The 55,595-nt window shown below is 73.1% G+C and carries 58 protein-coding genes, 1 tRNA gene and 1 pseudogene (1 of these 60 running past the window's edge); 28 read left to right on the forward strand and 32 right to left on the reverse strand.

The features are described from left to right. Positions 1–403 precede the first annotated feature (403 nt). Complete coding sequence (locus ABEA81_RS00005) at positions 404–2,605, reverse strand: cytochrome c oxidase assembly protein (RefSeq protein ID WP_345602314.1); 2,202 nt, start codon at positions 2,603–2,605, stop codon at positions 404–406. 61 nt (positions 2,606–2,666) lie between these two features. Between ABEA81_RS00005 and ABEA81_RS00010 the strand changes: the two genes are divergently transcribed. Beyond that, the gene (locus ABEA81_RS00010; RefSeq protein WP_345602315.1) at positions 2,667–3,359 is read left to right on the forward strand and encodes a class I SAM-dependent methyltransferase; all 693 of its coding nucleotides are present in this window, start codon (positions 2,667–2,669) and stop codon (positions 3,357–3,359) included. A 16-nt stretch (positions 3,360–3,375) separates the two neighbouring features. Here the strand turns inward: ABEA81_RS00010 and ABEA81_RS00015 are convergent, their stop codons facing one another. Beyond that, positions 3,376–4,173 (reverse strand): PP2C family protein-serine/threonine phosphatase, encoded by a 798-nt coding sequence (locus ABEA81_RS00015; RefSeq protein WP_345602316.1) that lies wholly within the window; start codon positions 4,171–4,173, stop codon positions 3,376–3,378. 66 nt (positions 4,174–4,239) lie between these two features. Between ABEA81_RS00015 and ABEA81_RS00020 the strand changes: the two genes are divergently transcribed. After that, positions 4,240–6,069 carry an N-6 DNA methylase gene (locus ABEA81_RS00020; RefSeq protein WP_345602318.1) on the forward strand — a complete coding sequence of 610 codons (1,830 nt, stop codon included), beginning with the start codon at positions 4,240–4,242 and terminating at the stop codon, positions 6,067–6,069. 160 nt (positions 6,070–6,229) lie between these two features. Here the strand turns inward: ABEA81_RS00020 and ABEA81_RS00025 are convergent, their stop codons facing one another. From ABEA81_RS00025 to ABEA81_RS00045, 5 genes are all read right to left on the reverse strand, one after another. Beyond that, positions 6,230–7,045, reverse strand: a complete 816-nt coding sequence (locus ABEA81_RS00025; RefSeq protein WP_425570401.1) for an ABC transporter ATP-binding protein — start codon at positions 7,043–7,045, stop codon at positions 6,230–6,232. A gap of 3 nt (positions 7,046–7,048) precedes the next feature. After that, complete coding sequence (locus tag ABEA81_RS00030; RefSeq protein WP_345602319.1) at positions 7,049–7,810, reverse strand: ABC transporter permease; 762 nt, start codon at positions 7,808–7,810, stop codon at positions 7,049–7,051. Between the two features lie 3 nt (positions 7,811–7,813). Next, positions 7,814–8,608, reverse strand: a complete 795-nt coding sequence (locus ABEA81_RS00035) for an ABC transporter permease (RefSeq protein WP_345602760.1) — start codon at positions 8,606–8,608, stop codon at positions 7,814–7,816. A gap of 2 nt (positions 8,609–8,610) precedes the next feature. Next, positions 8,611–9,573, reverse strand: a complete 963-nt coding sequence (locus ABEA81_RS00040; RefSeq protein WP_345602320.1) for an ABC transporter substrate-binding protein — start codon at positions 9,571–9,573, stop codon at positions 8,611–8,613. A gap of 135 nt (positions 9,574–9,708) precedes the next feature. After that, positions 9,709–10,482, reverse strand: coding sequence for an IclR family transcriptional regulator (locus ABEA81_RS00045; protein ID WP_345602321.1), 774 nt, complete (start codon positions 10,480–10,482; stop codon positions 9,709–9,711). Between the two features lie 102 nt (positions 10,483–10,584). Between ABEA81_RS00045 and ABEA81_RS00050 the strand changes: the two genes are divergently transcribed. Continuing rightward, positions 10,585–11,460, forward strand: a complete 876-nt coding sequence (locus ABEA81_RS00050) for a serine/threonine-protein kinase (RefSeq protein WP_345602322.1) — start codon at positions 10,585–10,587, stop codon at positions 11,458–11,460. Between the two features lie 84 nt (positions 11,461–11,544). Here ABEA81_RS00050 and ABEA81_RS00055 read toward each other — a convergent pair whose 3' ends face one another. Genes ABEA81_RS00055 through ABEA81_RS00065 form a run of 3 tightly spaced genes read right to left on the reverse strand, consistent with a single transcriptional unit; the run spans position 11,545 to position 14,493 of the window. After that, the gene (locus tag ABEA81_RS00055) at positions 11,545–11,925 is read right to left on the reverse strand and encodes a RidA family protein (protein ID WP_345602323.1); all 381 of its coding nucleotides are present in this window, start codon (positions 11,923–11,925) and stop codon (positions 11,545–11,547) included. Between the two features lie 22 nt (positions 11,926–11,947). After that, positions 11,948–13,195 carry an alanine racemase gene (locus ABEA81_RS00060; RefSeq protein WP_345602324.1) on the reverse strand — a complete coding sequence of 416 codons (1,248 nt, stop codon included), beginning with the start codon at positions 13,193–13,195 and terminating at the stop codon, positions 11,948–11,950. Next, the gene (locus ABEA81_RS00065) at positions 13,192–14,493 is read right to left on the reverse strand and encodes an MFS transporter (protein WP_345602326.1); all 1,302 of its coding nucleotides are present in this window, start codon (positions 14,491–14,493) and stop codon (positions 13,192–13,194) included. Before ABEA81_RS00065 ends, ABEA81_RS00060 begins: the two co-directional genes overlap by 4 nt. Before the next feature lie 58 nt (positions 14,494–14,551). On the opposite strand from ABEA81_RS00065, the gene ABEA81_RS00070 reads away from it, so the two are divergent. The 3 genes from ABEA81_RS00070 to ABEA81_RS00080 are packed head-to-tail and all read left to right on the forward strand — an operon-like array spanning position 14,552 to position 15,878. Further along, the gene (locus ABEA81_RS00070) at positions 14,552–15,205 is read left to right on the forward strand and encodes a helix-turn-helix transcriptional regulator (RefSeq protein WP_345602327.1); all 654 of its coding nucleotides are present in this window, start codon (positions 14,552–14,554) and stop codon (positions 15,203–15,205) included. Between the two features lie 27 nt (positions 15,206–15,232). Then, on the forward strand, positions 15,233–15,463 hold the full coding sequence (locus ABEA81_RS00075; protein WP_345602328.1) for a type II toxin-antitoxin system CcdA family antitoxin: 231 nt from the start codon (positions 15,233–15,235) through the stop codon (positions 15,461–15,463). Beyond that, positions 15,456–15,878 carry a type II toxin-antitoxin system VapC family toxin gene (locus ABEA81_RS00080; RefSeq protein ID WP_345602329.1) on the forward strand — a complete coding sequence of 141 codons (423 nt, stop codon included), beginning with the start codon at positions 15,456–15,458 and terminating at the stop codon, positions 15,876–15,878. Before ABEA81_RS00075 ends, ABEA81_RS00080 begins: the two co-directional genes overlap by 8 nt. On the opposite strand, the gene ABEA81_RS00085 is transcribed toward ABEA81_RS00080, so the two are convergent. After that, entirely contained in the window at positions 15,869–17,254 is a 1,386-nt protein-coding gene (locus tag ABEA81_RS00085) for an NAD-dependent malic enzyme (protein WP_345602331.1), read from the reverse strand. The genes ABEA81_RS00080 and ABEA81_RS00085 overlap by 10 nt on opposite strands. Before the next feature lie 108 nt (positions 17,255–17,362). Here ABEA81_RS00085 and ABEA81_RS00090 point away from each other — a divergent pair. From ABEA81_RS00090 to fmdA, 5 genes are all read left to right on the forward strand, one after another. After that, positions 17,363–17,436: transfer RNA gene (locus ABEA81_RS00090), tRNA-Arg, on the forward strand. Between the two features lie 157 nt (positions 17,437–17,593). Then, positions 17,594–17,968 (forward strand): hypothetical protein, encoded by a 375-nt coding sequence (locus ABEA81_RS00095; protein WP_345602332.1) that lies wholly within the window; start codon positions 17,594–17,596, stop codon positions 17,966–17,968. A 154-nt stretch (positions 17,969–18,122) separates the two neighbouring features. Then, entirely contained in the window at positions 18,123–18,401 is a 279-nt protein-coding gene (locus ABEA81_RS42485) for a zinc ribbon domain-containing protein (protein ID WP_425570402.1), read from the forward strand. A gap of 35 nt (positions 18,402–18,436) precedes the next feature. Next, positions 18,437–19,078, forward strand: a complete 642-nt coding sequence (locus ABEA81_RS00100) for an AmiS/UreI family transporter (RefSeq protein ID WP_345602334.1) — start codon at positions 18,437–18,439, stop codon at positions 19,076–19,078. Between the two features lie 28 nt (positions 19,079–19,106). Next, positions 19,107–20,360 carry a formamidase gene (gene fmdA / locus ABEA81_RS00105; protein WP_345602335.1) on the forward strand — a complete coding sequence of 418 codons (1,254 nt, stop codon included), beginning with the start codon at positions 19,107–19,109 and terminating at the stop codon, positions 20,358–20,360. A 27-nt stretch (positions 20,361–20,387) separates the two neighbouring features. On the opposite strand, the gene ABEA81_RS00110 is transcribed toward fmdA, so the two are convergent. The 10 genes from ABEA81_RS00110 to ABEA81_RS00155 all read right to left on the reverse strand — a co-directional run bounded on the left by ABEA81_RS00110 (position 20,388) and on the right by ABEA81_RS00155 (position 30,485). Further along, a complete protein-coding gene (locus ABEA81_RS00110) occupies positions 20,388–20,549 on the reverse strand; it encodes a hypothetical protein (RefSeq protein ID WP_345602338.1) in 162 nt (53 codons plus the stop codon). 191 nt (positions 20,550–20,740) lie between these two features. Further along, positions 20,741–22,429 carry a zinc finger domain-containing protein gene (locus ABEA81_RS00115; protein WP_425570403.1) on the reverse strand — a complete coding sequence of 563 codons (1,689 nt, stop codon included), beginning with the start codon at positions 22,427–22,429 and terminating at the stop codon, positions 20,741–20,743. Between the two features lie 72 nt (positions 22,430–22,501). Continuing rightward, positions 22,502–23,929 (reverse strand): NADH-quinone oxidoreductase subunit N, encoded by a 1,428-nt coding sequence (locus ABEA81_RS00120; protein WP_345602340.1) that lies wholly within the window; start codon positions 23,927–23,929, stop codon positions 22,502–22,504. Positions 23,930–23,934: 5 nt separating this feature from the next. Next, on the reverse strand, positions 23,935–25,437 hold the full coding sequence (locus ABEA81_RS00125; protein ID WP_345602341.1) for a complex I subunit 4 family protein: 1,503 nt from the start codon (positions 25,435–25,437) through the stop codon (positions 23,935–23,937). Positions 25,438–25,440: 3 nt separating this feature from the next. Then, positions 25,441–27,261 (reverse strand): NADH-quinone oxidoreductase subunit 5 family protein, encoded by a 1,821-nt coding sequence (locus tag ABEA81_RS00130; RefSeq protein WP_345602344.1) that lies wholly within the window; start codon positions 27,259–27,261, stop codon positions 25,441–25,443. A 4-nt stretch (positions 27,262–27,265) separates the two neighbouring features. After that, a complete protein-coding gene (gene nuoK / locus ABEA81_RS00135) occupies positions 27,266–27,571 on the reverse strand; it encodes an NADH-quinone oxidoreductase subunit NuoK (RefSeq protein WP_345602345.1) in 306 nt (101 codons plus the stop codon). Then, positions 27,568–28,077 (reverse strand): NADH-quinone oxidoreductase subunit J, encoded by a 510-nt coding sequence (locus tag ABEA81_RS00140; protein ID WP_345602346.1) that lies wholly within the window; start codon positions 28,075–28,077, stop codon positions 27,568–27,570. Before ABEA81_RS00140 ends, nuoK begins: the two co-directional genes overlap by 4 nt. Further along, on the reverse strand, positions 28,077–29,012 hold the full coding sequence (locus tag ABEA81_RS00145; protein WP_345602348.1) for an NADH-quinone oxidoreductase subunit H: 936 nt from the start codon (positions 29,010–29,012) through the stop codon (positions 28,077–28,079). The genes ABEA81_RS00140 and ABEA81_RS00145 overlap by 1 nt, the downstream gene beginning before the upstream one ends. Continuing rightward, positions 29,005–30,093, reverse strand: coding sequence for a hypothetical protein (locus tag ABEA81_RS00150; RefSeq protein ID WP_345602349.1), 1,089 nt, complete (start codon positions 30,091–30,093; stop codon positions 29,005–29,007). Before ABEA81_RS00150 ends, ABEA81_RS00145 begins: the two co-directional genes overlap by 8 nt. Continuing rightward, complete coding sequence (locus ABEA81_RS00155) at positions 30,063–30,485, reverse strand: NADH-quinone oxidoreductase subunit A (protein WP_345602350.1); 423 nt, start codon at positions 30,483–30,485, stop codon at positions 30,063–30,065. Before ABEA81_RS00155 ends, ABEA81_RS00150 begins: the two co-directional genes overlap by 31 nt. Positions 30,486–30,547: 62 nt before the next feature. Between ABEA81_RS00155 and ABEA81_RS00160 the strand changes: the two genes are divergently transcribed. The 5 genes from ABEA81_RS00160 (at position 30,548) to ABEA81_RS00180 (ending at position 34,703) form a co-directional block, all read left to right on the forward strand. Beyond that, complete coding sequence (locus ABEA81_RS00160) at positions 30,548–30,829, forward strand: metal-sensitive transcriptional regulator (protein ID WP_345602352.1); 282 nt, start codon at positions 30,548–30,550, stop codon at positions 30,827–30,829. A 135-nt stretch (positions 30,830–30,964) separates the two neighbouring features. Beyond that, positions 30,965–31,246 (forward strand): metal-sensitive transcriptional regulator, encoded by a 282-nt coding sequence (locus tag ABEA81_RS00165; RefSeq protein ID WP_345602353.1) that lies wholly within the window; start codon positions 30,965–30,967, stop codon positions 31,244–31,246. A gap of 19 nt (positions 31,247–31,265) precedes the next feature. After that, positions 31,266–31,472, forward strand: a complete 207-nt coding sequence (locus ABEA81_RS00170; RefSeq protein ID WP_345602354.1) for a heavy-metal-associated domain-containing protein — start codon at positions 31,266–31,268, stop codon at positions 31,470–31,472. Between the two features lie 27 nt (positions 31,473–31,499). Further along, entirely contained in the window at positions 31,500–32,450 is a 951-nt protein-coding gene (locus ABEA81_RS00175; RefSeq protein ID WP_345602355.1) for a hypothetical protein, read from the forward strand. Between the two features lie 21 nt (positions 32,451–32,471). After that, entirely contained in the window at positions 32,472–34,703 is a 2,232-nt protein-coding gene (locus ABEA81_RS00180) for a heavy metal translocating P-type ATPase (RefSeq protein WP_345602356.1), read from the forward strand. Positions 34,704–34,796: 93 nt separating this feature from the next. On the opposite strand, the gene ABEA81_RS00185 is transcribed toward ABEA81_RS00180, so the two are convergent. Next, complete coding sequence (locus ABEA81_RS00185) at positions 34,797–36,362, reverse strand: DHA2 family efflux MFS transporter permease subunit (protein ID WP_345602358.1); 1,566 nt, start codon at positions 36,360–36,362, stop codon at positions 34,797–34,799. Positions 36,363–36,541: 179 nt separating this feature from the next. On the opposite strand from ABEA81_RS00185, the gene ABEA81_RS00190 reads away from it, so the two are divergent. Further along, complete coding sequence (locus ABEA81_RS00190) at positions 36,542–37,174, forward strand: TetR/AcrR family transcriptional regulator (protein WP_345602359.1); 633 nt, start codon at positions 36,542–36,544, stop codon at positions 37,172–37,174. 350 nt (positions 37,175–37,524) lie between these two features. Next, positions 37,525–37,776 (forward strand): annotated as a pseudogene (locus ABEA81_RS42490) (DUF305 domain-containing protein); the annotation flags it as partial. 236 nt (positions 37,777–38,012) lie between these two features. Here ABEA81_RS42490 and ABEA81_RS00195 read toward each other — a convergent pair. Together ABEA81_RS00195 and ABEA81_RS00200 are read right to left on the reverse strand one after the other, a co-directional pair. Continuing rightward, complete coding sequence (locus tag ABEA81_RS00195) at positions 38,013–38,936, reverse strand: NAD-dependent epimerase/dehydratase family protein (RefSeq protein WP_345602361.1); 924 nt, start codon at positions 38,934–38,936, stop codon at positions 38,013–38,015. Positions 38,937–38,974: 38 nt separating this feature from the next. Further along, positions 38,975–39,511, reverse strand: a complete 537-nt coding sequence (locus ABEA81_RS00200; RefSeq protein WP_345602363.1) for a hypothetical protein — start codon at positions 39,509–39,511, stop codon at positions 38,975–38,977. Positions 39,512–39,624: 113 nt separating this feature from the next. Between ABEA81_RS00200 and ABEA81_RS00205 the strand changes: the two genes are divergently transcribed. From ABEA81_RS00205 to ABEA81_RS00225, 5 genes are all read left to right on the forward strand, one after another. Then, positions 39,625–39,981 carry an ArsR/SmtB family transcription factor gene (locus tag ABEA81_RS00205; RefSeq protein WP_345602364.1) on the forward strand — a complete coding sequence of 119 codons (357 nt, stop codon included), beginning with the start codon at positions 39,625–39,627 and terminating at the stop codon, positions 39,979–39,981. Beyond that, positions 39,978–40,652, forward strand: coding sequence for a cation transporter (locus ABEA81_RS00210; RefSeq protein ID WP_345602365.1), 675 nt, complete (start codon positions 39,978–39,980; stop codon positions 40,650–40,652). Before ABEA81_RS00205 ends, ABEA81_RS00210 begins: the two co-directional genes overlap by 4 nt. Beyond that, a complete protein-coding gene (locus ABEA81_RS00215; RefSeq protein ID WP_345602366.1) occupies positions 40,649–41,278 on the forward strand; it encodes a class I SAM-dependent methyltransferase in 630 nt (209 codons plus the stop codon). Before ABEA81_RS00210 ends, ABEA81_RS00215 begins: the two co-directional genes overlap by 4 nt. 86 nt (positions 41,279–41,364) lie before the next feature. Next, positions 41,365–41,706, forward strand: coding sequence for a YciI family protein (locus ABEA81_RS00220; RefSeq protein WP_345602367.1), 342 nt, complete (start codon positions 41,365–41,367; stop codon positions 41,704–41,706). Between the two features lie 2 nt (positions 41,707–41,708). Further along, positions 41,709–42,902 carry an RNA polymerase sigma factor gene (locus tag ABEA81_RS00225; RefSeq protein ID WP_345602369.1) on the forward strand — a complete coding sequence of 398 codons (1,194 nt, stop codon included), beginning with the start codon at positions 41,709–41,711 and terminating at the stop codon, positions 42,900–42,902. Between the two features lie 35 nt (positions 42,903–42,937). On the opposite strand, the gene ABEA81_RS00230 is transcribed toward ABEA81_RS00225, so the two are convergent. After that, entirely contained in the window at positions 42,938–43,507 is a 570-nt protein-coding gene (locus ABEA81_RS00230; RefSeq protein ID WP_345602370.1) for a TIGR03086 family metal-binding protein, read from the reverse strand. Between the two features lie 129 nt (positions 43,508–43,636). On the opposite strand from ABEA81_RS00230, the gene ABEA81_RS00235 reads away from it, so the two are divergent. After that, on the forward strand, positions 43,637–44,047 hold the full coding sequence (locus ABEA81_RS00235) for a helix-turn-helix domain-containing protein (protein WP_345602371.1): 411 nt from the start codon (positions 43,637–43,639) through the stop codon (positions 44,045–44,047). Then, the gene (locus ABEA81_RS00240) at positions 44,044–44,886 is read left to right on the forward strand and encodes an alpha/beta fold hydrolase (RefSeq protein WP_345602373.1); all 843 of its coding nucleotides are present in this window, start codon (positions 44,044–44,046) and stop codon (positions 44,884–44,886) included. The genes ABEA81_RS00235 and ABEA81_RS00240 overlap by 4 nt, the downstream gene beginning before the upstream one ends. On the opposite strand, the gene ABEA81_RS00245 is transcribed toward ABEA81_RS00240, so the two are convergent. Genes ABEA81_RS00245 through ABEA81_RS00255 form a run of 3 tightly spaced genes read right to left on the reverse strand, consistent with a single transcriptional unit; the run spans position 44,873 to position 47,246 of the window. After that, the gene (locus ABEA81_RS00245; RefSeq protein WP_345602374.1) at positions 44,873–45,457 is read right to left on the reverse strand and encodes a helix-turn-helix domain-containing protein; all 585 of its coding nucleotides are present in this window, start codon (positions 45,455–45,457) and stop codon (positions 44,873–44,875) included. The two genes, ABEA81_RS00240 and ABEA81_RS00245, sit on opposite strands and share 14 nt — an antisense overlap. Positions 45,458–45,490: 33 nt before the next feature. Then, complete coding sequence (locus ABEA81_RS00250; RefSeq protein ID WP_345602376.1) at positions 45,491–46,162, reverse strand: endonuclease V; 672 nt, start codon at positions 46,160–46,162, stop codon at positions 45,491–45,493. Between the two features lie 58 nt (positions 46,163–46,220). Further along, positions 46,221–47,246: an endonuclease/exonuclease/phosphatase family protein gene (locus ABEA81_RS00255; RefSeq protein ID WP_345602377.1), complete on the reverse strand. Its 1,026-nt coding sequence runs from the start codon at positions 47,244–47,246 to the stop codon at positions 46,221–46,223. 103 nt (positions 47,247–47,349) lie between these two features. Between ABEA81_RS00255 and ABEA81_RS00260 the strand changes: the two genes are divergently transcribed. Next, a complete protein-coding gene (locus ABEA81_RS00260; protein WP_345602379.1) occupies positions 47,350–47,649 on the forward strand; it encodes a PASTA domain-containing protein in 300 nt (99 codons plus the stop codon). Between the two features lie 113 nt (positions 47,650–47,762). Continuing rightward, the gene (locus ABEA81_RS00265) at positions 47,763–49,379 is read left to right on the forward strand and encodes an ABC-F family ATP-binding cassette domain-containing protein (RefSeq protein ID WP_345602380.1); all 1,617 of its coding nucleotides are present in this window, start codon (positions 47,763–47,765) and stop codon (positions 49,377–49,379) included. 5 nt (positions 49,380–49,384) lie between these two features. Here ABEA81_RS00265 and ABEA81_RS00270 read toward each other — a convergent pair whose 3' ends face one another. Next, on the reverse strand, positions 49,385–50,320 hold the full coding sequence (locus ABEA81_RS00270) for an NAD(P)/FAD-dependent oxidoreductase (protein ID WP_345602382.1): 936 nt from the start codon (positions 50,318–50,320) through the stop codon (positions 49,385–49,387). Between the two features lie 96 nt (positions 50,321–50,416). Between ABEA81_RS00270 and ABEA81_RS00275 the strand changes: the two genes are divergently transcribed. Next, entirely contained in the window at positions 50,417–50,980 is a 564-nt protein-coding gene (locus ABEA81_RS00275; RefSeq protein WP_345602762.1) for a helix-turn-helix domain-containing protein, read from the forward strand. A 147-nt stretch (positions 50,981–51,127) separates the two neighbouring features. Here the strand turns inward: ABEA81_RS00275 and ABEA81_RS00280 are convergent, their stop codons facing one another. From ABEA81_RS00280 to ABEA81_RS00290, 3 genes are all read right to left on the reverse strand, one after another. After that, a complete protein-coding gene (locus ABEA81_RS00280) occupies positions 51,128–52,606 on the reverse strand; it encodes a flavin-containing monooxygenase (protein WP_345602384.1) in 1,479 nt (492 codons plus the stop codon). Between the two features lie 33 nt (positions 52,607–52,639). Then, the gene (locus tag ABEA81_RS00285) at positions 52,640–54,502 is read right to left on the reverse strand and encodes a vWA domain-containing protein (RefSeq protein WP_345602386.1); all 1,863 of its coding nucleotides are present in this window, start codon (positions 54,500–54,502) and stop codon (positions 52,640–52,642) included. A gap of 284 nt (positions 54,503–54,786) precedes the next feature. Beyond that, positions 54,787–55,595: the 3' portion of an NAD(P)/FAD-dependent oxidoreductase gene (locus ABEA81_RS00290; protein WP_345602387.1), read on the reverse strand. The gene runs 301 nt beyond the window's last position; the window shows 809 of its 1,110 coding nt (coding positions 302–1,110); its start codon lies beyond the right edge, outside the window; it ends in the stop codon at positions 54,787–54,789.

Here is a 55,595-nt window from a genome sequence, read left to right on the forward strand (position 1 = left end):
ACAAAAACTGGCCCTACAATTGCGCCGAGGACGGGGCCTCGACGACTTAATGTTCAAACTGGCACAAAACCAGTCCATGAACAAGCTCGACACACTGTTGAGTTCTCAAGAGACACCCGCACACCATCGTCCGCCGTTAGGCGTCCTTCTGGGGCTGTTCCCCCACTGTACACCTCCCGATCCGAGTGGATCCGGGGGGCCCCTGTGAGGGGGGCGGTCAGCGGGCCCTGTTGACCGAGGCTCTCAGGCCTTCGTTCTGTCCGGTGTCTCGCTGACGAAGAGAAAGTTACGCGACGGCTTCCGGGCCAGTCAAATCGCCCCCCTCGTGACGCGCTGACCAGCGAGAACCGGCCTCCAGACGTCACTCACCGTGCCTGTCGGACACACCGGGCGCGACGAACGGTCAGTCGTCGCGGGGCCCGCCGGCGGCCTCGCCGCCGCCGTCAGCATCCCTCCGACCTGCGGAGACGGCCTCGGAACCCGCCGCGGCACGGGTTCGGCCGGCCTCGTCGGCGGTCCCGGTGACCTCTTTCGTGTGAGCTGGCTCATTCGCGATCTCGTCGCTGTCCGCGACGAGCGGCGGCCTCCCCGTCGCCAGGCGGCGGAGCATCGCGTTGTACGCGTCGAGCTCCGCGTCGCCGTGGACGTCCGCCTGTCGATCAGCGCGCCGCGCCGACCGTTCGTCCTGGCGCGACCACTGGATGAGCAATGCGATCACCACGATGAGCAGCGGAATCTCGCCCGCAGCCCAGGCGAGCCCGCCGCCGAGCCGCTGGTCGACCAGCACGTCGGGCACCCAGGGCAGGGCGAGACCGCGGTAGTAGTCCCCGCCCAGCGCGGTCTTGCCGCTCATCACCGCCACCCCGAAGAAGGCGTGGAACGGCACCGAGGCGAACACGAGCCCCATGCGGGCGGCCGGCGGGAGCCGCCTCGGCGCGGGGTCGATGCCGACGATCGGCCAGAAGAACAGCAGCCCCACCAGCAGGAAGTGCACGTTCATGACCTTGTGGGCCCAGTGCTCGGGCAGCGCGGCCGGGAAGAGGCTCGAGAAGTACAGGGCGTAGTAGCTGCCGACGAAGAGCGCGAGCGTCACCAGCGGATGCGTGAGGACGCGCGCGACGGGCGAGTGCACGGCCGCCAGCAGCCACTCGCGCGGCCCGGGCGCCCCGGCACGCCCCGCGGGCGGCAGCGCCCGCAGCGCGAGCGTCACCGGCGCCCCGAGCACCAGCAGGATCGGCACCAGCATGTTGAGGATCATGTGCTGGCCCATGTGGACGCTGAACATCGCAGGCCCGTACCGCCCGATGCCCGAGCTGGTGGCGATGAGCAGGGCGACACACCCGCTGAGCCACGCCACCGTGCGTCCGGTGACCCACCGGTCGCCGCGGCGGTGCAGCCTGCGCACGCCCAGCAGGTAGACGGCGGCGAGGACGATCGCGGCGGTCCCGAAGATCAGGTCGAAGCGCCAGTCGAACGCGAGCCGGGCGAGCGTCGGCGGCCCGGAGAGGTCGTACCCGATCACGACCTCCGTGCGGGAGGGCGCAGCGGCGCCGGTGTCCGGTGGCGCCGTGCGGCCCAGTGCCACGGCGACCCCGATCGTCGCGAGCATCAGGAGCACCTCGACCCCGCCGAGGCGCATCAACGCCGTGGGCTCACCGCGCGCGGCGGCGGCGACCGACGATCGCCGGTGCAACGCCCCCATCGCGCCGAGCCCGAGCAGCGCCCCGGCCTTGACCAGCACCAGGGTGCCGTACGTCGACCCGACGAGCGCACCGAGCGGGATCCGGACGAGCGCGTTGACCACCCCGGTGGCCGCGACCACGAGCCAGCAGGCGAAGGCGACCCGCGAGTAACGCGGCACCGCGGTGGCGAGCGCCTCGAGGCGGTCGGGCCCGCGTGCCGCGGCGAGCACCAGCACGGCGACGAGCCCGCCCACCCACACCGACGCCCCGAGCACGTGCAGCACCAGGCTGTCGGAGGCCAGGTCGTGGGCGCCGCCGGTGGACGAGTGCCCGGTGAACATCACCGGGAGCGGCCCGAGCAGTGCGATGCCGAAGAGGACGGCGGTCCAGCCCCACGTCAGCACCGTGCGGCAGCCGACGAGGACCAGCACGGCCACGAGCGCCGTGACGGCCCACGTGGTGGCCGGCTCCAGGCGGGGCAGGAGATCCAGGACGGTTGCCGGGTCGAGCAGCTGCTCCACCGGGCGGCCGAGCGCGTCGGCCATGCTCAGCGGCACCATCAGCACCGCGGCAGCGGTCCAGCCTGCCGCCGTCCAGGAGGCCGCGCGCAACGCGCGGTACCCGGCGACGTCGAGGTAGCCCGAGCGCTGCGGGGGCACGAGGAACGCCGCGAGCAGCACGGCCCCGATCGTCAGGACCATGCAGACCTCGGCGACGGCCCGCATCGCCGGCAGCCCGACCACGGTGAGCGTGCCCGGGTCCGGCAGGCCGAGCGCCACCGCCGGCCGGGCCCCCGAGAGCGCGGTGAGGCCGGCCGCGACGAGCACGGCGATCATCCCGCCGACACCGACGAGGCCTGCCACCTCGGCGGCCGGCCGGGTGGACGGCTGTGGTGTGGCGGGCCTGACGGACGCGTGGGCCATGCGACCAGGCTATGCCGTGGCGCGCGCGGGAGGCGCCGGCGCCACTGCGAGACTGCGCGCCGTGGAGACGCGCCCGGACGATGCGACGGGGCGGCTGCTGCGCGCCGCGACCGACCGGAACGGCACCGGGCCGCTCGCGTGGACGGCGAGCCCGCTGGCGAGCGCCACCCGGGTGCTGGACGTCTGCTGCGGCTCCGGTGCGCTGGCCGGGGAGCTCGGGGGCCGCTGGGTCGGGGTCGACCCGGCGCCGGGGCCGGCCGCGGGACGGGTCGTCGCCGGAACGCCGACCGCGCTGCCGCTGCGCGACAACGCGGTGGACGGCGCGGTCCTGCTGCTCGCCCTCCCCCGCGGCCCCGACCTCGACGCCGTCTTCGCCGAGCTGCGGCGCGTGCTGCGCCCCGCGGGCACGCTCGTGGTCGTCGTGCCGTCGGCGAGCCCGCGCTCGCTCGCGGAGCTGCGGACTGCGGCCGTGCACCGCAGCGGCTGGGTGCACCGCTCCGCCCTCGACCGGGCGGGGTGGTTGCTCGCGGCGGCCGACTTCGCGGTGCTGGGCGACGACCGCGGCACCTTCACCCTCCCCGTGCCCGATGCCGCTGCCGCGCACGCGCTGGTGGCCGACCTGCCGTCGGCGGGGTGGTGGCCGCCGGAGGTTCCCGCGGACGTCCGGGAGCGGCTGGCGGCGGGGCTCGCCCGGCGGGCCGGTCCCCGGCAGGTGCTCCCGGTTCCGCTGCGGAGGCTGGTGGCGCGCCGCTGACCTCGTGTCCCGGACCCTAGGAGGGTGTGGTGTTGGCGGCTGAGCCGACGACGACCGGGGTGTCGTCCTCGGCGGCGGCGCCTTCCACGAGGTCGGCGACGATGCAGGTGATGTTGTCCGGGCCGCCGCCCGCGTTGGCACGGGCGATGAGCTCCGCGACGGCCGCCGCGGGCTCGGCCACGGTGGCGAGGATCTCGCCCAGCTGGGCGTCGTCGAGCACCGCGGTGACGCCGTCGGAGCAGATGAGGTACCGGTCGCCGGACACGCCGTCGACGTGGAACAGGTCCGGTTCCGGGGTGTTGCCCTCCTGGAGCGTCTTGACCAGCCAGGACCGGCGCGGGTGCGAGGCCGCCTCCGCCTCCGAGATGCGCCCCTCGTCGACGAGGGACTGCACGAGCGTGTGGTCCCTCGTGAGCCGGTGCAGCTGGCCGTCCCGCAGGAGGTAGGCGCGCGAGTCACCGAGGTGGAGGACACCGATCCGGGCGCCGTCGGCCAGGAACGCGACCACGGTGGAGCCCGTGCCGCGCAGGTCCGGGTTCTGCTGGGCCAGCTCGGTGAGCCGCGTGGCCGCGTCCTCGACCGTCTCGCGCAGGGCGGCGAGCAGGTCCAGCTCGGCGAGCTCGACACCGCGCAGCCGCGCGTCCAGGTCCAGCATGGCCGAGATCGCCACCGCGCTCGCGACCTCCCCGTGGGCGTGCCCACCCATCCCGTCCGCCACGGCCAGTATCCGCGGGCTCGTGACGGCCGAGTCCTGGTTGTTCTCCCTGCGACGACCCACGTCGGAGCCGACCGCGGAGCGCAGCGTCGGTGGCATGGGCCCACCCTCTCACGCTGTGAACCGGCTTCACAACACCGGGTGCCGTGAACTACCTTCATCGACATGGCAGCGGACCCGACCGTCAGCACGGGCGACATCGCTCGCCTCGGGCGCGTCGGCCGGGCCGCCGTCAGCAACTGGCGCCGTCGCCACGACGACTTCCCCGCCCCGGTGTCCGGCACCGCATCCAACCCCCGGTTCGCGCTCTCCGAGGTCGAGGAGTGGCTGCGGCGCAACGGCAAGCGCTACCGGCTCTCGGCCGCCGACCGGGCGTGGCAGCGGTTGCTCTCCGACGGCGCCGACTTCCTGCTGCCGGAGCGGCTCGCCGCGGCGGGCGCGTACCTGCTCGACCGCCACCGCCCGGAGCTGGCCCGCCTCCTGCCCGGCGCCGCGCCGCCGACCCTCGACGATCCCGAGCTGGCCGCCCTGCTCGACGAGGTCGTTGCCCGCCACGGACCGGCAGCGGCCTACGAGAACCTCTGCGGCCGGTACCGGCGGCCTGCGGGCGAGCCGCCGGACGGGCTCGCCACGGCCATGGCGCGCATCGCGCTGCCCGACGGCGGGCGCGTCCTCGACCCGGCATGCGGCACCGGCGCGCTGCTGCTGGTCACCGGGATCGACGGGGCGCGCGGGCAGGAGGCCGACCCGGCGACGGCCCGGATCGCCGCCACGCGGCTGCTGCTCGCGGGCTCGCGCACCGCGCCGGTCGCGGTCGCCGACGCGCTGCGCCACGACGCCTTCCCCGGCGAGGAGTTCGACGCGGTCGTCTCCGCCCCTGCCGTCGTCGACCGCACCTGGCCGCACGACGCGCTCGCGGGCGACGCGCGGTTCGCCCACGGCCTGCCGCCGCGCACCGAGCCCGAGCTGGCCTGGGTGCAGCACGGCCTGGCACATGTGCGGCCGGGAGGACGGGTCGTGCTGAGGCTCCCCGCCGCGGTCGCGTCCCGCAGGCCGGGCCGCCGCATCCGGGCCAACCTCCTGCGCGCGGGCGCGCTGCGCGCTGTGCTCGCCATCGAGGACGAGACGCGGTCCACGGACGTCTGGGTGCTGCGCAGGCCGGCGGCGGGCGACCAGGTTCCGTCGCGCGTCCTCATCGCCCGCAGCCACGCGGACGCGGTGGCGGAGCTGTGGGAGGCGTTCGCGTCCGGGCGGGCCGTCGGCGAGGGGGCGCGGGCCGTTCCGGTCGTCGAGCTGCTCGACGACGACGTCGACCTCGGCCCGGAGCGCCACCTGCAGCGCCGCGCATCCGCCGAGGCCTGCCGCCGGGTGGCCGAGCTGCTCGCCACCGGGCCCGCGGGCCTGCCCGCGCTGCGGCCTGCCGACGCCGTGCGCGGCCGGCCGGCCGCCACCATCGCCGAGCTGGCCCGCCGCGGTGTGCTGACCGTGCGCCACGCGCCGCGCGACACCGCCCCACCGGAGCCGGGCGACGGGGGTGTCGCGGTGCTCACCGTGTCGGACCTGGCCACCGGCACCATCCCGACCGGCCGCGCCGCCGCCGCGTCCAGCCGGATCCGGGTGCGGGCGGGCGACGTCGTCGGGGCGCCGATGGGGCGCGCCCGCGTCGCCGACCGGCCCGCGGTGCTCGGCCCGGCGCTCGCCGTCTACCGGATGGACCCCGACCAGCTCGATCCCGAGTACCTCGCCGGCATCCTGCGCTCGACACCCTCCCCGGGCGGCGCGTCGAGCCGCTACGGCCACCGCGTGCGCGTCCCGCTGCTGCCGATCGGCGAGCAGCGGGCGCTGGGCCTGGCGTTCCGCGGCCTGCTCGACGCCGCCGACGAGGCACGGGCCGCCGCCGAACGGGCCGAGACCCTGCTCCGGCTGGGCGGCGAGGGGCTCGTGGAGGGCTGGCTGCGTCCCGGCCAGGAGGGTCCGGAACAACTCCGGCCGTAGCGAGCGGCGTCCAGGTGGTGTCATCGCAAGGCGGACGTTCGCGCCGATACCGCTGTTGTACCGGTGCGGACGTCCAACGCGGCGAGGGCGCCGCCCGGGCGTCGCGCAGTAGGCCCGAGTCTGTTCAGGGCACTCCTGGCAGCGGCCGGGTGCGCACTCCTCACGCGGTGGTGACGAGCTCCATCAGGTGCCGGCGGAGTCGGCCGAAGGCGTCGCTCGAGCGCGTGCCGAGCTGGGTGCGCGGGTGCTCGAGCGGCACGTCGACGATCTCCTTCACCCGGCTCGGGGCGCGGCCGAGTACGACCACCCGGTCGGCGAGGTAGACCGCCTCGTCGATGTCGTGGGTGACGAGCACGACCGTGATCCCGAGCTCGCGGCGCACCCGCAGGATCAGGTCCTCCAGGTCGAACCGGGTCTGGGCGTCGACCGAGGCGAAGGGCTCGTCCATGAGCAGCATGTCCGGCTTCTGGGCGAGTGCGCGTGCGATCGCCACCCGTTGCTGCATGCCCCCGGAGAGCTGCCACGGGTAGCTGCGGCCCACGTCGCCCAGGCCCACGGCCTGGAGCACCTCCCGGATCCGGGCCTCCCGCTGCCGCTTCTCGACGCCTGCGACCTTGAGCGGCACGGCGACGTTGCGGTTCACCGAGAGCCACGGGAACAGCGAGCGGCTGTAGTCCTGGAAGACGACGCTGAGCCGGTCCGGGACCGCCTGGAGCGGTGTTCCCTCGAACCGGACCTCGCCGGAGGTCGGGCTCAGCAGCCCGCTGAGGCAGCGCAGGAGGGTGGTCTTGCCGCACCCGCTCGGCCCCACGACGCAGACGAACTCGCCCACGGCGACGTCGAAGGAGACGTCGGCGATTGCGACCCGCTCGGTGCGCTGCCCGGCGTTGTAGGTCTTCGCGAGTGCGCGGACCGACAGCATCGCCTCGTCGGCCGGACGCGGCGGCCCGCCGCGGATCACCTCGGATTGCGACACGGGCTAACCCTTCTGCTCGACGGCGCGGGCGCCGAGGTACCACGCCAGCACGACGCGCTCGACGGCGATGAAGAGGAACGTCAGCGCGCTGCCGACGACGGCCAGGACGATGATGCCGGTCCACATCTCGGTGATGGCGAAGCGCTGCTGCGCCTCGAGGATGAAGAAGCCGATGCCGGACCGGGACGCGACGAGCTCGCTGACCACCATCATGATCACGGAGATCTGCAGGCTGTTGCGCAGGCCCGCCATGATCTGCGGCATCGCTCCCGGCAGGACCACCGTCCGGACGGTGCGCACCGCGGACATGTGCATGACCTTCGCGGTGTCGAGCATGACCGGGTCGATGCCGCGCATCCCGTCCAGGGTGTTGAGCAGCGTTGGCCAGATCGCGGCGAGGACGATCACGGCGATCTTCATCGGGGAGCCGATGCCCATCACCGCGATGATCGCCGGCAGCATCGCCGCCGTCGGGATCACGTAGACGAAGTACAGGACCGGGGAGACGGCGTGCCCGACGCGGTGGAACTTCCACAGCAGCGCACCGATCCCGATGCCCAGCAACCCGGCGGCCGGGTAGCCGATCGCGAAGTTCCCCAGGCTCGACCACAGCTCGCGCCGGGCGTCCCCGACGATCCAGAGCTCGTAGAGCTGCGTCACGATCTTCTGCAGCGGCGGGAAGAACGTCGACCGGCTGCCGGCGGACAGCACCCACCACAGCACCAGGACCAGGGCGAAGAACCACAGCCGCCAGATCCTGGTCACGTCTCACACCCCCTTCGCCGCGTCGTTGCGCTGGCTCTCGTGCCAGTGCAGCAACCGGTGTTCGAGCTGGGTGAACGCGCTCGTCACGGCCACCCCGGCGGCGCCGGTGACGAGGATGAACGCGTAGGTCGCCGGCAGCCGGTCCGGGCCTGCGTTGACGGAGGTCAGGATGGAGAGTCCGAGGCCGTCGGCTCCACCGATCAGCTCCGCGATGATCGTCAGGATGAGCCCGACGGCGGCGGCGACCCGCACTCCGGTCGCGATGAACGGGGCGGCGCTGGGCAGCGTCACGACGACGAACTTGCGCAGGCCGCGCAGCCGGAGCACCACCGCGGTGTCGCGCACGACGGGGTCGACGGCACGGGCCCCGTAGATGGTCTGGATCGTCAGTGGCCAGAACACCCCGAACGCCACCAGGAAGACCTTCATCTCCAGCGTGGCGCCCCACACGACGATCGCCAGCGGCAGGATCGCGATCACGGGAACCGTCTTGAGGAACTCGATCACGGGGATGACGCTGAGGTAGGCGAACCTGTTGAGGCCGAGCAGCGTGCCCACGGCGATCGCCAGCGAGCCACCGATGAGCAGGCCGAGTGCCCAGCCGCCCATGGTGTCCCCGACCGCGGTCCACAGGTCGGCGGACTGCAGCTGGCGCCCCAGTTCGGCCACGGTGGCCGTCATGCTGGGGAACGAGGTGGGATCGAGCGCCCCCGACACGCTGACGTACTCCCAGGCCGCGAGCACCGCGAGGACGACCGCGACCCTGGCCGTGACCTTGAACCAGGTGGTGTCGCGCATGGTCACGGGGAACCTGCGCCGGCCTGCCAGACCAGGTCGGCGGGGTCGACGGTGCTGTTGATCGCGCCCTGCTCGGCCATCAGGTCCTGGATCGCGGCGATGGAGTCGAGGTTGACCTCCGGCACGTAGTTGGTCGGGATGATCTGCGCCTGCGCCTGCTCGGGGGTGAGGTCGAGCTGCTCGACGAGCGTGGCGAGGGCCTCGTCCTCGTGATCCTTGGCGTACCCGATCGCCTCCGCCATGGCGTCGTGGAAGCCCTGCGCCACCGCGGCGTTCCCCTCCAGGTACTGGGCGGTGGCCGCGTAGCAGTAGACGGTGCCGTTCGGGAACAGGTCCGAGCTCGGGTGGGCGAGCACGACGGCGCCGGCGTCGAGGGCCGTCTCGAGGTACGGCGACGTGATCACCGCGGCGTCCACCCGCCCGTCGGCGAGGGCCTGCGGCATCTGCGGGAACGGCATGGCGATGTACTCGGTGCCGGTTGCTCCGGCGTCGTCGATGAGCTTCTTCGCGCCGATCAGGTTGATGCTGGCCAGCTGGACGACCGCGACCGACTTGCCGGACAGGTCGTCGAGGGAGTCGATGCCGCTGCCGGCGGCCGCGACCAGGGCGCTGGCATCGCGCTCGGGGCTGATCTGGCCGTCGACCGGTGCCACGCACTTGACCGGCGTCCCTTCCCGGTTCGCGTTGATGAGCACCGGTGTGGTGACGAACCCGAAGTCGGCCTGCTCGGCGAGCAGCGAGGCGACGACGGGGACGGGCGAGGCGGAGCGCTGCAGCTCGACCTCTATCCCGCGCTTGGCGAACATGCCCTTCTCCATCCCGAGGAAGAGCACGGCGTTCGGGGTGAAGGGAACGATGTTGACGGTGATCTCGGTCGATCCCGGGGTGGAACCACCGCCACCACCACACGCGGCTGCGACGACCATGACGGCCGCCAGCGCCACCGCTTTCACACCGTTGTGCATGCGGGCCTCCGGGAAGCGTCGTTGCTGGGCACGCATTTCTGATCGCTTGCGAGGTGAAGGCCACACTATGGCGACGACCCACAGATGTCCACGCATGCGGACTTGTCCGAAAGATGATTCCGCAGGATCGAACAATCAGCTCGGTGAGCGCAGCCGCTCCAGCACCAGCTCGGCCCCGCGCTGCACGACCGGCGCGAACGCTCGTATCCCGTCCGGGGTCCCGATTCGGCTGCTCGGTGCGGCGACCCCCAGCCCGGCCAGCGGCTGACCGATGGTGTCGCGCAGCGCCACGGCCACCGCGCAGACGCCGTCGGCGCTCTCCTCCCAGTTGAGCGCGAAACCGCTGGCGCGGATCTCGGCGAGCTCGGCGCGCAGCCGTGCCGGATCGGTGGTTGCGGCGGAGGTGGTGGCGGGTGGCAGCTCGTCGCCGGGGTAGCGCCGCTCGATCTCGGCGTCGGGCAGGCCCGCGAGGATCGCCTTGCCGACGGCGGAGGCGTGGGCGGGGCGCACCACCCCCGTGCGGTTCCCGACCCGCACCGAACGAGGGCTCTCCGCGCAGTCCACGAACCGGATCATCGGCCCTTCGAGGATGGCGAGGCTCGCCGTCTCCTGGGTCTCCTCGCGGAGCTGTTCGAGCACCGGGCGGGCGACGCGGACGATGTCGATGCGGCTCACCGCCGCCAGCCCGATCTCGTAGAGCGCGGGGCCGGGGCGGTACGCGCCGTTGGGCCGGTCCTGCATGACGAAGCCGCGCCGCCGCAACGCCGTGAGCAGCCGGTGAGCCGTCGACCGGGCCACCCCGAGCAGGTCGGCCGCCTCCGCGACCCGCAGCGCTTGGCGCTCACCGATCAGCTGCAGCAGCCACAGGGCGTTGTCCACCGACGTGGTCGTCGGAGCCTCGTTCGACATGGCGGAACTGAATACCACCACATCCCTCGCTGTGGGTCGTCCCGTGCCCCGGGCCAGCGCGTGGAAGGCTGACCGCGACCCGCGTGGGAGCAGGAGGGACCGTTGCTCATCGCCGACCGCTACGACATCGACGACCTCCCCGTGGGGCGGGGCGGGATGGGTGCGGTCCACCACGGCCTCGACAGGCACCTCGGGCGGCGGGTCGCCGTCAAGTTCCTGCACCTGCCCGGCGGCTCCGAGGAGCAGCGGGAGCGGTTCGTGCGCGAGGCGCGGATCCTCGCCCGGCTCGAGCACCCCGGCGCTCCCATCCTGTACGACCTCGGCACGCACGAGCACCGGATGTTCCAGGTCATGCAGTTCGTCGACGGCGTGACGGTGGCCGACGTCGTGGCCGAGCACGGGCCGCTGCCGCCGGGTTGGGTGGCCGCGATCGGGGCGCAGGCCGCGGCCGTACTGGCCGCCGCGCACGGCCTCGAGATCGTGCACCGCGACCTCACCCCGTCCAACCTCATGCTCCGCCCGGACGGCAGCGTCGTCGTGCTCGACTTCGGCCTGGCCGTTCTCGCGGGCGCGGTGCGGTTCACGCGGATGGGCCAGATCTTCGGCACCCCGTCCTACATGGCGCCCGAGCAGGTGCAGCACGGCGTGGTCGATGCGCGCAGCGACCTGTACGCGCTGGGCTGCGTGCTGCACGAGCTGCTCACCGGCGCGCAGCTCTTCGCCGGCCGGACGGCGTACGCGATCTTCGAGCGGCAGGTGCGCGAGGCGCCGGGGCCGCTGCCGGGCGCACCTGCGGCACTCGCGCGCGTGGTGCTCGACCTGCTCGCCAAGGACCCGGCCGACCGACCACCCGACGCCGCCGTGCTGCACGACCGGCTCGCCCCGCTCGCCGTCGACCTCCCACCGCTGCCTGGCTTCCTCGCCCCCGATCCGGGGCCGGGTCGGCGCTACGCCTGCGTGTGGGGCCGCACGGGATAGCGCGCACCCATCTCGGCCGACGCACCCCGTCTCGGCTGACGCCACCCGTCGACGGGGGCGGGGAGCGACAAGGGGTGCGTCGGTTCAGGAACCGGTGTAGAGGATCGCGTCCACCTCGATGTCGAAGCCGGAGAGGGCGATCGGGAGGGTTGTACGCACCGGGGCGTTCTCCGCGCCGAAGAACTCGGAGAAGAGCGCGTTCATCGCCGCGAAGTCGCCGAAGTCGCGCAGGTAGACGCCCACCCGCACGGCGTCGGCCAGCGACGCCCCGGCCGCCTCTGCCGTCTTCTGCAGGTTGGTGAACGCCTGGCGGGCCTGCTCCTCGAACGAGCCGCGGACCGGCGTGCCGTCGGGCCGCGTCGGGACGGCCCCCGCGAGGTAGACGTGATCGCCTGCGACGACGGCCTGGGAGTACGGGCCTCCGGGCGGTGCGGCATCGGGGGTGCTCACGGCGCGCTTGGCCATGGGTGTCGGTCCTTCCTCTCGTTCAGAAATAGGTGCGCACCGCGCCGACCACGGCGTCGGCGTCGTCGAGCAGCGGGATGAGCGGCCACTTGTCGAAGACGGTGCACGGGTGGGACAGGCCGAGGACGACGACGTCGCCCACGGCGAGCTCGCCCTCGTGCCGGACGAAGGCGTGCTGGTCGTTGAGCTTCCCGACCACTGAGCCGGGCAACGGCCCGGCGGGGCCGCGGAGCGGGATCGGCAGGTCGGCGTCGTACGCGGCGTCGCGCTTGCCGAACCCGCAGATCGCGAGGCCCGGCTCCGGGGTGGAGAGCACGTACGCCCACAGCTCCAGGGCCGGGCGCAACGCGCCGAGCGGGTTGTGCGCACCGGCCGCGAACGGCGAGACGCGCTCGTACATCCCGTGGTCGTGGGTGAGGTAGCCGCCCGAGCGCACGACCTTCCGCACCGGCCGGGACAGCGCCGGGAGCGCCTCCCACGCGGCGACCACCCGGTCCGGGTAGGCCGACCCACCGGCGGTGAGCACGAGCTCGGAGCGGTCGCCTGCGAGGCCGTCGAGGTCGGCGACCAGCGCGGCGAGGTCGGCGGCGAACCGGTCCACGCGGGCGACGGACTCCGCAGCGCGGTCCTGCGGGTAGACGCCCTCGAAGCACTCCACCCCGGCCAGGTCGAGACCGGGCGCGGCGGCGACGCGGCGGGCCACCGCGAGCGCCTCGTCGCGGGACCGGGCACCGGCCCGGCCGCCGGGCACCCCGAGCTCCACGAGCACGGACAGCGGCCGCGGCCGGTCGCCGAGCACGGCAGCCATCCGATCGACGCCGCCGACGCTGTCGGCGAGGACGTACCCGTCCAGGTCCGGGTCGGCGGCGGCGAGCCAGCTCAGCCCCGGCCCGTCGACCACCTCGTTGGCGATCAGCACGCGCGGCACGCCCCAGGAGTGCATGATCCGGGCCTGGGCGACGGTGGCGGCCGTGAGGCCCCACGCGCCCGCGGCGAGCTGGTCGGCGACGAGCTGCGGGCTCATGGTCGTCTTGCCGTGGGGCGCGTGGTCGACGCCCGCGTCGGCGCACCAGCGGGAGAAGAGCGCCGTGTTGTGCTCGAGCGCCGACCGCCGCAGGGTCACCGTCGGCAGCAGCAGGTCCGTCACGTGCCAGCCTGCCGCGCCGACCGTGCCGACCGTGCCCGTGTGGTCGGGCAGGTTGCGGAAGTGCGGGCCGAGCGGTTCGGCGGCACTGCGGGCGAGCCCGGGGAGGGTCGCGGGGAGGGTCATCGAACTCCTGTCCTGACCGGGGCCGTCTCCCGGCACAGCAACGTCGTCACGAACGTGATCAGACCGACGGCCATCCAGTAGAGCGAGACCGGCCAGGTCGCTCCACCGGCCCATGCGACCAGCCCGGTGGCGACGAACGGCGCCAGCCCGCCGGCGATCAACGCGGAGAACTGGTAGCCGATCGAGATGCCGGAGTAGCGGACCTTCGTGCCGAAGAGCTCCGAGAAGAACGCCGGCTGGGTGGCGAACAGCGCACCGTTGGCGACCGCGTAGCCGAGCACCCAGGCGATGAGGATCAGCGGCACGTTCTTCGTCTGCACGAGCGCGAAGAACGGGAACGCCAGCGCCACGTGCAGCCCGGCCCCGAGCAGGTAGACGGGCTTGCGGCCGACGCGGTCGGACAGGGCGCCGTACAGCGGGGTGATCACGAACTGGACGACGGCGGCGAGCATGTTCGCCAGCAGGCCGAGGCTCGCGGCGAGACCGAGGTTGTTCGTGGCGTACGACAGCGCGAACACCGACACCAGGTAGCCGCACACGTTCTCGGCCACCCGCATCCCGATCACCAGCAGGATCGAGCGCCACTCGGTGCGGACCGCCTCGACCACCGGGCGCTTCGCGACCTGCTCGGTGTCCCTGACCCGCTCGAACTCGGGCGACTCCGGGATGCGCAGCCGGATGAAGATCCCGACGAAGATCAGCAGGAACGAGATGAGGAACGGCACCCGCCAGCCCCAGGAGAGGAACTGCTCGTCCCCGAGCGCCTCCGACATCCCGTACATCAGTCCCGTGGCGAGGACCAGCGCGGCCGAGGAGGCCATCTGCGGCCACGCGCCGTAGAACCCGCGGCGCCGCGCGGGGGCGTGCTCGGTGAGCATCAGCACGGCGCCGCCCCACTCACCACCCGCGGCGACGCCCTGCAGGAGCCGCAGCACGACGAGCAGCGTCGGCGCCCACACCCCGATCGCCGCGTGCGTCGGGAGGCAGCCGATCAGGAACGTCGAGACGCCCATCAGGAAGAGCGTGGCGACGAGCGCCGACTTGCGGCCGATCCGGTCGCCGAGGTGCCCGAATATGATCCCGCCGATCGGCCGCGCCCCGAACCCGACCGCGAACGTCGCGAAGGCGGCGAGCGTGCCGACGAGCGGGTCGCCGCTCGGGAAGAACACCTGGCCGAACACGAGCGCGGCCGCCTGGCCGTACAGGAAGAAGTCGTACCACTCGATCATCGCGCCGATGAAGCTGGAGAAGCCGACGCGGCGCAGCGTCGCGCGGTCGGTCTCCACGGTCGCGGACATCCCCCGGAGTCTGCGAGGACGATTGACAACTAGTCAAGATCTTGAACAGACTTTCTTCGTGGATTCACCGGCCGAGCTGCTGCCCGCGCTGGAGCCGATCATGAAGGCGGTGGCCGCCGCCGTCGGCCCGCACTGCGAGGTCGTGCTGCACGACCTGTCTAAGCGCGACATGGAGCACACGATCGTCGCGATCGAGAACGGGCACGTCACCGGCCGCGAGGTCGGCGGCCCGTCCACCAACCGGGGTCTGGAACTGCTCCGGCGCGAGGCGGAGGACCACGACGAGTACGGCTACAGGGGCCGCACCGGCGACGGGCGCGAGCTGCGCTCGTCCTCGGTCTACCTCCACGACGCCGACGGCCGGGTGATCGCGGCCCTCTGCATCAACGTCGACCTCACGCCGCTGCAGGCGGCGCGCGCGGCGCTCGACACCGCGCTGCGCCCGGCCGCCGAGGACTCCCCCGCCCGCGACGAGGAGGTGTTCGCCTCCGACATCAGCGAGGTGCTCGACAAGCTCATCGACGGCGCGATCGCCCGGACCGGGAAGACCGTGGCGCTCATGGACCGCGACGACCGCATCGCCGTGCTGAGGTTCCTCGACGAGCGGGGGGCGTTCTTCGTCAAGCGCGCGGTCGACCGGGTGGCCCGGCGGCTGAACGTGTCGCGGGTGACGGCCTACAACTACCTGGAGCAGGTCCGCGCGGCACCCTGAGCCCTTCCATGTGTGTATATTGTGTGTATGGCTCGTCTGAACGTGTACGTGCCGGACGAGCTCGCCGAGCGAGCGCGAGCTGCGGACCTGAACCTCTCCGCGCTCACGCAGGCCGCCATCACCAACGAGCTGCAGCGCCGGGCAACCGACGCCTGGCTGGCGTCGTTGCCGTCACCGCGCCACCGCGTTTCGCACGGTGCAGCGCTGGCAGCTCTCGACGAGGCGCGAGCCGAGCTCACCGGCGAGTCGGATGACTGACCGCCCGGCCGAGGCCGTGGTCGTGGACGCCTCCGTCTTCGTCGATCTCCTTGCCGGAACCCCACATGCTGCGGCCGCGACGGCCAGGCTCGCCGGCACCTCGATGCACGCTCCGGCCCACGTGGACGCGGAAGTCCTGTCCGCACTCGGGAGGTTGCAGCGTGCCGGTGAGCTGACAGCGACGGAGGTGGAGGCCGGACTCGCGACCCTGGCAGCGGCTCCGATCACCCGGCATTCGGCTCACGAGCTCCTGGCCGGCGCGTGGTCCCGGCGGGCCGACCTGCGTCTGACCTACGCCTTGTACGTCGAGCTCGCCACCCTCCTGCGCGTCCCGCTCCTCACCACCGACCAACGCCTGGCCCGCGCGTCCGGGGCCGCGGAGGCGATCGCCCCGAAAGTCCCGGATCAGGCCTGACCGCTCGCCTTCCGCACGGCCTCGGCCACTGCCGGCGCCACCTGGGGGTCGAAGACCGACGGCACGATGAACTCGGCCGCGATCTGGTCGGCGTGGACGCAGTCGGCGATCGCCGTGGCCGCGGCGAGCATCGCCCCGTCGGTGACCTCGCGCGATCCGGAGTCGAGCAGCCCTCGGAAGAAGCCGGGGAACGCCAGGACGTTGTTGATCTGGTTCGGGAAGTCCGAGCGCCCGGTGGCGACGATCGCGGCGTGCTGCGCGGCCGCGAACGGGTCCACCTCGGGAACGGGGTTGGCGAGTGCGAACACGATCGCGTCGGGCGCCATCGTCGCGACGTGCTCCCCCGTCAGCAGGTGCGGGGCCGAGACGCCGATGAACACGTCGGCCCCGCGCAGCGCGTCGACGAGGCTCCCCCGGACGGCGCGCGGGTTCGTGTGCTCGACGATCCACCGGCGGAACTCGTCCGCACCGGCGTCCTCGGGCCGCAGCACGCCGCGGCGCCCGCACGCGACGATGTCCTCGAACCCCTGCGTGCGCAGCAGCCGGACGATCGCGTGCCCGGCCGCGCCCACCCCGCTCAGCACCACCCGGACCTTCCCGGGCGACTTCCCCACGATCCGCAGCGCGTTGGTGAGCGCCGCCAGCACCACGATGGCCGTGCCGTGCTGGTCGTCGTGGAACACGGGGATGTCGAGCAGGTCCCGCAGCCGCCGCTCGATCTCGAAGCACCGCGGCGCCGCGATGTCCTCCAGGTTGATCCCGCCGTAGACCGAGGACAGGTTCCGCACGATCTCCACGATCGTGTCGACGTCCTGGCTCTCGATGCACACCGGCCACGCGTCGACCCCCGCGAACTGCTTGAACAGCGCCGCCTTGCCCTCCATCACCGGCAGCGCCGCCGCCGGCCCGATGTTGCCCAGCCCGAGCACCGCCGACCCGTCGGTGACGACGGCGACGGTGTTGCGCTTGATCGTCAGCCGGCGGACGTCGTCGGGGTTCTCCGCGATGGCGCGGCACACCCGGGCGACCCCGGGCGTGTACGCGCGCGAGAGGTCGTCCCTGTGCTTGAGCGGCACCTTCGGCGTGACCTCGATCTTGCCGCCGAGGTGCAGCAGGAACGTCCGGTCGCTCACCTTGTGGATCGCCACCCCGGGCAGCACCGAGATCGCCTCGCAGATCCGGTCGGCGTGCGCGCCGTCGATCGCGTCGCAGCTCACGTCGACCACGAGCTCGGTGGCCGTGGAGCCGCTCACGTCCAGCGCGGTGAGCGACCCACCCGCCGCCGAGACCGCCGACGCGATGTCGGCGGCACCACCCGATCCCTTCTTCATGTGCGCGCGGACGGTGATCGAGTAGCCGGGGCTCGTCGCAGCCATGCGGCAACTCTTCCCCCGCACCCGCACCTCCGGCAACGATCGCCCCCGACCACACCCGCGGCCGGTAGCCGCTACGCTCGGGATGCGGTTTCCGGTGGAGCCGCCCACGCCCTCGTAGCTCAGCTGGATAGAGCAAGAGCCTTCTAATCTCTAGGTCGCAGGTTCGAGTCCTGCCGGGGGCACCCTGCTCGGCTGCGCGGCCCACACGCGTCACACACCAATCCTGGTGCTCACACACCAACTGCAGTTGGTGTGTGAGCACTAGCGTTGGTGTGTGAGCCGCTGGCCTCGTTCGCATCAGCCCGGTTGACCGCGCTCCCACCGGGTACGCGGTGCGCGATGGGCGGCGTACGCAACGGACGCATCGCCCGGAAGGGGATGCAGGCCGCGGTCGCGGTACTCGTGGCGGCCGCGTTGTCCGGCTGCGTCGGCGGCTCGCGCAGCGGGACGGACCAGCCCGGCGTGCCGGACGCCGGACGCAATGCCACGCAGCCCGCGCAGAAGGAGTCGATCAACAAGTCCTCGGAGGACGACGTCGCGGCCGCGTTGCGCCGCGGTGACGTCGACGATCCCCAGGGCTGGGCGCGGATCCTGGTCGGCGACCGCCCGTACCCGCCGGGTCAGCCGGGCCAGGACCGGATCCGGCAGGTGCTCGTGGATCACGGCGGGGATCCCGATGAGGTGGACAAAGCACTCGCCGTGGTGGAGCCCTGAGGCCGGCAGACCCAACGGTCCCCACCTTCTGACGCGCGTGTGACTGCGTCCTCCGGCGGCCTCCGAAAGCTGTGCCTCGGGCTCCGTTAGGCCCTGTCCCGGCCCGGTGCGCAGGTCTAGGTTCGGCCCCCTCGATCGGGGGCGGTGGAGCGCCATGGTGCGTTATGAGTACCGGTGCCCGGCCTGCGGGCCGTGGACCGTGGCGCTGCCGATGGGGGCAGCCGACGCGCACCGGACGTGCCCCACCTGCGGAGATCCAGCCCCGCGGCGCTGGTCGGCGCCCCTGCTGAACCGCATGGACCCGACCGTCGCAGGGGAACGGTCTCGCGAGGAGGCGAGCCGGGACGTCCCGGGGGTCGTCACGTCGGTGCCGCCGGCCGCGCGCCGACGTACCCCGTCCGATCCCCGCCAGGCGCGCCTGCCGCGCCCCTGACCCACACCGCCGGTGCCAGCGAGGAGGGTCGAGTCATGGCTCTGGTCGGTCTCCTGTACGTCGGAGCCGTCCTGTTCATCAACGGTCTGCTGCTGCTCGGGGCCGTCGACGGCAGAGCGGCCGCGCCGATCAACCTGTTCGTCGGGGCGCTCCAGGTCGTCACGCCCACGTACCTGATCTTCACGGCGAACGGTGACCCGCGTGCGATCCTCGCGGCGTCGGGGCTGTACCTGTTCGGGTTCACCTACCTCTACGTGGGCATCAACCTGCTCGCCGCGCTCGACACCAACGGCGTCGGCTGGTTCTCGCTGTTCGTCGCGATCGCTGCGCTCGGCTACTCGTACGCGAACTTCGCGATCCTCGGCGATCGCCCGTTCGGCGTCATCTGGCTCTACTGGGCATTCCTGTGGGCCTTGTTCTTCCTCGTGCTCGGCCTCAAGCACGAGTGGCTCACGAGGTACACGGGATGGGTCACGATCATCCAGGCCTGGGTGACGGCCGCGATCCCGGCGTTCCTGCTGCTCACCAACCTGTGGCGCTACCAGGACGGGATCGCGATCGGCCTCGCCGTCGGCGGGGTCGTCGTGTTCGGAGCCCTCTACGCGTTCATCCACCCGCGCGCGCCGGGCGCACCGGCGGCGACCCCTTCCCCAACCGCCCACCCGGCGGCGGGTTGATCACCAGAATCCACGAAGGAGAGCTGCGATGCCGGATGTGGTATTCAGCGTTGACCAGGCGAAGTCGATGCGTGATCAGGCGGTGCCCGGTCACAACCGGTGGCACCCGGACGTGCCCACCGCGGTGATGGTCCGGCCCGGGCAGCAGATCCGGGTCGAGTGCCGCGAGTGGACCGACGGCCAGCTCGGCAACAACGACTCGGCCGACGACGTGCGCGACGTGGATCTGACCCGCGCGCACATGTTGAGCGGCCCGATCGGGGTGGAGGGCGCCGAGCCCGGTGACCTGCTCGTCGTCGACCTCCTCGACCTGGGCCCGGTGCAGCCCCCGCAGGAGTACGGCGACGCGCCGGGCCAAGGCTGGGGCTACACCGGCGTCTTCGCCAAGAACAACGGCGGCGGCTTCCTCACCGACTACTTCCCCGACTCCGTGAAGGCGATCTGGGACTTCGCCGGCCAACAGGCCACATCGCGGCACCTTCCGGGGATCCGCTACACCGGGATCACCCACCCCGGGCTGCTCGGCACGGCGCCGTCGGCCGAGCTGCTGGACCGCTGGAACCGCCGGGAGCGGGCACTGATCGACACGGACCCGAACCGGGTTCCGCCGCTCGGGCTGCCGCCGCTCGAGCAGAACGCGCTCGCCGGAACGGCGACGGGAACGGAGGCTCAGGCGATCGCCCGCGACGGCGCCCGCACCGTGCCGGCCCGGGAGAACGGCGGGAACCAGGACATCAAGAACTTCACCCGGGGATCGCGCGTCTTCTTCCCGGTGTTCGTCGACGACGCGAAGCTCTCCGGCGGCGACCTGCACTTCAGCCAGGGCGACGGGGAGATCACGTTCTGCGGCGCCATCGAGATGGGTGGCTTCATGGACTTCCACATCGACCTGATCAAGGGAGGCATGGAGACCTACGGCATCACGACGAACCCGGTGCTCATGCCGGGCAACGTGGAGCCGCGGTACTCGGAGTTCCTGACCTTCGTCGGGGTGTCGGTGGACCGGGAGTCCGACGAGAACTTCTACATGGACGCCACCGTCGCCTATCGGCGCGCGTGTCTGAACGCGGTGGAGTACCTGAAGAAGTTCGGCTACTCCGGCGAGCAGGCATACCTGCTGATCGGTTCCGCGCCGATCGAGGGCCGGATCAGTGGGATCGTCGACATCCCGAACGCGTGCTGCTCGCTCTACCTGCCGACGGCGATCTTCGACTTCGACGTGAAGCCGTCGGCGGCCGGGCCGGCTCGCCAGGATCGGGGTCAGTGCGCGATGACGTCCTGATCTGCTTCGCGGCCTCGGGTCCGCGGCTCAGGCGGCGCCGTCGGTCGGCCGCAGATCCGCGGGCACCGCGGGCCGGGCGGTGACGGTGACGGCGCCGCCGCAGTTCCAGCACGTGGGCTCGGCCGCGACGTCCCGCCCTTCCACGTCGCAGTCACCGCAGGACCAGTGGGCCATGATCTGGACGTTCACGGGTGCCTCCCATCACGCTCCGGGCGGCACCACGCACTCGTGTCGCTCGCCGTTCGCCTCTACCAGGTCAAATGCGAACACGCGGGAAAGGTTACGGTCGGTTCACCGATCGCACATTTCGGGAAGAACCGCGGGTCAACGGACGCCGCGGAGGGCTTCACTCAGCGCTGGGACGACGACCCGTCCCCTCGTCAAGCCCCGGTGACCCAGGTCTCCCACGCCCCCGAGCTGCGCAGCGCGCCGTCCGGGATCCCCGCATCGGCGAGCGCGCCGGGGTGGAGCAGCTCGTAACGCTGGTTGTAGGCCGTGGCGCGGTCGGCGGGCAGCAGCATCCACGGCGCGAGCGCGTACTCGATCCGGAGCTCGACCACCCAGTCCGAGTAGCGCGGGATCAGCTCACCGCGGACGAGGCCGCGCTCGAGCAGCCCCCGCCACAGCAGGGCCGTCTCCCGGCACGCCTCGGGGCCCCGCTCGGGCGGGGTGACGGCGGTGGTCTCGATCCGCCGGGGCAGCGACATCATCGTGGTGACCGCGAACATCCACGGCAGCCCGAGGACGCGGCACAGGTGGGCCCGGCGCGACCCCGCGCTCACCGCGTACAGCGGGCCGGCCGGGCCGGGGATCCGCAGCAGCTGCACGGCCCCGGACTCGCTGTGCGCGCCGAAATGCCGGGTGAGGTACGCCGGCACGTCCGCGTACCCGACGGCGAGCAGCTCGGCCGTGCGCTCGGGGAGCCAGCGGTCGGGCTCGTCACCGTCGCGGTCGAACCGGCCCCACACCACGTCGGGGGTGCGCACCACGGCCTGCGTCCGCACCCACTCGACCGCCTTCGTGCAGGCCCAGGAGTCGCCGGGCGCGAACAGGTCGGGGAGCTGCGGTTCCTCGTCCTGCAGCCGCGCCGCACGCGCCGCGACCTCGTCCTGGACCCCGTCGCGCGGGACGCTGCGGCGCAGGCTGTCGATCTCGGCCACGATCTCGACGATGAGCTCCGGGCGCGCCATGAACGCGGCGGCGGCCTGCTCCTCGGTGACGTGGGGCGTCGCGGCGGGCGTGAACGCGCACAGCCGGGGCAGCCGGGACGGCGGGGGCGCACCCCGCCACGTCACCTCGGCGAGTCCCGGCCGCGTGCTCCACCTCCCGAGCTCGTCGGCCACGACGGCGGGGTGGGCGGCCCATCCGCGCACGGCGGGCGCGTCCGGCTCGTCGCCGGAGCCCGGGCGGGCGATCGGTTCGGCGTCGAACCGGCCGGACAGCTCCCACCGCACGTTCCAGCGGGCGGCGTCGGTGCCGTTCTCCTCCGCCACTGCGGCGGCGCGGCGGGTCATGTCGGCGCCCATGACGTGCACCTGGCCGCGGTCGCGAGCGGCCCGCAGCTCGGAGAGGGTGCGACGAGCCGGCCCCTCGCCGTCGGGCAGCACCATCGTGTCGATCTCGGCCCGCCGGGGATCGTCCTGCAGGTGCTGCTGGCGCAGCAGGTTCCCGGCCTCCTTCATCGCCGCCGCCAGCTGCAGGCCGGGGCGGCGCAGCTCCGAGACGTCCACGAAGGCGTCCGAGTCGTCGACGACGCGCCGGACGAGGGCCTTCTGCAGCTGGTCGGCCTGCCACAGCAGCGCGGTGACGTCGTTCCACGCGGCCGGGGCGGACCCACCCGTGCTCCCGACGGCGCGGGTGGCGAGCGTCAGCCGTTCCCAGACCGGCAACCGGGTCAGCCACCTCGTGGCGAGCGTGAACACCGCCGCGGTGGACCACCGGGACAGGTGCGCCACCCTCCGCGGCTTCCCGGAGCGCAGCGCGCGGCACGGTCGGCGCGCGTCGGCGTCGCAACGGTCGCACGGCCAGTCGTGGACAACGATCCCGCTGAGTGGATGGGGAATGTGCAAGGTGCTCGTCCATCCTCCGATCGAGGTGGATCAGATCCTCGCGCAAGCGTGCACAACCGCGTATTGGACCCCCTACTCCCCGTGAGGCGGGGCCGGGACCGCCGCGAGCGACGGGAGGATCGCCCCGCCGAGCACCCCGAGGACGACGGTGAGGCAGGCGCAGAAGACGGCGGCGACGGCGCCCCACGTGCCGGCGCGCGTCATGGCGGCCGGGTCGGGTTCCGTGCCGCGGAACACAGGGGCGAGCCAGCGCAGGTAGTAGAAGACGCTGGCGACCGTGTTGACGATCGCGAGAACCGCGAGCCACAGGTACCCGCCGTCGACCGCCGCGGTGAACACCGCGAGCTTCCCCACGAACACCGCGGTGGGCGGCGTGCCGATCAACCCGAGCAGGCAGACCGCGAGCGCGACGGCGAGCGCCGGATGCCGTCGGGCCATCCCACGATGGTCGTTGAGGGTGCGTGCGCGGGGGAGCTCGGCGAGCACGGCGAACGCCCCGAGGTTCGTGACGGCGTACGCGGCGAGGTAGAACAGCAGGGCCTGCTGGGCGAGCTCGGCACGGCCGGCCACCGCGACCGCCATCATCGCGTAGCCGGCCTGGCTGATCGTCGAATAAGCGAGCAGGCGCTGCACCGTGTTCTGGAAGAACGCCGCGAGGTTGCCCAGCGTCATCGAGACCGCGGCGAGAATCGCGAACAGCAACGGCCGGTCGAGCACGTCGGGCGGAACGGCCACCACGAACAGCCGGTACACCGCCACCAGACCACCGATCTTCGGGATGGTCGTGACGATCGCGGCGACGGCGGGCGGTGTGCCGGCGGTGGCGTCGGGCACCCAGAAATGCCCGGGAACGGCGCCTGCCTTGAACAGCAGCCCGGCGACGACGGCGACGAGCCCCACCCCGGCCGCGGTGAGCGGCGCGCCGGCGAGGCCGTCGCGCAACGCGCCGTAGCCGACGCCACGGCCCACCCCGTAGAGAATCGTGACGCCGCCGAGCATCACGACGCCGAGGAACGCCCCGGAGAGGTAGTACTTCATGGCGGCCTCGGTGCCGAGAGCGCTCTTGTCCCAGCCCGCGAGGGCGTAGAACGGCACGCTCGCCAGCAGGAACGCGGCGAACAGCAGGAGCAGGTCGTTCGCGCCGCCGAGCAGGATGGTGCCCAGCCCGCCGAGCAGCAGCAGCACGACGAACTCGGTCTCCCGGCGGTGCCCGGCGGTCGCGTCGACGGACAGGGCCAGCGCCACCAGCACCGCGCCGAGCACGATCGCGCGCGTGGCGTGGGTGGGGGTGTCGACGGCGTAGCTGGTGCCGAACACCACTTCGTCGGGGCGGACGGCCGCGAGGGCGGTGGCGACGAGCCCCGCGCCGGCCGCGGCCGCGGCGAGCAGGCGCACGAGCCACTGCCGGTGCCGGGGCAGCCACGCCCCCATCAGCAACCCGACCACGGCGGCGCCGAGCAGCAGGAGCTCCGGCAGCAGCGCCGCGGGGTTCTCGTTCATGCCGCTCACCGGGCGACGAGCTCCACGAGCGCACGAGAGGCGGGCTCGATGGCGTCGAGCAGGAACCGCGGGAGGATCCCGATCACGGTGGCCAGCGCCAGCAGCGGGACGATCGCGGCGGCCTCGCTGGCACGCAGGTCGGCGAACGGCCGTGGCGTGCCGGGCGCGTCGGGCAGCCGTTCCGGCCCGAGGAACACCCGCTGCAGCGCGCGGAGGAACAGCGCCGCGGTGACCAGGATGCCGGCCACGGCGAGCGCGGTGGCGACGGGTGCGGACGCCAGCGCGCCCGTGAAGATCTGGAACTCCGCGATGAACCCGGCGAACCCGGGCAGGCCCAGCGAGGCGAACGCGGCCACCGCGAACACACCGGCGAAGACCGGCGCCCGCGCCGCGAGGCCGGAGTAGGCGGCCATGTCGTAGGTGCGGCCGCGGTCGTACAGCACGCCGGTGAGCAGGAACAGGGCGCCGGTGATCAGGCCGTGCGCGACCATCTGCGTCACGGCGCCCGTCGTGGCCAGCTGCCGGGCCTGGTCGTCGGTGCCTGCTATGATCCCGGCCGCGCCGACGCCCAGGACCACGTAGCCCATGTGGTTCACCGAGGTGTAGGCGACCATCCGCTTGACGTCGGTCTGGGCCAGCGCCACCAGCGCGCCGTAGAGCACCGACACCACGCCGACCACGACCGCGACCACCGCGTACTGGCGCCAGGTGCCGGGAAGGATCGGCATCGCGATCCGCACGAAGCCGTACGTGCCCATCTTCAGCAGGATCCCGGCGAGGATCGCCGAGCCCGTCGCGGGCGCCTCCGTGTGGGCGGGTGGGAGCCAGGTGTGGAACGGCACGGTCGGCGTCTTCACGGCCAGCCCGACGCCGATCGCGAGCAGCGCGAGCCCGGCGTACGCCCCGCCGCCGGCCAGCGGGTCGGCGGCGGCGAGCTCGACGATGTCGAACGTGTGCGGCTCGGCCGCGAGGTACAGCAGGATGAAGCCGAGCAGCAGGGCCAGCGAGCCGAGGAACGTGTAGAGGAAGAACTTCAGCGCCGCCGCGCGCGCCCGCTCGCCGTGCCCCCAGCCGGCGATCAGGAAGTACATGAAGACGATCGACAGGTCGAAGAACAGGAAGAACAGGATCAGGTCCAGGGCGACGAAGAGCCCGAGCGACACGGCCTGCAGGGCCAGGAACAGCGCGACGTAGCCCTTGACCCGGCGCGTCTCGCGCAGCGAGAACACCGCGCACGCACCGAACAGCACCGCCGTCAGCGCCACGAGCGGCAGCGAGATCCCGTCGACGCCGACGTGGTAGGAGATGCCGACGGTCGGCATCCAGGCCACCCGCTCCACGAACCGGAACCCGCTGCCCGGCGTGAGCCACACCACCACCACGAGCGCGAGGTCCACGGCGCTGACGGCCAGCCACGCGCCGGTGAACACCCGCCGCGGCGCGGTGGCCGGCACGAGCAGCAGCACCGCGGCCACCAGGGCGGGCAGGAACACGATCAGCGAGAGCACGGGTCACCTCACGACGATCACGACGAGGGCCAGCACGGCGAGCGCCGCGGCCGCCTGGGCGTAGTACTGGTGGACCTGCCCGGTCTGGGGGCGGCGGGCGAGGCGGCCGAGCGCCCGGGCGCCGTCGGCGATCCCGCGCACGGACCCGTCGACGGCTCCTTCGCCCCGGCGGTCCAGCACCCGCGCCACCCCGACGGTCGCCCGGGCGGCCGCGGTCACGCCGCGGTCCAGGACCCGGTCGTCGAAGCGGGCGAGCGCCTCCGCCATGGCCAGGACCGGCCGCACGACCACGGCGTGCGCAGCCCGCTCCACCCCGAGCCACGACGCGAGCACCCGAGGCTCGCCCATCCGAGCCGCGACGCGCCAGGTGAGCGCCACCGCGGCCACCGCGAGCAGCCCGGACAGGACGAGCTCCCACCACGCGGACGGTCGTGCGCCCGCCGTGACGAACGGAAGCCCTCCCAGCAGGGCGGCGAGCACGGCGAGCCCGACCAGTGCCGCGTCCCCGAGACGGCCGGCGGGACGCCCGCGCCCCGCAGGAGCGCGAGTGCCGTTCGGTCCACCGGCGATGACCTCGGGCTGCGCGGGCCGCCAGACCCACCACACCGCCTTCGTGCTGTAGACGGCCGAGAGCAGCGCCGCCGCCAGACCGACCGCGTACAGCACGGTGCTCCGGTCCAGGGCCGCGGCCAGGACGAGGTCCTTCGTCACCCACAGCGAGAGCGGCGGGAGGCCGGCGAGGGCGGCCGCGCCCACCGTGAACGTCACCCCGACCAGTCGGTGGCGCCGGGCGGCGCCGCGCAGCTCGCCGAGCTGCTTGGTGCCGAGCAGGACGAGCCAGGTGCCTGCCGCGAGGAAGAGCAGGCTCTTCGTGGCGGCGTGGGCCACCAGCTGCGCTGCGCCGCCCCGGACGCCGCCGACGCCCGCGGCGAGCACCATGAACCCGATCTGGGAGCAGGTCGATGCCGCGAGCAGCTGCTTGAGGTCCGTCTGGGCCACCGCGACCAGGCCCATCAGCAGGGCGGTCGCGGCGCCGACCCACGCCACGGCCGGCGCCGCCCAGCCGGTGGCCGCGAGCAGCGGGGCCAGCCGGAGCAGCAGGTACGCCCCGGCCGCGACCATCGTGGCCGAGTGCAGGAGCGCCGACACCGGGCTCGGGCCGCGCATCGCCTGCGACAGCCAGAAGGACAGCGGCAGTTGCGCCGACTTCCCCAGCGCCGCGACGACGAGCCCGGCGGTGACGACGTGCAGCCACGGCCCGTTCGCCCCGGGCAGCTCGGCCAGCGCGAGCGACCCGGCCCCGCCGGCGAGCGCCGCCCCGGCGGCGACGTAGAGGCCGACGTCGGCGAGCCGCGTCGTGAGGAAGGCCGTGTGCCCGGCCGTCACCGACTCCGGCTCCCACCAGCGGTAGGCGATGAGCGCCCAGCTCATCGCCCCCATGACCTCCCACGCCATGAGCAGGACGGCGAGCGTGGTCGCGGTGACGGTCACCAGCATCGCCCCGGCGAAGAGCAGCATGAACCCGGCGAACCGCGCGGTCCGCAGCTCCGGATCGCCCACGGCGTGGGCGAGCACGGCGAGCGTCGCCCCGGCGACCGTGACGACCATCAGCGCGGACAGCCCGTCGACGGCCAGCCCGGCGCGAATGCCGGCCACCAGCGGCGCGTCGACGGCGGGGCGGGTGACGGCCGCGGCGATCGCGATGGCCAGCGCGCCCGTCGCGACCAGCACTCCCGCGGCCGGCGCGACCCGGTCGGCGCGGCGCCCGGCCACCGCCAGGAGCGCGCCCGCGAGCAGGGGCACCGCGACCAGCCACCACAGCATCGGGTCAGCCCTTCAGGTCGGCGGCGTCGTCGGTCATGTCGACCTGCCGGGCCCGGTAGATGGCGGTGACGACGGCGAACCCGACGGCCATCTCGACCGCCATCGCGGTGATGACCACGACGATCAGCACCTGGCCGTCGACGCCGCCGGGCGAGACGAAGTACCAGAAGGCTGCCGCGGCGACGATGACGCCGTTCAGCATCAGCTCCAGGCCCATCATCAGCATCACGATCGACTGCTGGGACAGCGCCCCGTAGAGCCCGATCGCGAACAACCCGGCGGCGAGCAGCAGGAACAACTGCAGGGTCATCGGTCGTCCCCGTAGCGGCCGCGGTCGGTGGCCAGCACCACGGTGGCGACGATCGTGGCGAACAGGCCCACGCCGAGCGTCATCATGGTGAGCATCTGGCCACCCATGAGCGCCTCGCCCAGCGCGTACGTCGGGTCCGGAGGGGGTGCACCCTCCCGGGCGGGCCAGTCGACCAGCAGGATCCCCGCAGCCAGCACGACGAACGTGCCGATCGCGATCGCCGCCGACCCGACCTCGTTGTGCACCATCGTCATCGGCATCAACCCGGCGGGGTTCATCATGTACATGATCATGAAGACGGCCATGATCACCATCTCGATGACCATCATCAGCGCGATCACCGCGCCGAGGTAGCCCAGGCCGAGCAGCAGCACCAGGCAGGCCACGGCGAGGAACGACGCGAGCAGCGCGAACGTCACCCGCGCCATCGAGTCCAGCCGGAACACCAGGTACCCGAACACCAGCGCGGCGGCGGCCAGCACCCAGAACAGGACGATCCCGAGCATCAGGCTCCTCCGAGCACGACCAGCGCCACGGCCAGCGCCTGCGCGATCGTCAGCGGGACCAGCACGACCCAGGCGAACTCGACGTAGCGGTCCATCCGGACGGTCGGGAACCGGTGGCGCAGCCACAGCAGCAGCGCCAGCACCGCGGCGGTCTTGACCGCCACCCACGCCCACGCAGGCAGCAGCGGCCCCGCTCCCCCGCCGAGGAAGAGCGGCACGGCCATCGCCGCGGCGACGACGAGCAGGAGCCAGCGACCACCGGCGAGGATCAGCCGGTCGACGCCCGAGAGCTCCGCGGCCGCGCCGCCCGCGAGGTCGCGGCCCACCGGAGCGTCGAACGGCCCCCAGAACGCCATCGCGGCCGCCGACATCAGGTACACCACGAACGCCACCGGCATGATCGCGACGAACCAGAGGTCGCGCTGGGCGTCGACGATCGTGGTGATGCGCAGGCTCTCCGCGCCCAGTGCGGCGGTGATGATCGCGAACATGTGCGGCAGCTCGTAGGCCAGACCCTGCGCGACGAACCGGTAGCCGCCGGCCAGCCCCAGTGCACTGTTGGAGCCCCAGCCGACCATCCACACCGCGGCCCACGCCAGCACTTCCATGGCGTTGAACCAGACGACGCCGATCGACAGGTCGGCCACCGGGCGCTCCCCCAACGGCAGCACGGCGGCCGCCAGCAGCGCGGCCACGGGCAGGACACCGCCGCCGACACGCCCCAGCACCGAGTCGGCGGCCACCGTGCGACGGGGTTGCCCGACGAGCAGCCGTGCAGCCTCCCGCCCCGGCACGGCGAGGGCGGCGCGCTCACCCGAGAACAGCGCGTCGCCGACGAGGGCCGACCACGTGACGAACCCGAGTAGCACGGGCAACAGCAGCGCAGACCACCACGGGAGCGCTGCGGGCTCCGGCACGATCGGCATCTCACCCATGCCCGGCCCCCATCCGGTCGGTCTCCCGGTCGAGGGCGGCGACGATCAGCCGAGCGGCCGCGAGCTCGGCTCCGACCAGCAGCTCCGCCATCCCGGCGCCAGCATGGTGGCCATACTGCCGTGCTACGCCTGCATGGCCACCACGCTGGCGTTCGGGGAGGGCGTCCTCGACCGCGGCCAGCCGCTCCGCCAGCAACGCTGCCAGGTCCGTCGAGCCCACGGAGATGTCCCGCACGAGCCAGCGCAGCGTGCGGGATCGGCGGATGCGGCGGACCAGTGCGGTCACCTCCGCCCCGACCTCGCCGCCGGCGAGCAACGCATCGCGCAGCGTCCGCGCCCGGCCTGCCGCTCTCGGCCAGCCGGCGACGCCCAGGAACCGGGCCAGCCCGTCCAGCTCGCGCGCCGCGACGCTCGGCCATTCGAACGGCTCCGCCGGCCCGGCGTCCAGGACCTCGGCGGACGCCTCCTGGATCACGTCACCCTGCAACGTCACCCGCACCACCAGGCCTGCGGGCCAGTCCGGCAGCACCGGGCCGAGCGGGACGTGCAAGCGGTCCAACGTCAACCCATCCCGGTCGGGTCCCACCTCGGCCATCGGCAACCCGGCGACCGTCCCGCCGTGACCGTGGTGGTGGCCGTCGTGCCCGCCGCCCCCGTGCTCCGCGTGGTCGTGGTGCCCGTCGTGGTCGTGGTGCTCCTCGTGGTCGCCATGGCCCTCGTTCCCGTCCACGACCTCGGTGCGCTGGTGCTCGGCGTCGGCCAGGAGCGCGGCCGCCGCGTCCAGGCGTTCGCCGACGTCCGCGGGTGCCGGCACGTCGATCCGCACGCACGGCGCGGGGACCTGCCCCCACACCGCGTCGACCACCGCGGCCAGATCCGGCCCCGGCGCGCCCGCGACGGCGAGGACGTCGGCGTCGGCCGGTCCGGTGGCCACCGGCCACCCGCGGTGGGCGAGCGCGGCCTCGAGCGCGAGCCGCGCGCCCGCGGCGCCGGGCACGGCGACCACGAGCACGTGCGGGCGCCGGGCGGCGACGCGGAGCAGGAGCGCGGTCAGGTCCACCGCAGCGCCCCCTCGCGCCACGCGTAGAGCACCCCGGCGAGCAGGATCGCGAGGAACAGGAACATCTCGATCACCGCAGCCGCCCCCACCCGGGACACGACGAGCGTCCACGGGTACATGAAGAGCATCTCCATGTCGAAGGCCAGGAAGACCATGGTCACGGGGTACCAGCGGACGTGGTACCGGGAGACGGCGTGCTCCCGGGCCGGCAGGCCCCCGGCGAATGCCGCGACCCCGTCCAGCGGGGGTCGCACCGCCAGGAGCGCGGAGAGCGCGTAACAGGCCAGCACAGCGCCGACGCCCACGGCGAGCACCACGAGAACCGGGCCGAACTCCGCCACGACCATCCCTCCTCGGTACCCGTACGGGGTGTCGGATACTCGTCGGTCCAGGGCCCGGATGTCCAGCGGCACGCGGTCCTCGTCACCCGGCCGGATAGGGGGGCATAGTATTTCCGCAGGCCCGAGGAGGATGGATGCACGGCTACACCCAGGACAAGGACGCCTACCTCAAACGCCTGCGGCGGATCGAGGGACAGGTCCGCGGCATCGCCAAGATGATCGAGGGCGACAAGTACTGCATCGACGTGCTCACGCAGGTCTCGGCGGCTACGAAGGCCCTCGAAGCGGTAGCGCTCGGCCTGCTCGACGAGCACCTCAAGCACTGTGTGGCCCAGGCCGCCGCCGAGGGCGGCGCGGTCGCGGAGCAGAAGGTGGCCGAGGCCAGCGCGGCGATCGCGCGCCTCGTGAAGTCCTGACGCCCGATCGGTACCGCATAGCCCCACGGGGTACCTTCCGCGGAGCCACGAGCACCGTGACCACCGTCACCGCGGAGCCGTCTTGATGGGATACCCCCCTAAGGTATGGTCGTGGCGTCCCGGGAGGAGCACGGCATGAACGGATACGCGCACGACAAGGACGCCTACCTCAAGCGGATGCGCCGCATCGAGGGACAGGTCCGCGGGATCGCCAAGATGATCGAGACCGACCAGTACTGCATCGACGTGCTCACCCAGGTCTCCGCCGCCACCAAGGCCCTCGAGGCGGTGGCGCTCGGCCTGCTCGACGAGCACCTGAAGCACTGCGTCACCGAGGCCGCCGCCGAGGGCGGCGCGGTGGCCGACCAGAAGGTCGCAGAAGCCAGCGCCGCGATCGCGCGACTGGTCAAGTCCTGAACCAGAGGAGGAGCGCCACATGAGCGAGAGCACGTACACCGTCACCGGCATGACCTGCGGTCACTGCGTCGCCTCGGTCACCGAGGAGATCAGCGAGATCGACGGTGTCACCGACGTCGCGGTGGACCTGCCCACCGGCGCCGTCACGGTCACCAGCACCAAGCCCGTCGACAGCGCGGACGTCCGCGCCGCCGTCGAGGAAGCCGGGTACCAGCTCGCCGGCTAGCAGCCGGCCAGGAGACCAGGAACTGACATGAACACCACTGCGAAGCTCTCCGCCTACGGTGCGGCGCTCGTCCTGCTCGTCGCAGGTGCGTACGCCGTCGGCACCGCTGTCGGTCCCCTCCGCTCCGTCGCCGCGGGCGACGCTGCACCGTCCGGCGCTGAGGCCGCCGGACACGGGGGCGCACACAACGGCACCGTCGCGGAGGCCGCAAATGACCAGCCCGCCGGACTGGCGTCGAGCAGGGACGGTTACACCCTCACGCCCACCGACCCGACGCACGAGGCGGGATCCTTCTCCTTCCAGATCACCGGCCCCGACGGGGCACCGGTCACCGCGTTCGACGTGGAACACGACAAGCGGATGCACCTCATCGTCGTGCGCCGCGACACCGCCGGCTTCCAGCACGTCCACCCCGAGATGGCGCCCGACGGCACGTGGTCGGTGCCGCTGTCGCTCCCGCTGGGTGGCTCGTACCGGGCCTTCGCCGACTTCGCTCCCACCGGCGGCGCGGGCACCACGCTCGGTGTCGACCTCGCGGTACCGGGCACGTTCGAGCCCGTGGAGCACGCGCCGAGCCGCACGGCCCAGGTGGACGGGTACACGGTGGAGCTCACCGGGGAGCTCGTGCCCGGCAAGGCGTCCCCCGTCATCCTGACGGTGAGCAAGGACGGGCAGCCGGTCACCGACCTGCAGCCCTACCTCGCCGCCTACGGCCACCTGGTCGCGCTGCGGGAAGGCGACCTCGCCTACCTGCACGTGCACCCCGACGGCGAGCCGGGCGACGGGGTCACCCCCGCCGGTCCGCAGATCCAGTTCATCGCCGAGGTGCCGACCGCGGGCACCTACCGCCTGTTCCTCGATTTCCAGCACGAGGGGGCGGTGCGAACGGCCGAGTTCACCGTGCCGACCGGCCCCGCCGTGGCGGACGCCGCAGCCGTACCGTCCCCGGGTCACGCCGATGACGGCCACGGCCACTGATCGCCAGGGAGGAGCTGGACGATGAGTACCACAACAGCACCCCTCACCACCGTCGAGCTGGCGATCGGCGGCATGACCTGCGCGTCGTGCGCCAACCGGATCGAGCGCAAGCTCAACAAGCTCGACGGCGTGACCGCCACCGTCAACTACGCCACGGAGAAGGCGCGGGTCGAGGCCCCGGGCGGCGTCGACCCCGCCGTCCTCGTTGCCCAGGTCGAGGCGGCCGGCTACACGGCCGAGCTGCCCCGGCCCGCCACGGCCCCCGGCGAGGAGGCCCCGGAGGACGACCCGACCCGCCCGCTGCGGAACCGCCTGATCACCAGCGCGGTCCTCGCGGTGCCGGTGATCGCGCTCGCGATGGTCCCCGCCCTGCAGTTCACCTACTGGCAGTGGATCTCCCTCGCGCTCGCCGGCCCGGTCGTCACGTGGGCGGCGTGGCCGTTCCACCGGGCGGCGTGGGCGAACCTGCGCCACGGCGCGGCCACGATGGACACGCTGATCTCGATGGGCGTGCTCGCGGCGACCGCCTGGTCGCTGTACGCCCTGCTGCTCGGCACGGCCGGGGTGCCCGGCATGGTGCACCCCTTCGAGCTGACCATCGGGCCCAGCGACGGGGCGGCGAACATCTACCTCGAGGTCGCGGCAGGCGTCACCACGTTCATCCTGGCCGGCCGCTACTTCGAGGCCCGTTCGAAGCGCCGGGCCGGGGCCGCGCTGCGGGCGCTGCTCGAGCTGGGCGCCAAGGACGTCGCCGTGCTGCGCGGCGGCGGCGAGTCCCGCATCCCGATCGAGCAGCTGGCGGTCGGCGACCGCTTCGTCGTGCGACCGGGCGAGAAGATCGCCACCGACGGCGTGGTCGACGAGGGCACCTCCGCGGTGGACGCGTCGATGCTCACCGGCGAGTCCGTGCCGGTGGAGGTCGGGCCCGGCGACGCGGTCGTCGGCGCGACGGTCAACGCGGGCGGACGGCTCGTCGTGCGCGCCACCCGCGTCGGCTCGGACACCCAGCTCGCCCAGATGGCGAAGCTGGTGGAGGACGCCCAGAACGGCAAGGCCGCCGTGCAGCGCCTCGCCGACCGCATCTCCGGGGTGTTCGTGCCGATCGTGATCGCGCTCGCCGCGGCCACCCTGGGGTTCTGGCTCGGCACGGGAGCGGGCGCCGCGGCGGCGTTCACGGCCGCGGTCTCCGTGCTGATCATCGCCTGCCCCTGCGCGCTGGGGCTCGCGACGCCCACCGCGCTGCTGGTGGGCACCGGGCGGGGCGCCCAGCTGGGCATCCTGATCAAGGGCCCGGAGGTGCTGGAGTCCACCCGGCGGGTCGACACCGTCGTGCTGGACAAGACGGGCACGGTCACGACCGGCCGGATGGAGCTCGTGGCCGTCCACGGCGGAGCGGGCGTCGACGAGGACGAGGTGCTGCGGCTCGCGGGCGCGCTGGAGGACGCCTCCGAACACCCGATCGCCGCGGCGATCGCCCGGGGTGCCCGCGAGCGCGTCGGGTCGCTCCCGGACGTCGAGGGCTTCGCCAACGTGGAGGGCCTCGGTGTGCAGGGGATCGTCGACGGGCACGCCGTGCTCGTCGGCAGGCCGGCGTTGCTGGAGCAGTGGAGCCAGCCGCTCGACGACGACCTCGCCGCACGCCTGGCGGCGGCGCAGGCCGACGGCCGCACCGCGATCGCCGTGGCCTGGGACGGCGCGGCCCGCGCGGTGCTGGCCGTCGCCGACGCGGTGAAGCCGACGTCGGCGGAGGCCATCTCCCAGCTGCGCGCGCTCGGGCTCACGCCGGTCCTGCTCACCGGCGACAACGAGGCCGCGGCCCGCGCGGTGGCCGCCGAGGTGGGCATACAGGAGGTGATCGCCGACGTCCTGCCGGCCGACAAGGTCGACGTGGTCAAGCAGCTCCAGGACGAGGGCAAGACCGTCGCGATGGTCGGGGACGGCGTCAACGACGCGGCCGCGCTCGCCCAGGCCGACCTGGGCCTGGCCATGGGCACCGGCACCGACGTGGCGATCGAGGCGAGCGACATCACGCTGGTCCGCGGCGACCTGCGCGCCGCCGCCGACGCGATCCGGCTCTCCCGCCGGACGCTCGCCACGATCAGGGGCAACCTGTTCTGGGCGTTCGCCTACAACGTGGCCGCACTGCCACTGGCCGCCGCAGGCCTGCTCAACCCGATGATCGCGGGGGCCGCGATGGCCTTCAGCTCCGCGTTCGTCGTGGCCAACAGCCTGCGGCTGCGCCGCTTCCGCTGATGGTGGAGGGGCCGGTCCGGATGCACCGCGCCGGCCCCTCCACAGCATCACGGCGCCCCGCGACCCGTTCGGCCCCGCCCCCGGCTCCCGACGTCACACCGACCCGGGGCGCTTGCGGCCCGGCAGGAGCAGCCCGAGCAGGGCGCCGAGCGCGGCGCAGCCGCCGAGAACGAGGAAGATGTCGGCGAAGGCGGTTGCGGCCACGTCCAGCCGGAGCGCCGCGTAGAGCGCGTGCATCGTCGCTCCGCCCTCCTCGGAAGCTCGGGCGACCATCGGGGACAGGGTCGGTCCGGCCGGCATGAGGTCGCTTTCGCCGACCATCAGCTCGGCCTGCAGGATGGTGAGCACGGCGCCGAGGCCGGCCACCGCGAGGGCGGACACCGACCGGATGGCCACCTGGTTCAGTGCGCTGCCACTGGCGATCAGGTTCGGCGGCAGCGCGTTCATGCCGACGCTCATCGCCGGCATCATCGACACCCCGACCCCGACGTTGAACAGCACGCTCCACCAGATGACGTCGAGCTTCGAGACGTCCGTCGTGACCTGCGCCATCAGCACGCAGGCGAACGTTGTCAGAGTCAGCCCGCAGAACACGGGAAGGCGGGCACCGAAACGGTCGGAAAGGCGTCCGGCGACCGGCGCCATGGCCGCCATCGCCAGCGCGGAGGGCATCATCACCAGGCCGGCATCGAACGCGTTCAGCCCCATCACACCCAGCAGGAGCTGCGGGATGTAGAACAGCGACCCGAACATGGCCATCGTGACCAGGCCCACGATCAGCAACCCGATGCTGTACGTGCCCGACCGGAACACCTTCAGGTCCAGCAGCGGCGCGTCCACCTCGTTCTCGACGACCGCGAACAGCGCGAAGGCCAGCGCGCTGCCCATCAACAGGATCACCGTCGGATAGCTGGTCCACCCCCAGTCGTTCCCCTCCGCGGTGGCCACCAGGAGGGTCGTCAACGCGACCGCGATGGTGACGAAGCCCCACAGGTCGAAGGAGGGCCGGCTGGTCGCCCCGGACCGGGGCAGGATCCTCCATGCCGCCAGCACTGCCGCGATCCCGATCGGGATCTTGACGAAGAAGATCATCTGCCAGGTGGAGTTCTCCACGAACCAGCCACCCATCGCGGGACCGACACCCGGCGCGACGATGATGCCGAGGCCGTAGAGGCCCATCGCCATGCCGATCTTCTCCCTCGGTGCCGTCGCGAACAGCAACGTCATGCCGAGCACGCCCAGCAGCCCGCCGGGCACCCCCTGCACGAGGCGAAAGGCGATCATGCTGCCGAGGTTCCACGACAGCCCGCACAGCGCCGACCCGGTGGTGAACACGACCAGGCAGAGGATGTAGAGCCGGGAGATGCCGATCCGGTCGCTGAGCCACTTGCTCAGCGGAATCGCCACCCCCATGGCCAGCGAGTAACCGGTGGAGACCCATCGCCCGTCGTCCGCGCCTGCGCTCAGTGCACGCTCGATGGAGGGCAGGGCGACGTTCACGCTGCTCGTGTCCAACGCCGCCAGGAACGACCCCAGGGTCACCACCAGCAGCGACGCGACCCACCCGCCACCGGGACGGTTCGCCTGGTGCCCGGCACCCGCCCGCCCGGCACTGGCTGCCCGCCTGGTTCTGGGCGCCGCCTTCTGCACAGTGGCCACGTCGGTCATCGCCTACCCCTGGGGGAGCCCCAATTGATGTACGTTCGTTCACTGACTTGGTGAACGAACGTACATCATCAATTGCGTTCCGTGTCAGGGAGCCGCTTGTGAGGGAATCGAGTTCCACCCGATCGACCCGGACCGGACACGGCCCCTAGTGACCAGGAACACTGTCGGTCATGACGCCACCCGCTGCCGAGTACGTCAGGCGCACCCGCAACCCCTGGGGCGAGGGTGAACGGCTGCGCACCGAGATCCTGGAGGCGGCCAGCAGCCTGCTCTCCGAACTCGGGGGTGAGGCCGGCTTGAGCATCCGCGGGGTGGCCCGGGCGACCGGCGTCGCCCCAGGCAGCATCTACCAGCACTTCCGTGACCTGAACGCGCTCGCCGACGGCCTGCACGAGTACGAATGTGAACGGCTGCTCGCGCTCCTCGAGCGGGCCGGCGACGCCGCCGACCAGGCCGGCCCGGTCGAGCGGCTGCGTGCTCAGCTCGTGGCCTACTGCGACTTCGCGCTCGCGAACCCCGGCCACTACCGGATCCTGTTCCGACGCCCGAATGCTCGCCGGCCCCCATCGGCGGACCCGATGACAACCCCGCTCGGCCGTGTCGTCAGCCTGTTCGTCGCGGGCTTCGAACGCTGCCGGGACGCCGGTCTCGGGGTCCGTCTGTCCAGCCGCGACGCCGGCGTGATGGTGTTCAGCTCCATTCACGGCCGAGTCGCCATCCACCTCGGCTACGGCGTCGGGGAGATCCGCGAGCAGCTGCCCCGGAGCGTCGACCAGCTGCTCGCGCTCCTCGTCGAGGCCTGACCTTCCGGGAGATCGCGGTTCCGGCATCATGGTCACGGTGAACGCCGGGACGGGAGCACTCGCGGCGGGCGTGGTCCGCCTCGTCCTGCTCGTCCTCCCCGGCACCGGCTTCCTCGCCATGCACGGTGTGGCAGCCACGCATGTCCACGTACATCCGTGCCGCCGTCGCAGGTGCGGCACTCGTCCTGTGCGGCACGCTGTCGGCCTGTAGCAGCGGCGCCGCTCCCACGGCCGCACCCACCACGAGCGAACCGCCGGTCTCCGCCCCGGCCGCCGCGGGTGCCCAGCACAACGACACCGACGTCCGCTTCGCCCAGATGATGGTCCCCCACCACCAGCAGGCCCTGGCCATGACCGAGTTGGCGCTGGACCGCGCGGAGAGCCCGGAGGTGAAGGCACTCGCCGAGCAGATCCGGGCTGCACAGGACCCGGAGATCGCCACCCTGAACGGGTTCCTGGAGAACTGGGGCTCCCCGCCCGTCGCGGGCGGCATGGACCATTCCGGCATGGATCACTCCGGCGGGATGACGGACCGGAGCGAGATGGATCAGCTCCGGGGGGCGAGCGGTGCGGCGTTCGACCGGATGTTCCTCCAGATGATGATCGAGCACCACGAGGGCGCCGTCGCCGAGTCGGAGCGTGAGTGGCCGAGGGCGCGAACCAGCAGGCCGAGGACCTCGCGTCGCAGATCATCAGTGGCCAGACCGCGGAGATCGAGCGGATGCGGCAGCTCCTGGGCTAGTGCCCTCGCGGTTGGCGCAGTTCCGGGTGTCCGTGGTCGTGTGACGACCACGGACACCCGGAACGCGCGATCAACACATCGGCGCGCTCGCCGCCGTCACGCGCTCGCCGCTGTGCCGAACACCTGACGGGCGTGCCAGCCGACCGTGCGCTCGATGCCCGTGCGCAGGCTCGTCCGCGCCCGCCACCCGAGGTACTCCTGGGCCGGCTCGGGGTCGGCGACGAAGTCGCGGTCCCCCGGCCGGTCGGGCAGCCGCCCCCACATCGGTGCGACACGCGCGCCGACGACGTCGGCGATCAGGGACACGGCGTCGCGGATCGACGCCAGTTCGCCGGTGCCGATGTCCAGGACGCGCCCGAGGGCGTCCGGTTCGACGGCCGCGGCGAGCAGGGCGTCGACGACGTCGTCGACGTACACCCAGTCGAGGCGGCGCGCGCCGCTGGAGAGCGCGGGTGCGACCCCGCGGAGGAGGCTGTCGACGACGTAGGGCACCAACCTCGTGGTGTGCGGGTCGTCCGGGCCGTAGACCATCCCGAGCCGCATGACGACGAGCGGCAGCTGCGCGAGGTCGCGGAACAGGGTCGCGTACGTCGTCGCCGCGATCTTCGACGCCGAGTACGGCGACCGGGCGCCGGAGCCCGGTTCGAGGTCGGAGTGCTCCTCGAGCGAGCCGGCCAGCACGACGCGGCAGTCGGGGACGTCCGCCGCGGCGGTCATCACGTTGACCGCGCTCATCACGTTGTCGTTCAGCATCGGCACCACGAGCGAGAGGCTGCGCGCCCCTTCGGCCCGGCTGGCGAGGTGGATGACGACGTCCGGGCGCACCTGCTGCATGACGATGCGGGCGGCCCTGGCGTCGGTCAGGTCGGCACACCACCACCGGACGCCGGCCTGCTCGGGTGGCTGCGCGCGGGTGGTGGCGTGCACCTCGGCCCCGGCCGCCACCAGGCGGCGGACCACGTGACGGCCGATGAACCCCCGGCCGCCGGTGACGAGATATCGGATCGGTTCAGAACGCATGTCGAGGACCTTCGGATCGTTGCTGCTCGGAGGGGGACTCACCACGCAGGCACGGGTGGTCCCCGTCTCGCCGCCCTGAGCGTCCAGCCGCACCAGCGCAGCATCGAGCCGCGCCGCTCGCCGCGCACCGCCACCGCGCGGACGGACCGGGCCACCGGCGGGCCCACCACGAGCAGCCGGACGGGGCGCGACAGCACCCCGGCCAGCAGCTCGGTGAACCGTGCACTCGACGCCACCGCGACCACGACCAGCGCCGACACGGCGATCTGCATCGCGGTGCCCGGCCCGTCGGCGGTGACGACGTGCAGCAGGCCGTTCCCGTCCACCACGTCGTGGTGGCCGCCGAGCTTGGTGGTGGCGTGCAGCACGGGTTGCGCGACGAGCGCGCCCGCCACGGGGGCCAGGATGTTCTCGTGGCGTCCCGCCTGGCGCAGCCGCAGCACGGCCACCACCGCCGCGACGAACCCGAGGCTCGCCGTGTGCGTGGGGTGCTCGTCGGCGAGCACGTCGAACCCGACCGCCGCGGCGACCGCCGTGCCGGCGCCGACGGCGAGCGGGAAGCGGACCGGCCCCATTCGCCTCACCGCCTTCGTTCCACTCCCACCGAGTGTCCGCGACCCACCTGTGACGACGCTGAACGGGGCCGCCCGACCTTCCCATCACCACCTGGTGGCGATAGCATCGCCGAATGGCGATCGATCCCTGCCTACCGGACCTCGGGCCCGCGGTCGCGTTGTTCCGATCGCTGGGGGACCCGGCGCGGCTCGCCATCCTCCGCCGGCTGGCGGTCGGGGAGGCCCGCGTGGTGGATCTGACCCGCGCGCTCGGGCTGGCGCAGTCCACGGTGTCCAAGCACCTGGCCTGCCTGCGCGGCTGTGGGCTCGTCGACTACCGGGCCGAGGGCCGCCAGTCGTTCTACTCGCTGACGCGGCCGGAGCTGGTCGACCTGCTACGCAGCGCGGAACTGCTGCTGGCGGAGACCGGGCCTGCGGTGGCGCTCTGCCCGGTCTCCGGGGATCCCGCCGTGGCGCGGACGGCGTCGTGAGCGCGCCGCTCGTTCCGCTCGATCGTCGCGCCGTGCTGCGCCGCCGCATCCGGCTGCTCGTCGCGGCGACGATCACCTACAACGCCGTCGAGGCGATCGTGGCGATCACCGCGGGCACGGTCGCGTCGTCGATCGCGCTGATCGGGTTCGGGCTGGACTCGGTGATCGAGATCAGCTCGGCGGCCGCGGTCGCCTGGCAGTTCGCGGGCCCCGACCACGAGCGGCGGGAGAGGACCGCCCTGCGGGTCATCGCATGGTCGTTCTTCGCGCTCGCCGGCTACGTCACCGTCGAGGCGCTGCGCACCCTGGTCGGCGGGCACGAGCCCGAGCGGTCCGAGGTCGGGATCGTCCTGGTCGCGGTCAGCGTCGTGGTGATGCCGTTCCTGTCCTGGGCGCAGCGGCGCGCCGGCCGGGAGCTGGGCTCGGCCAGCGCGGTGGCCGACTCGAAGCAGACGCTGGTGTGCACCTACCTCTCCGCCGCGGTGCTGACCGGGTTGGTCCTGAACGCCGCGCTCGGCTGGTGGTGGGCCGACCCGCTGGTCGCGCTCGGCCTGGCCGCCGTCGCGGTGCGGGAGGGCCGCGAGGCGCTGCGCGGCCGGACGTGCTGTCCTCCGGTCCGCCCCGCCGACGAGGACGGGTGCGGGTGCGCCGGAGGAGGATGCGACTCGTGACGAGGCGACCCGAGATCGAGCGGCTGCGCCGCTACTGGGACAGGCACTCCGGCTCGTACGACAGGCAGATGGCGTTCGCCGAGCGGAAGTTCTTCGGTGACAGCCGGCAGTGGGTGTGCGGCGGGGCGGTCGGCGACGTGCTGGAAGTGGCCGTCGGCACCGGGCTGAACCTCGGCAGCTATCCCGAGGACGTCGCGCTGACGGGCGTCGACCTCAGCCCGCAGATGCTCGACCACGCCCGGCGGCGGGCCGCGGAGAGCGGGCGTTCGGTGACCCTGCAGGTCGGCGACGCGCACCACCTGGAGTTCCCCGACGCCTCGTTCGACACCGTGGTGTGCACGTTCTCGCTGTGCGCGATACCGGACGAGCGTCGCGCCGTCGCGGAGGCGTGGCGCGTGCTGCGCCCCGGCGGGCAGCTGCGGCTTGCCGACCACGTGGTCAGCACGTCCGCGCCGGTGCGGCTGTTGCAGCGGCTGCTCGAGCTCGTGATGATCCCGGTGGGCGGCGAGCACTTCCGTCGCCGGCCGGTCCTCCACGTCCGCGAACAGGGGTTCGTGGTCGAGCGGCAGGAGCGCTTCAAGGCGGGGGTCGTGGAGCGGGTCGTCGCCCGCAAGCCGGCCGCCTGACCAACGGGAGGAGACGTCGAATCGGCGGTGCTCCGGAACGTCATCAGGGTGGAGCCGACCGCCCCGTGAACAACCGAGGAGGGCACGTGAAGTACGTGCTGATGTTCGCCGAGACCCCGCAGTACGCCGAGGACCTGGCCGCGATGGGCGACGCGGAGCGCCAGGCGGCCTACGACGACGTGGGGCGCTGGTTCGCCGACAACGCCGCGCGGATCACCCACCACGTCCGCCTGCAACCCGCGCACACCGCCACCACGATGCGCAAGCTGGACGGCCGCGCAGACGTGGTCGACGGGCCGTTCGTCGAGGGCAAGGAGATCGTCATCGGGTTCGTCGAGGTGGAGGTGGCCGACCTCGACGAGGCGCTGGCGATGGCCCGGTCATGGCCCGCCTGCCCCGTCATCGAGCTCCGCCCGGTCGCGCCCTGACCGTGGACGGTCCGCACGACGAGCTGGCCCGCGTGGTGCGCGACCACGCGGGCCATCTCGCGGCGTCCCTCGTGCACCTGCTCGGCGACTTCTCGGCCGCGGAGGACCTCGTGCAGGACGCGATCGAGACCGCCCTGCGGCGCTGGCCGACCGAGGGCATCCCGGACCGCCCGGACGCGTGGCTCTTCACCGTCGCCCGCAACCGCGGGCTCGACGTGCTGCGCCGCCAGGCCCGCTACCGCGAGAAGCTCGCCCAGCTGCAGTGGCCGTCCCGCACCGAACCCGACGACCGGTTGAGATTGCTGTTCACCTGCTGCCACCCCGCCCTTCCGCGGCAGGCGCAGATCGCGCTCACCCTCCGCACGGTCTGCGGGCTGACGACGGCCCAGATCGCCGCGGCCTTCCTGGTGCCGGAGAGCACGGTGGCGCAACGGATCACCCGGGCCAAACGCAAGATCACCGATGCCGGGATCCCGTACCGCATCCCGTCGGACGCCGAGCTGCCGGAACGACTGGAGGAGGTCCTCACGGTCGTCTACCTGCTCTACAACGAGGGCTACCTGTCCTCCACGGGCGACGTGGCGTGGTCGCGGCGGCTGGCCGGGGACGCCGAATGGCTGGCCTCCTCCCTGGCCTGGACGCTGCCCCGCGAGCCCGAGGTCCTCGGGCTGCTCGCGCTGATCCGGCTCCACCAGGCCCGGGTCGCCGCCCGGTTCGACGCGGAAGGGCACATGGTGCTGCTGCCCGACCAGGACCGCGGCCGGTGGGACCACGCCGCCATCGTCGACGCCGGCCAGCTGATCAACCGTGCCGCCGCACTCCACCGGCCGGGGCCCTACCAGCTGCAGGCCGCGATCGTCGCCTGCCACGCCGAGGCCCCGCGGTGGGAGGACACCGACTGGGCCCAGATCGTCGTGCTCTACGACATGCTGCTCGCCATGGCCCCCTCACCCGTGACGCGGCTGCACCGTGCGATCGCCCTGCGCCACCTGGCGGGCCCGGAGGCGGCGATGGACGAGCTCGACGAGCTCGGCGACGCCCTCGATCGGTACCCGCTCCTGCACGCCACCCGCGCGGAGCTGCTGAGGGCGCTCGACCGGCCCGGGGAGGCGCGGGAGGCCGACCGCCGCGCGCTCGACCTCACCGCGAACCCCGCTCAGCGCGCCCTGCTCGAGGACCGCATCAGCCGGCCGTGACGGCAACGGGCCGCTTGGCAGGGACCACTGGGTCACTAGGCCGCACGCCCGAGGAACGCCAGCATCCTGATCTGCTCGTCGCTTCCCGCGGGCGGCGTGAGCTCCGGCCCGAAGAAGCCGGGGCGGCGCACGACGTTCGCACGTGCCCAGTCGAACGCCGTCGTGACGAGCGCGGGCTCGAGGCGAACGTCCATCCCCAGCGCGTGCCCGATGTCCCAGGTGTGCGCCACGAAGTCGGTCGTCAGCAGCGTGACGAGCGCCGCGAGCGGGACCTCGCCCATGCCCGGGATCGTCGTCGTCCGCTCCAGCGCTTCCGGCGTCAACGTCGCCACCGACTCCGCACGCGCCGACAGCCAGACCGGGACCGGGTCCGGGCCGGCCAGCTCACGCGGATGCGGCGCACCCGGAGCGCCACGCCGGTCCGCGTAGTCCGCCCCCGTCGCCCAGGCCCGCATCCGGCGCTGTCCCCAGATCGCGTGCCCCGCGACGTCCCGCACGGTCCATTCGGTACATGCCGACGGGCCGTCCCACTGGTCCGGCCGTACCGCGGCCAGCACCGCGTCGAACTCGTCCTGCGCCCGCCGGTACTGCTGCATGGCGTCCATCGCCGTCCTTCCGCTCGGGGAACCCACACCCCGGAGACGAACCGGCTGCGACCCGTTTCGACACCGGCAGGGAACCTGCTCTCAGATGCCCTAGGCTTCCCCCATCGAGACCATTCCAGGGAAGTTGAGATGACACAGCTGTACTCCGTCGAGGAGGTCGCGGCGCTGCTCGGGCTCCACGTCAAGACCGTGCGGGGCTACGTGCGCGACGGCCGGCTCGAGGCCGTCCGCATCGGCCGGCAGTACCGGATCGGCGCCGACGCACTGGAGGCGTTCACCGGACGGGCCGTGCGACCGAAGCGGCGGGGGTCGGCGGTGGAGGTGTCGAGCATCGTCCAGATCGATGACGTCGACCGCGCGCTCGTGGATCGCGTCAGCACCCTCGTGATGAGCAGCGCGGGCGGCGCGCACGACGACGGCCGGCTGCGCGTCGAGATGGCCTATGACGAGGGGAGAGCACGCATGAAGATCATCGTACTCGGCGGCCCGGAGAGCACCGCCGAGCTGCTCCGGCTCGTCGGCGCGCTGGTGGGCTCATGACCGCCATCTACACCTCGCCCGACGGCGCCCGCGCCATCGAGGAGCGGTACCGGGAGCTGCTCGCCGGCTGGCCCGTTCCCGCCGAACACCTGCGCGTGCCCACCCGCGAGGGCGAGACGTTCGTCGTCGCGTCGGGCCCGGCGGACGCCCCGCCGCTGGTGCTCCTGCACGGCTCGGGATCGAACGCCCTGATGTGGGCGCCGGACGTGGCGGCCTGGTCCGAGCGCTTTCGCGTGTACGCGGTCGACGTCGTCGGCGAGCCGGGGCTCAGCGCGCCCGCACGCCCACCGCTCGCCTCCGGGGCCTACCCGCTCTGGTTCGGCGATGTCCTCGACGGCCTCGGCGTCGCGCGGGCGGCCGTCGTGGCGGTCTCGCTCGGCGGCTGGCTCGCGCTCGACTTCGCCACCCGGCACCCCGATCGCGTGGAGCGGTTGGTGCTGCTCACCCCGGCCGGCGTCGCCAAGGCGAAGATCGCCGGACTGCTCGGGGCCACGCTGCTGAGGCCGTTCGGCGAGTGGGGGAAGCGCAGGTCCCTTGAGGCACTGCTCGGTCCTGAGGTGCGCAGGCAGCACGGATCCGTCGAGTTCGTCCGGCTCGTGTCCCAGCACTTCCGCTACCGCCGCGAGCCCGTACCGGTGGTCGACGACGCCGCCCTTCGCCGTGCCACCATGCCGGTACTGGCGATCCTCGGCGGGCGCGACGCCTTCATCGACTCCCCCCGCACCGCCGAGCGGCTCTCGCGGCTCGTGCCGTCGGCCACGGTGCAGGTCCTCCCCGATGCCGGGCACCTCCTACCGGCGCAGACCGCGCCGGTACTGGAGTTCCTCACCCCCGGGTGACGCGGGGCCGCACACGCAGGTGGGCCCGTTCCCCCTGCACCCCGAACAGCACGAGGAGCTCCACCGGGCCGGGACCCGCCGAGGCCATCCAGTGCGGGAGGTGCGTGTCGAACTCGGCGGCCTCGCCCGGGCCGAGTTCGAGGTCGTTGTCGCCGAGCACCAGCCGCAGCCTGCCGTCGAGGACGTAGAGCCACTCGTACCCCTCGTGCGTCTTCGGTTCGGGCTCGTCCCCGCGGGCCGGGATGATCAGCTTGAAGGCCTGCAGGCCGCCCGCGCGCCGGCTCAGCGGGATGTGCGTCATCCCGTGGCGGCTCACCGGACGGAAGTGGACCCGCGGGTCGCCGGTCTGCGGTGCCCCGACGAGCTCGTCGAGCGCCACGCCGTAGACGCGTGCGAGCGGCAGCAGCAGCTCCAGGTTCGGCCGGCGTCCCCCGCTCTCCAGCCGCGACAGCGTGCTGGCCGAGATCCCGGTCGTCGCCGCCACGTCCGTGATCGTCACCCCGCGGCGCTTGCGGATCGCACGCAGCCGCGGCCCGACCGCGCCGAGCACCGCGTCCAGTTCGTCTTCCACCGGCCCATCGTGCCGGACCGGCACGGCGCCGTGCTACACCCGCAAGGCGGCATCCCGGGCGAGCCGGTCGGCACGGCGGGTGGTCTCGGGGAGCCGATGGCGGGCGAGGCGCAGGACGTGCTCGCACGCCGCGTCCAGCCCGATCCGGTGCCCCACCGACACGAACACCGGCTGGACCCCGTGCTGCGTGCGCAGCGCCCGCCCGACCACCTCGTCACCCTCGACCTGCGGGGTCCACGAGCCGCGCGCCGGCTTCGGCATCTCGAACGGCAGCGGCGGCGATTTCGCGACGCCGATCGTCGGCACCCCGGTGAGCAGCCCGACGTGACAGGCGAGGCCGAACCGGCGCGGGTGGGCGACGCCGGCGCCGTCGCACACGATCAGGTCCGGGGTGTGCTCCAGCTCCTCCAGGGCGGCCGTGACCACCGGCAGTTCGCGGAGGGCGAGGAACCCGGGCACGTACGGGTGACCGGCGCGCCCGCGTACGGTGCGGGTCTCGACCGGCCGCAGCGTCGTGGCGTCCAGCACGACGACAGCGGCCACCACCTCGTCGGTGCCGTCGTGGTGCGCCACGTCGATACCGGCGGCGGTGCGCAGATCCGTGGGGCCGGGCGCGGTGGTGTCCACGAGCGGGCGCAACCGCTCCTGCTGCGCCGCGGCGTCGTCGAGGGTGGCCGGTGTCGGCCCGAGATCATGCAGATGCACGTGCACGGACGTTATCGGCTTCTCGACACGAATGGGTGACATTCGGCGGGATTCGTTCTCAGGTCTCGACCGCCACCGTGGCCGGCCGGTGGTCGGTGGCGCGGCCGTCGCGCCGCTCCCCGTCACCGGTGCGGTGGGCCGCCCACGCCTCGTGCTCGATCCGCCCCGACCCCGGAACCCTCCGCACACCGGCGGAGGACGCCATACCCGGCGACAGGATGATGTGGTCGAGCAGGATCCGCTTCTGCGGCTCGTCGGTCACGAAATCGTCGAACACCGCGCTGTAGCGGAGATCGGCCGGCACGTCGACCAGGGCGTGGTCGAACAGCGTCTCCGGCCGGTACGAGGACCCGACCAGCAGGTCGGTGACGTTGTGCGCGAGGTACTGCTGCTCGAACAGGTCGCGCCCAGGCCCGTCGTTGAAGTCGCCGAGTACCACGATCGCCGCGTCCGGGTCCTCGTCGAGGCGAGCGTCGAGGTACTGGCGCATCCGCATGCCCTCGTTGGCGATGCGGCGCCGGTTCTGCAGCGCGGACCTGACGAACTCGAGCCGGCGAGCGGGGTCGCGCCACATCTGCTCGCCCCGGTTGATGAAGTTCGACTTGAGGTGCGCGACGACGACCGTGAGCGGCCTGCCGTCGAACGCCAGCCGGCAGACCAGCGGGTCGCGGGTGAACTCGTACTCGTTCACGACGGCGTCGCCGTCGACGTCGGCGAGCCACGGCTCGATCAGGTCGGCGAGCCCCGCGGGCGGCACGAGCTCCGCCTCGATCGTCGGCTTCACCAGCAGCGCGAGCTTCTGGGAGCCACCGCTGTCGCCCATCAGGAACCGGTAGCGGCCGGCCAGGTGCGTGTCGAGGAACAGCGCGAGCTCGGCGCCCCGGCTCGGGGCCTCCTCCAGCGCGACGACGTCGGCACCGAGGTCCGCGATCAGGGCGGCGAGCAACCCTGCAGCCCGTTCGGTGTCGCACTCCACGCCATCGCGCGTGAACGTCGGTCGCCACGCCACCCCGTCCGCGCTGTCGGGCGTGAACCAGTCGTTCATCCACTCACCGTTGACGGTGGCGAACACGTACTGCGCCACTTCGGCCTCCCGTCACTCGATCCGGGGAAATCGTCGCGCCGCACACCCACCCGCGAAACCGGCCCCCGGTGAACGATCGGGATCAATCGGGTACACCTGCAGTGTGAGCGGTCAGGAGGAGAAGGTGCTGGTGCCGGCGCTGGTCGGGCTGGAGGTGAGCGACGCGCACGAGCTCGCCTTCGAGGCGAGGGTCGTGGTGGTCACGGCCGACCCCGACGAACCGCTCCCCCTCACGGGCACGGTGGTCGCGCAGACGCCCGGCGCGGGCACCCGGGTGGATCCCGCCCATCCGGTCGCCATCGCCGTCGAGGCGGGAGGCGGGGGCGGCGGGGGCGGCGGGCGCCGCCTCACGACGCCCCCTCCCGGCCCCCGGGACCCCTCCGGGTCGAAGACGCCCGCGTGAGGCACTGTTAAAGTCGAGTTCGTGGCAGGCGCAGGGGACGACGACATCTCCGGGTGATCCCGGAGCAGTCCGCCGATTCCCCGTTCACCCTCACCTCTCGTGAAGGCTGCCGCATGTCGATCATCTGTTCTCACCTGTCCTTCTCCTGGCCCGACGACACGCCGGTGTTCCAGGACCTGTCGTTCACCGTCACCGCCGGTCGCACCGGGCTCGTCGCGCCGAACGGCGCGGGGAAGAGCACGCTGCTGCGACTCGTCGCCGGGGATCTGACGCCCAGCGGCGGCACCGTCACCGTCGACGGCGTGCTCGGCTACCTCCCGCAGGAGCTCCCGTTCACCGGCGAGCTCACCGTGGCCGAGGTGCTCGGGATCGCGCCCGTGATCGCGGCGCTGCACGCCGTCGAGGCCGGCGACGCGAGCGAGGAGCACTTCACGACGATCGGCACCGACTGGGACGTCGAGGAGCGCACACGCGCCCAGCTCGACCGGCTCGGGCTCGCCGACGTCACGCTCACCCGGCGCCTCGGCACCCTCTCCGGCGGCCAGGTCGTATCCCTCGGGCTGGCCGGGCAGCTGCTGAAGCGCCCCGACGTCCTGCTGCTCGACGAGCCGACCAACAACCTCGACCTCGACGCCCGCCGCACCCTTTACGACGTGCTCGACGACTGGGGCGGCTGTCTGCTGCTGGTCAGCCACGACCGCGCGCTGCTCGACCGGATGGACCGCATCGCCGAGCTCGAGCGCGGCGAGATCCGCTTCTTCGGCGGCGGTTTCACGGCGTACACCGAGGCCGTGACGGCGGAGCAGGAGGTCGCCGAGCGGAACGTGCGCAACGCCGAGCAGGAGGTCAAGCGGGAGAAGCGCGAGATGCAGCAGGCCCGCGAGCGGGCCGCGCGCCGGGCGAGCACGGCCGCCCGCAACATCAAGGACGCCGGGCTGCCCAAGATCCTCGCCGGGGCGCGGCAGCGCCGGGCGCAGGAGTCGGCGGGGAAGGCGGACGGCACCCACGCCGCGCGGGTCGGGGCGGCGCGCGCCCGGCTCGACGAGGCGAGCCATGCCCTGCGCGACGAGCAGAAGATCGTGCTGGAGCTGCCGGAGACCCGCGTGCCGGCCGGGCGCACCGTGTTCGCAGGCGAGGGCATCCGGGTCCGCGGCCTCTTCGCGGACGAGGGGATCGACCTGGCGATCCGCGGGCCGGAGCGCATCGCACTGACCGGCCCCAACGGTGCGGGCAAGTCCACCCTGCTCCGGGTGATCGACGGCGAGCTGCAGCCCGACGCCGGCACCACCCACCGTGCCGACGGCCGCATCGCCTACCTGTCCCAGCGGTTGGACCTGCTCGACCCGGACAAGACGGTCGTGGAGAGCCTGACCGCCGCCGCACCGGCGATGCCGCCGTCGCAGCGGATGCACCTGCTCGCCCGGTTCCTCTTCCGCGGGGCGCGGATCCACCTGCCGATCCGGGCGCTCTCCGGCGGCGAGCGGCTGCGGGCCACCCTCGCCTGCGTGCTGTTCGCCGAGCCCGCGCCCCAGCTCCTGCTCCTCGACGAGCCGACGAACAACCTCGACCTGGTCAGCGTCGGCCAGCTCGAGGGCGCGCTCGGCGCCTTCGAGGGCGCGTTCGTGGTGGTGAGCCACGACGAGCGCTTCCTCGCGGAGATCGGCGTGAACCGCCGGTTGCGGCTCGCGGACGGCCGTCTGCGCGACGCGGGGGCCCCGACGGACGCCTGACCAGGTCAGCCCGCCGACGCCGGCGCACCAAGTGTTCCGGCGACCTGGCGGTGGGCCGCCACCGCGCGCCGGACGTCCTCCTCCACCAGGTCGGCGTTCAGCGCGATGGCGGCCGCGGAGCCCATCCCGGCCGCCGTCACCGCCTGGGCGCGCGGGTCCACGACGTTGCCCGCCGCCCAGACGCCGGGCACGCTCGTGCGGCCGGTGGGGTCGGTGCGGACCCACCCGTCCTCGCCGGTCGCGCAGCCGAGCCCGGCGAGCAGATCGTCCCGCGGCACGAACCGGGGCCCGACGAACAGCACCTCCCGCGGCACCACCCGCCCGTCGGCCAGCTCCACCCCGCGCAGGGCGTCGCCGTCCACCACCAGGCCGGCGACCTCGCCGTCGGCGATGTGCACGCCGCGGGCGAGCAGCCGCTCCCGCTCGTCGGCGGAGAGCTCGGTGCGGTGCGGGAAGAACACGACGTCCGCCGACCACTGCGGCAACAGCAGCCCCAGGTGCGGGGTTCCCAGGATGCCGAGCGGCCGGTCGCGCACCTCGTAGCCGTGGCAGTACGGGCAGTGCAGCACGTCGCGGGCCCACCGCTCGCGCAGGCCGGGCACGTCGGGGAGCTCGTCGCGCAGGCCGGTGGCCACGAGCACGCGGCGGGCGTGCAGCGTGCGGCCGCTCGCCAGGTGCACCGCGAACCCGGCCTCGATCCGCTCGGCCCGCTCCGCGACGATCTCAGCGCCGTAGCCCGCCACCTCGGCCCGCCCCTCCTCGAGCAGCCGGGCCGGGGCCATGCCGTCGCGCGAGAGGAAACCCTGCATGTGGGCGGCCGGAGCATTGCGCGGGTCCCCCGCGTCGATCACCGCCACCCGCCGGCGCGCTCGCGCCAGCACCAGGGCCGCGTTCAGTCCGGCCGCACCGCCGCCGGCCACCACCACGTCGAAGTCGTCCATGTTCCGGAGGATCCGCCCACCGGACCGGGTCCGGCAACAATCGTTGCCGATTCCGGGACGGCCGCGTTCGATGGCGGGGTGCAGGACTCACCGACGATCAAGGGCGCCCTCGCCGAGGTCGGGCCGCGCGTGCGGCGGCTGCGGACCCAGCGCGACATCACCCTCACCGCGCTCGCCGAGGCCACCGGAATCTCCAAGAGCACGCTGTCCCGGCTGGAGTCCGGCGGCCGACGGCCGAGCCTGGAGCTGCTGCTGCCGATCGCGGTGGCACTACAGGTGCCGGTCGACGAGCTGATCGGCGCGCTCAGGGTGGCCGACCCGCGGGTCCACACCAACCCCCGGCGGGTCGACGGGCGCACCGTGCTCCCCCTCACCCGCCAACCCGGGCCGCTGCAGGCGTTCAAGCTGACCATCCCGGCGTCCGAGCACGAACCGATGCTCGTGACGCACGACGGGTACGAGTGGCTCTACGTCCTGTCCGGACACCTGCGGCTGCGGCTGGCCGACCACGACCTCACCCTCGGCCCCGGCGAGGCCGCGGAGTTCGACACCCGGGTGCCGCACTGGTTCGGCGGCGTCGGCCGCGGCCCCGTCGAGATCCTCAGCCTCTTCGGCCGCCAGGGCGAGCGCATGCACGTCCGCGCCCGCCCTCGCCACTGACCAGGACGCGACACTCGGCCACCGAAACGCGACTCTCGGCCACCGAAACGGGAGACTCGCCCTCGGAGCGCGAGTCCCGCATCCCAGCAGGGCGAGTCCCGCGTTCTGATCGCGCGAGTCCGGCGTCTCGGTGTGCGGGTTGCGCGTTCAGCCGCGGCCGGGGGTCACGGCGTCGACCGCGACCGGCGATCGGGTCACGGGGCGGGCCGTGAACACCATGTCGCGGCCGATGTCACCGAACCGGGTGCTCAGCAGGTCGACCGGGTAGCTCTGGCGCAGCACCCACGGCGCCGACCGGCCCTGCTTCGGCAGCACGTCCGCGGCCCGCCGCACGTAGCCGGAGGTGAGGGCGAGCAGCGGGCGGGCGGCGACGTCACCGTCGAACTCGGGCGTGGCCGAGCGGTAGCCGTGGGCGTCCATGTGGGAGAGGAGCCGGCAGACGTAGCGCGCGGTCAGGTCGGCCCGCAACGTCCAGGAGGCGTTGACGTAGCCGATGCAGATCGCGAGGTTCGGGACACCGGAGAGCAGGCAGCCGCGGTAGACGACGGTGCGCCCCGGGTCGACCTCCGTGCCGTCCACGCAGATCCGCATGCCGCCGCCGACCTGCAGCTGCAGCCCCGTGGCGGTGACGACGACGTCGGCCGGCAGCTCACGGCCGGAGGCGAGCCGGATCCCGCCCGCGGTGAAGGTGGCGATGGTGTCGGTGACGACCTCGGCGCGGCCGGAGCGCATCGCGCGGAACAGGTCGCCGTCCGGCACGACGCACAGCCGCTGGTCCCACGGCTGGTAGCGGGGCGTGAAGTCGCGGTCGATGACGCCGTGGTCGGGGATCTGGCGCTCGAGGCCCGCGCGCAGCATCCGCTTCGCCACCCCGGGCGCGCGCTGCGCGACCTGGTAGAACGCCGAGGTCACGAGCACGTTCTTCCAGCGGATGAGCCGGTGTGCCCAGCCGGGCAACCGGTCGACGAGCCGGTCGGTGCCGGGCAGCGCGATGACGTAGCTCGGCGAACGCTGCAACATCGTGACCCGCGCCCCCCGCTCGGCGAGCGCGGGCACCAGCGTGACGGCGGTGGCCCCGCTACCGATCACCACCACGCGTTCGCCTGCGCAGTCGAGGTCCTCCGGCCAGTGCTGCGGGTGCACGACGGTGCCCTGGAAGGCGTCGATCCCGGGGAACTCGGGGAGGTAGCCCTTGTCGTAGCGGTAGTAGCCGGTGCCCAGGAAGAGGAAGTCGCAGGTGTAGCGCTCCCTGGTGCCGTCGCCGACCTGGACCTCCACGGTCCACCGCTGGTCCGGGCTCGACCACGCCGCCGCCGTGACCCGCCTGCCGAAGCGGATGCGCCGGTCGATGCCGAACTCCGCCGCCGTCTCCCGCAGGTAGGTGCGGATCGACTCACCGTCCGCGATCGCCGCGGCCGAGCGCCAGGGGCGGAACGGGAACCCGAGCGTGAACATGTCGGAGTCCGAGCGGATCCCGGGGAAGCGGAAGAGGTCCCACGTGCCGCCGATCGCGTCGCGCGCCTCGAGGATCGCGTAGCTGCGGTGCGGGTGCTCGGTCTGCAGGCGGTAGGCGGCGTCGATCCCGGAGATCCCGGCGCCGACGACGAGCACGTCGAGGTGTTCCACAGGCGTTCCCCCTGATCGGATCAACCTCCCGCATCATGCCCCACGCCGGCGCCGTGCGACGACCGCGACGACGAGCCCGATCACCACCAGCGCGCCGACCCCGATCGCCACCCAACCGGCGGGCGCGATCACGGTCCTTACCGCCGGGGCCTGCGCGTTCGGCGCTCCGGCCGGAGCCTGCCCACCGGGCGGCGCGGCGACCTGCGCGTACCGCGGACCCGGCTCGGGGTCACCCGAGACGCTGACGTCGAGCTGGATCGGCACGGGCACGGCCGCCTCGGGATCCTCCGCGGCGGGGCCGAGCTGGACGGCGATGTAGTACGTGCCCGCGACGCTCTGCGTCCGCGCGGGGTAGTCGTCGGCCGTGCGGTTGTTGTAGCGCACCGGAACGGTCGTCATCGCGGGTTTGCTCGAGGGGAGCACCATCTCGGAGCCGGTGTAGCTCGAGTTGTCCGAGGAGATCTCCTCGCGGGACGGCGCGTAGACGACGGTCGAGGTGGGCGACAGGTTGCGCAGGCTCCGGCCCGGCGTCTCCGCGAACCGGACGCGGTACGCCAGTGCCTGTCCCCAGTCCAGCTGCACCCGGTAGAACACGAATTCCCCGCGCTGCAGGGTGTCGGTGTAGCGGCCGGAGCCGTCCAGGGCGCCTGCGACGTTGAACGAGCCGCCACCGACGACCGGCCGGGGCGGCCCCTGCGGCTCGGCGAACGCGGGCGTCGGCAACACCGCCACGGGACCGGCGTCGGCGACCGGCGGCTCCACCGCCACGAGCAGCTCGACGGGCAGCCGCTCGGGCACGCCGCTCGACACCCGGTCCCAGGTGAGCGCGAACGTGTAGCGGCCCCCGCCCTTGCACCGGTCGCCGGTCGCGTTGCCCGTCTCCGGGTCGGCGGCACCGGTCCACGTCGTCTCGACGGTCAGGGCCTCGCCGTGGCTGGAGTTCGTGGCCTGCTCGTTCTCGTACTCGTGGCAGTCCTCGCCCGCCTCACCGTAGGTGCGCAGCTCCAGCACGTTGAAGTCGCTGGTGATGCTGACTCCGGGCAGGCGCGGGAACGACACGGTGGCGCTGAAGTAGGCCGTGGCGCCCTCCGGGACGTCCACGGAGTAGTAGCGCTGCTCGTGCTGGCCGATCGTGTCCAGGTGCTGGCCCGGTGCCGCGACGGGCGCGGCCCCCACGGTGGCGGCGCCGGTGATCGGCGTGCCGGCGGGCTGGTAGTTGCGCAGGGCCGACCCGGCGACGCGCGGCAGCACCCGGCGCAGGGCGTCGGCGTCGGGGGCGTCGGTGTAGGTGCCGCCGGTGGCCTGCGCGATGCAGCTGAGCTGGGCGCGCGCCGCGGCGTCGACGCCGAACCCGACGGCGTGGACGACCAGGTCGACGCCCTGCCCCGCGAGCGTGCGGACCACCTCGCAGGGTTCCGGCGGCGCGCAGGTGTCCACCCCGTCGGAGACGAGGACGATCGAGCGCGGCCCCTCCTGCGGCAGCTGCTCCGCCGCCACCTGCAGCGCCCGCCCGATCGGCGTGTACCCGCGCGGCGTGAGCCGGTCGACGGCGGCGCCGAGGCCCGTGCGGTCGAGCGGCCCTACCGGGCTCACCACCGTGACGTCCTGGCAGCCCTGCGCCCGTTCGGCGTCGGAGTTGCCGGTGGCCGTGCCGTAGGCGGCGAGGCCGACGGGAGCGCCGTCCGGGGCGGCGCCGAGGAAGGTGTGCACGGCCTGCTTCGCGGCGTCCATCTTGGTGCCGCCTGCCGGGTCGGCCCCCGTCATGGACCCGGACGCGTCCAGCACCACCATCGTCGGCGCGAGCTCGGCCCCCGGTTCCTGCCCGTACGCGGCCCCGGGCGCGATGCAGAGCAGGACCCCGAGCGCGCAGAGAACACCGATCACACGACTGCTCACGACGGCGGAGTCTGGCATCCGGCCGCGCGGGTGAGATGCTCGCCCGGTGCCCGCCGTGACGCGTACCGGGACGAACCGGACTCGGCTGATCACAGTGCGCGGCAACTCGGGATCGGGGAAGAGCCCCGATCCGCCCCCAACGGCGGTGACCAAGGGCGAATGGTCGCTGCTGGAGATCATTTGGCGACCATCTGCCCTTGATCGCCGAGCACCTGCCACGGCGATTCGACGACCCCCGGCAGGGAGCCCTCCGCGCACGGGCACGTCGATCCGTGAGCTGCGAGCTAGCCGACGAACGGGCCGCTCGTCGGACCGAAGCGGGACGGGGCGTAGGGGCGCACGTCCAGGCGCGGCTCCTCGCCCAGCACCAGGTCGGCCACCAGGGCGCCCGCCAGCGGGGCGATCGTCAGGCCGACCGGGCCGAACCCGGTGGCCAGGAATACGTCGGGGCGGCCGGGGAGCGGGCCGAGCACGGGCAGCCCGTCGGGGGTGGCGGGGCGGAAGCCGACGCGGGTCTCCAGGAGGGTGGCGTCGTGCAGGCCGGGCGCGACCGTGAGCGCCTGCTCGAGGACCTCGAGCTGACCGGCGGCGGTCACCCGGTGGTCGAAGCCGGACCCGGTCTCCCGGGTGGCACCGGCCACGACCCGTCCACCCGGGAACGCGAGCAGGTAGTGGCCGCTGCCCAGCGGGGAGACGACCGGCCACCGGGACGTATCCCAGGGGACCTCGAGGTGGGTGATCTGCCCGCGCTGCGGGGCGACCGGAAGCGTCGTGCCGAGCGGGGCAACGAGCTCGGTGCTCCACGCCCCGGCCGCGACGACCACGGCGTCCGCGCCGAGCGGCTCGCCGTCCACCCGCACGCCGCCGACCGCCAGCGCGGCGGTGCCGGTGCGCAGCTCGGCGCCGCGCCGCCGCGCCGCGTCCAGCAGGCTCGCCCGCACCTGCCTGCCGTCGACGCGGGCTCCCCCGCCGACGTGCACGGCCGAGAGCCCCTGATCCAGCACCGGGAACCGGGCGCGGGCCTGCGCGGGGTCGAGGAGCGATGCCTCCCCGGCGGCCGGGTGCTCGGCCGCCCGCGCCGCGACGCGCCGGT

This window comes from Pseudonocardia adelaidensis (genome assembly GCF_039543345.1).
Lineage (GTDB): Bacteria > Actinomycetota > Actinomycetes > Mycobacteriales > Pseudonocardiaceae > Pseudonocardia > Pseudonocardia adelaidensis.

Coding starts and splice junctions, on each gene's coding strand:
- ABEA81_RS00005 (WP_345602314.1), bottom strand. CDS start 2,605: ATGGCCCACGCGTCCGTCAGGCCCGCCACACCACAGCCGTCCACCCGG.
- ABEA81_RS00015 (WP_345602316.1), bottom strand. CDS start 4,173: ATGCCACCGACGCTGCGCTCCGCGGTCGGCTCCGACGTGGGTCGTCGC.
- ABEA81_RS00020 (WP_345602318.1), top strand. CDS start 4,240: ATGGCAGCGGACCCGACCGTCAGCACGGGCGACATCGCTCGCCTCGGG.
- ABEA81_RS00035 (WP_345602760.1), bottom strand. CDS start 8,608: ATGCGCGACACCACCTGGTTCAAGGTCACGGCCAGGGTCGCGGTCGTC.
- ABEA81_RS00040 (WP_345602320.1), bottom strand. CDS start 9,573: ATGCACAACGGTGTGAAAGCGGTGGCGCTGGCGGCCGTCATGGTCGTC.
- ABEA81_RS00045 (WP_345602321.1), bottom strand. CDS start 10,482: ATGTCGAACGAGGCTCCGACGACCACGTCGGTGGACAACGCCCTGTGG.
- ABEA81_RS00055 (WP_345602323.1), bottom strand. CDS start 11,925: ATGGCCAAGCGCGCCGTGAGCACCCCCGATGCCGCACCGCCCGGAGGC.
- ABEA81_RS00060 (WP_345602324.1), bottom strand. CDS start 13,195: ATGACCCTCCCCGCGACCCTCCCCGGGCTCGCCCGCAGTGCCGCCGAA.
- ABEA81_RS00065 (WP_345602326.1), bottom strand. CDS start 14,493: ATGTCCGCGACCGTGGAGACCGACCGCGCGACGCTGCGCCGCGTCGGC.
- ABEA81_RS00075 (WP_345602328.1), top strand. CDS start 15,233: ATGGCTCGTCTGAACGTGTACGTGCCGGACGAGCTCGCCGAGCGAGCG.
- ABEA81_RS00080 (WP_345602329.1), top strand. CDS start 15,456: ATGACTGACCGCCCGGCCGAGGCCGTGGTCGTGGACGCCTCCGTCTTC.
- ABEA81_RS00085 (WP_345602331.1), bottom strand. CDS start 17,254: ATGGCTGCGACGAGCCCCGGCTACTCGATCACCGTCCGCGCGCACATG.
- ABEA81_RS00095 (WP_345602332.1), top strand. CDS start 17,594: ATGGGCGGCGTACGCAACGGACGCATCGCCCGGAAGGGGATGCAGGCC.
- ABEA81_RS42485 (WP_425570402.1), top strand. CDS start 18,123: ATGGTGCGTTATGAGTACCGGTGCCCGGCCTGCGGGCCGTGGACCGTG.
- ABEA81_RS00100 (WP_345602334.1), top strand. CDS start 18,437: ATGGCTCTGGTCGGTCTCCTGTACGTCGGAGCCGTCCTGTTCATCAAC.
- fmdA (WP_345602335.1), top strand. CDS start 19,107: ATGCCGGATGTGGTATTCAGCGTTGACCAGGCGAAGTCGATGCGTGAT.
- ABEA81_RS00120 (WP_345602340.1), bottom strand. CDS start 23,929: ATGAACGAGAACCCCGCGGCGCTGCTGCCGGAGCTCCTGCTGCTCGGC.
- ABEA81_RS00130 (WP_345602344.1), bottom strand. CDS start 27,261: ATGCTGTGGTGGCTGGTCGCGGTGCCCCTGCTCGCGGGCGCGCTCCTG.
- nuoK (WP_345602345.1), bottom strand. CDS start 27,571: ATGACCCTGCAGTTGTTCCTGCTGCTCGCCGCCGGGTTGTTCGCGATC.
- ABEA81_RS00140 (WP_345602346.1), bottom strand. CDS start 28,077: ATGCTCGGGATCGTCCTGTTCTGGGTGCTGGCCGCCGCCGCGCTGGTG.
- ABEA81_RS00145 (WP_345602348.1), bottom strand. CDS start 29,012: ATGGGTGAGATGCCGATCGTGCCGGAGCCCGCAGCGCTCCCGTGGTGG.
- ABEA81_RS00160 (WP_345602352.1), top strand. CDS start 30,548: ATGCACGGCTACACCCAGGACAAGGACGCCTACCTCAAACGCCTGCGG.
- ABEA81_RS00165 (WP_345602353.1), top strand. CDS start 30,965: ATGAACGGATACGCGCACGACAAGGACGCCTACCTCAAGCGGATGCGC.
- ABEA81_RS00170 (WP_345602354.1), top strand. CDS start 31,266: ATGAGCGAGAGCACGTACACCGTCACCGGCATGACCTGCGGTCACTGC.
- ABEA81_RS00175 (WP_345602355.1), top strand. CDS start 31,500: ATGAACACCACTGCGAAGCTCTCCGCCTACGGTGCGGCGCTCGTCCTG.
- ABEA81_RS00180 (WP_345602356.1), top strand. CDS start 32,472: ATGAGTACCACAACAGCACCCCTCACCACCGTCGAGCTGGCGATCGGC.
- ABEA81_RS00190 (WP_345602359.1), top strand. CDS start 36,542: ATGACGCCACCCGCTGCCGAGTACGTCAGGCGCACCCGCAACCCCTGG.
- ABEA81_RS00195 (WP_345602361.1), bottom strand. CDS start 38,936: ATGCGTTCTGAACCGATCCGATATCTCGTCACCGGCGGCCGGGGGTTC.
- ABEA81_RS00200 (WP_345602363.1), bottom strand. CDS start 39,511: ATGGGGCCGGTCCGCTTCCCGCTCGCCGTCGGCGCCGGCACGGCGGTC.
- ABEA81_RS00205 (WP_345602364.1), top strand. CDS start 39,625: ATGGCGATCGATCCCTGCCTACCGGACCTCGGGCCCGCGGTCGCGTTG.
- ABEA81_RS00230 (WP_345602370.1), bottom strand. CDS start 43,507: ATGGACGCCATGCAGCAGTACCGGCGGGCGCAGGACGAGTTCGACGCG.
- ABEA81_RS00235 (WP_345602371.1), top strand. CDS start 43,637: ATGACACAGCTGTACTCCGTCGAGGAGGTCGCGGCGCTGCTCGGGCTC.
- ABEA81_RS00240 (WP_345602373.1), top strand. CDS start 44,044: ATGACCGCCATCTACACCTCGCCCGACGGCGCCCGCGCCATCGAGGAG.
- ABEA81_RS00265 (WP_345602380.1), top strand. CDS start 47,763: ATGTCGATCATCTGTTCTCACCTGTCCTTCTCCTGGCCCGACGACACG.
- ABEA81_RS00270 (WP_345602382.1), bottom strand. CDS start 50,320: ATGGACGACTTCGACGTGGTGGTGGCCGGCGGCGGTGCGGCCGGACTG.